At 57.2% G+C, this 50,337-nt stretch carries 47 protein-coding genes and 1 other RNA gene; 11 read left to right on the top strand and 37 right to left on the bottom strand.

Going from position 1 to position 50,337, the window contains the following annotated elements; all coding sequences use genetic code 11:
• Window positions 1-181 precede the first annotated feature (181 nt).
• From groL to RX972_RS22925, 5 genes are all read right to left on the bottom strand, one after another.
• On the bottom strand, window positions 182-1,828 hold the full coding sequence (gene groL / locus RX972_RS22945) for a chaperonin GroEL (protein WP_027900278.1): 1,647 nt from the start codon (window positions 1,826-1,828) through the stop codon (window positions 182-184).
• 51 nt (window positions 1,829-1,879) lie between these two features.
• A complete protein-coding gene (locus RX972_RS22940; RefSeq protein ID WP_020292988.1) occupies window positions 1,880-2,173 on the bottom strand; it encodes a co-chaperone GroES in 294 nt (97 codons plus the stop codon).
• 258 nt (window positions 2,174-2,431) lie between these two features.
• A complete protein-coding gene (locus RX972_RS22935) occupies window positions 2,432-2,914 on the bottom strand; it encodes an FxsA family protein (protein ID WP_099270911.1) in 483 nt (160 codons plus the stop codon).
• 66 nt (window positions 2,915-2,980) lie between these two features.
• The gene (locus RX972_RS22930; protein WP_316878767.1) at window positions 2,981-3,712 is read right to left on the bottom strand and encodes a HugZ family protein; all 732 of its coding nucleotides are present in this window, start codon (window positions 3,710-3,712) and stop codon (window positions 2,981-2,983) included.
• Window positions 3,713-4,000: 288 nt separating this feature from the next.
• On the bottom strand, window positions 4,001-5,008 hold the full coding sequence (locus RX972_RS22925; protein WP_027900275.1) for a DUF481 domain-containing protein: 1,008 nt from the start codon (window positions 5,006-5,008) through the stop codon (window positions 4,001-4,003).
• Window positions 5,009-5,206: 198 nt separating this feature from the next.
• Between RX972_RS22925 and RX972_RS22920 the strand changes: the two genes are divergently transcribed.
• Both RX972_RS22920 and RX972_RS22915 read left to right on the top strand, forming a co-directional pair.
• Window positions 5,207-5,536, top strand: coding sequence for an MGMT family protein (locus tag RX972_RS22920; RefSeq protein ID WP_099271031.1), 330 nt, complete (start codon window positions 5,207-5,209; stop codon window positions 5,534-5,536).
• A gap of 42 nt (window positions 5,537-5,578) precedes the next feature.
• A complete protein-coding gene (locus tag RX972_RS22915; protein ID WP_316878765.1) occupies window positions 5,579-7,135 on the top strand; it encodes an AmpG family muropeptide MFS transporter in 1,557 nt (518 codons plus the stop codon).
• A 266-nt stretch (window positions 7,136-7,401) separates the two neighbouring features.
• On the opposite strand, the gene RX972_RS22910 is transcribed toward RX972_RS22915, so the two are convergent.
• The gene (locus RX972_RS22910; protein ID WP_099270914.1) at window positions 7,402-8,247 is read right to left on the bottom strand and encodes a mechanosensitive ion channel family protein; all 846 of its coding nucleotides are present in this window, start codon (window positions 8,245-8,247) and stop codon (window positions 7,402-7,404) included.
• A 119-nt stretch (window positions 8,248-8,366) separates the two neighbouring features.
• Entirely contained in the window at window positions 8,367-8,852 is a 486-nt protein-coding gene (locus tag RX972_RS22905; RefSeq protein WP_027900271.1) for a YajQ family cyclic di-GMP-binding protein, read from the bottom strand.
• A gap of 157 nt (window positions 8,853-9,009) precedes the next feature.
• On the opposite strand from RX972_RS22905, the gene RX972_RS22900 reads away from it, so the two are divergent.
• From RX972_RS22900 to RX972_RS22890, 3 genes are all read left to right on the top strand, one after another.
• On the top strand, window positions 9,010-9,930 hold the full coding sequence (locus tag RX972_RS22900; protein ID WP_316878761.1) for a putative 2-dehydropantoate 2-reductase: 921 nt from the start codon (window positions 9,010-9,012) through the stop codon (window positions 9,928-9,930).
• A gap of 76 nt (window positions 9,931-10,006) precedes the next feature.
• Window positions 10,007-12,043: a sensor histidine kinase gene (locus RX972_RS22895; RefSeq protein ID WP_099270916.1), complete on the top strand. Its 2,037-nt coding sequence runs from the start codon at window positions 10,007-10,009 to the stop codon at window positions 12,041-12,043.
• A gap of 13 nt (window positions 12,044-12,056) precedes the next feature.
• A complete protein-coding gene (locus tag RX972_RS22890; RefSeq protein ID WP_316878759.1) occupies window positions 12,057-12,632 on the top strand; it encodes a cob(I)yrinic acid a,c-diamide adenosyltransferase in 576 nt (191 codons plus the stop codon).
• Between the two features lie 117 nt (window positions 12,633-12,749).
• Here the strand turns inward: RX972_RS22890 and RX972_RS22885 are convergent, their stop codons facing one another.
• From RX972_RS22885 to secA, 4 genes are all read right to left on the bottom strand, one after another.
• Window positions 12,750-13,694 (bottom strand): Nudix family hydrolase, encoded by a 945-nt coding sequence (locus RX972_RS22885; RefSeq protein WP_316878758.1) that lies wholly within the window; start codon window positions 13,692-13,694, stop codon window positions 12,750-12,752.
• Complete coding sequence (locus RX972_RS22880) at window positions 13,691-14,323, bottom strand: glutathione S-transferase family protein (protein WP_316878756.1); 633 nt, start codon at window positions 14,321-14,323, stop codon at window positions 13,691-13,693. The genes RX972_RS22885 and RX972_RS22880 overlap by 4 nt, the downstream gene beginning before the upstream one ends.
• A 119-nt stretch (window positions 14,324-14,442) precedes the next feature.
• Complete coding sequence (gene argJ, locus RX972_RS22875) at window positions 14,443-15,660, bottom strand: bifunctional glutamate N-acetyltransferase/amino-acid acetyltransferase ArgJ (protein ID WP_316878754.1); 1,218 nt, start codon at window positions 15,658-15,660, stop codon at window positions 14,443-14,445.
• Window positions 15,661-15,792: 132 nt separating this feature from the next.
• Window positions 15,793-18,525 carry a preprotein translocase subunit SecA gene (gene secA / locus RX972_RS22870; RefSeq protein WP_099270920.1) on the bottom strand — a complete coding sequence of 911 codons (2,733 nt, stop codon included), beginning with the start codon at window positions 18,523-18,525 and terminating at the stop codon, window positions 15,793-15,795.
• Window positions 18,526-18,832: 307 nt separating this feature from the next.
• Between secA and RX972_RS22865 the strand changes: the two genes are divergently transcribed.
• Window positions 18,833-19,288 carry a DUF721 domain-containing protein gene (locus RX972_RS22865; protein WP_316878753.1) on the top strand — a complete coding sequence of 152 codons (456 nt, stop codon included), beginning with the start codon at window positions 18,833-18,835 and terminating at the stop codon, window positions 19,286-19,288.
• Between the two features lie 33 nt (window positions 19,289-19,321).
• On the opposite strand, the gene RX972_RS22860 is transcribed toward RX972_RS22865, so the two are convergent.
• The 19 genes from RX972_RS22860 to rsmI form a co-directional block, all read right to left on the bottom strand.
• Window positions 19,322-20,278: an alpha/beta hydrolase gene (locus RX972_RS22860; RefSeq protein WP_316878752.1), complete on the bottom strand. Its 957-nt coding sequence runs from the start codon at window positions 20,276-20,278 to the stop codon at window positions 19,322-19,324.
• Window positions 20,279-20,629: 351 nt separating this feature from the next.
• Entirely contained in the window at window positions 20,630-21,541 is a 912-nt protein-coding gene (gene lpxC / locus RX972_RS22855; RefSeq protein WP_027900249.1) for a UDP-3-O-acyl-N-acetylglucosamine deacetylase, read from the bottom strand.
• Window positions 21,542-21,653: 112 nt separating this feature from the next.
• Entirely contained in the window at window positions 21,654-22,841 is a 1,188-nt protein-coding gene (gene ftsZ, locus RX972_RS22850) for a cell division protein FtsZ (protein WP_027900248.1), read from the bottom strand.
• 67 nt (window positions 22,842-22,908) lie between these two features.
• Window positions 22,909-24,168 (bottom strand): cell division protein FtsA, encoded by a 1,260-nt coding sequence (gene ftsA / locus RX972_RS22845; protein ID WP_027900247.1) that lies wholly within the window; start codon window positions 24,166-24,168, stop codon window positions 22,909-22,911.
• A 14-nt stretch (window positions 24,169-24,182) separates the two neighbouring features.
• A complete protein-coding gene (locus RX972_RS22840) occupies window positions 24,183-25,049 on the bottom strand; it encodes a cell division protein FtsQ/DivIB (RefSeq protein ID WP_027900246.1) in 867 nt (288 codons plus the stop codon).
• Between the two features lie 3 nt (window positions 25,050-25,052).
• Window positions 25,053-26,012 (bottom strand): D-alanine--D-alanine ligase, encoded by a 960-nt coding sequence (locus RX972_RS22835; protein ID WP_099270933.1) that lies wholly within the window; start codon window positions 26,010-26,012, stop codon window positions 25,053-25,055.
• Window positions 26,009-27,469 (bottom strand): UDP-N-acetylmuramate--L-alanine ligase, encoded by a 1,461-nt coding sequence (gene murC, locus RX972_RS22830; protein ID WP_231675203.1) that lies wholly within the window; start codon window positions 27,467-27,469, stop codon window positions 26,009-26,011. The genes RX972_RS22835 and murC overlap by 4 nt, the downstream gene beginning before the upstream one ends.
• A complete protein-coding gene (murG, locus tag RX972_RS22825; RefSeq protein ID WP_316878747.1) occupies window positions 27,462-28,532 on the bottom strand; it encodes an undecaprenyldiphospho-muramoylpentapeptide beta-N-acetylglucosaminyltransferase in 1,071 nt (356 codons plus the stop codon). Before murG ends, murC begins: the two co-directional genes overlap by 8 nt.
• The gene (ftsW, locus tag RX972_RS22820) at window positions 28,522-29,736 is read right to left on the bottom strand and encodes a putative lipid II flippase FtsW (protein WP_027900242.1); all 1,215 of its coding nucleotides are present in this window, start codon (window positions 29,734-29,736) and stop codon (window positions 28,522-28,524) included. The genes murG and ftsW overlap by 11 nt, the downstream gene beginning before the upstream one ends.
• Complete coding sequence (gene murD / locus RX972_RS22815; protein WP_316878745.1) at window positions 29,733-31,079, bottom strand: UDP-N-acetylmuramoyl-L-alanine--D-glutamate ligase; 1,347 nt, start codon at window positions 31,077-31,079, stop codon at window positions 29,733-29,735. Before murD ends, ftsW begins: the two co-directional genes overlap by 4 nt.
• Before the next feature lie 5 nt (window positions 31,080-31,084).
• Window positions 31,085-32,167, bottom strand: a complete 1,083-nt coding sequence (gene mraY / locus RX972_RS22810) for a phospho-N-acetylmuramoyl-pentapeptide-transferase (RefSeq protein WP_027900240.1) — start codon at window positions 32,165-32,167, stop codon at window positions 31,085-31,087.
• The gene (locus tag RX972_RS22805; RefSeq protein WP_316878742.1) at window positions 32,167-33,537 is read right to left on the bottom strand and encodes a UDP-N-acetylmuramoyl-tripeptide--D-alanyl-D-alanine ligase; all 1,371 of its coding nucleotides are present in this window, start codon (window positions 33,535-33,537) and stop codon (window positions 32,167-32,169) included. The genes mraY and RX972_RS22805 overlap by 1 nt, the downstream gene beginning before the upstream one ends.
• A complete protein-coding gene (locus RX972_RS22800) occupies window positions 33,530-34,993 on the bottom strand; it encodes a UDP-N-acetylmuramoyl-L-alanyl-D-glutamate--2,6-diaminopimelate ligase (protein WP_316878740.1) in 1,464 nt (487 codons plus the stop codon). The genes RX972_RS22805 and RX972_RS22800 overlap by 8 nt, the downstream gene beginning before the upstream one ends.
• Window positions 34,993-36,729, bottom strand: coding sequence for a peptidoglycan D,D-transpeptidase FtsI family protein (locus RX972_RS22795; RefSeq protein ID WP_027900237.1), 1,737 nt, complete (start codon window positions 36,727-36,729; stop codon window positions 34,993-34,995). The genes RX972_RS22800 and RX972_RS22795 overlap by 1 nt, the downstream gene beginning before the upstream one ends.
• Window positions 36,726-37,019 (bottom strand): cell division protein FtsL, encoded by a 294-nt coding sequence (gene ftsL, locus RX972_RS22790; RefSeq protein WP_316878737.1) that lies wholly within the window; start codon window positions 37,017-37,019, stop codon window positions 36,726-36,728. The genes RX972_RS22795 and ftsL overlap by 4 nt, the downstream gene beginning before the upstream one ends.
• Window positions 37,016-37,957 (bottom strand): 16S rRNA (cytosine(1402)-N(4))-methyltransferase RsmH, encoded by a 942-nt coding sequence (rsmH, locus tag RX972_RS22785; protein ID WP_122708198.1) that lies wholly within the window; start codon window positions 37,955-37,957, stop codon window positions 37,016-37,018. Before rsmH ends, ftsL begins: the two co-directional genes overlap by 4 nt.
• A gap of 2 nt (window positions 37,958-37,959) precedes the next feature.
• Window positions 37,960-38,415, bottom strand: coding sequence for a division/cell wall cluster transcriptional repressor MraZ (mraZ, locus tag RX972_RS22780; RefSeq protein WP_004881513.1), 456 nt, complete (start codon window positions 38,413-38,415; stop codon window positions 37,960-37,962).
• A gap of 307 nt (window positions 38,416-38,722) precedes the next feature.
• Window positions 38,723-39,081, bottom strand: an RNA gene (gene rnpB / locus RX972_RS22775) — RNase P RNA component class A.
• A gap of 72 nt (window positions 39,082-39,153) precedes the next feature.
• Window positions 39,154-40,026, bottom strand: coding sequence for a 16S rRNA (cytidine(1402)-2'-O)-methyltransferase (rsmI, locus tag RX972_RS22770; RefSeq protein WP_316878732.1), 873 nt, complete (start codon window positions 40,024-40,026; stop codon window positions 39,154-39,156).
• A 283-nt stretch (window positions 40,027-40,309) separates the two neighbouring features.
• Between rsmI and RX972_RS22765 the strand changes: the two genes are divergently transcribed.
• From RX972_RS22765 to RX972_RS22750, 4 genes are all read left to right on the top strand, one after another.
• The gene (locus RX972_RS22765) at window positions 40,310-42,124 is read left to right on the top strand and encodes a penicillin-binding protein activator (protein WP_027900233.1); all 1,815 of its coding nucleotides are present in this window, start codon (window positions 40,310-40,312) and stop codon (window positions 42,122-42,124) included.
• Window positions 42,125-42,496 carry a YraN family protein gene (locus tag RX972_RS22760; RefSeq protein ID WP_099270942.1) on the top strand — a complete coding sequence of 124 codons (372 nt, stop codon included), beginning with the start codon at window positions 42,125-42,127 and terminating at the stop codon, window positions 42,494-42,496. It abuts the gene before it with no gap.
• A gap of 176 nt (window positions 42,497-42,672) precedes the next feature.
• On the top strand, window positions 42,673-43,266 hold the full coding sequence (locus RX972_RS22755; protein WP_027900231.1) for a phosphoheptose isomerase: 594 nt from the start codon (window positions 42,673-42,675) through the stop codon (window positions 43,264-43,266).
• Complete coding sequence (locus RX972_RS22750) at window positions 43,263-43,841, top strand: BON domain-containing protein (RefSeq protein ID WP_027900230.1); 579 nt, start codon at window positions 43,263-43,265, stop codon at window positions 43,839-43,841. Before RX972_RS22755 ends, RX972_RS22750 begins: the two co-directional genes overlap by 4 nt.
• A gap of 65 nt (window positions 43,842-43,906) precedes the next feature.
• On the opposite strand, the gene RX972_RS22745 is transcribed toward RX972_RS22750, so the two are convergent.
• The 7 genes from RX972_RS22745 to rplM form a co-directional block, all read right to left on the bottom strand.
• The gene (locus RX972_RS22745) at window positions 43,907-44,320 is read right to left on the bottom strand and encodes a ClpXP protease specificity-enhancing factor (RefSeq protein WP_027900229.1); all 414 of its coding nucleotides are present in this window, start codon (window positions 44,318-44,320) and stop codon (window positions 43,907-43,909) included.
• Window positions 44,321-44,337: 17 nt separating this feature from the next.
• On the bottom strand, window positions 44,338-44,955 hold the full coding sequence (locus RX972_RS22740; RefSeq protein ID WP_027900228.1) for a glutathione S-transferase N-terminal domain-containing protein: 618 nt from the start codon (window positions 44,953-44,955) through the stop codon (window positions 44,338-44,340).
• A gap of 226 nt (window positions 44,956-45,181) precedes the next feature.
• Window positions 45,182-45,964, bottom strand: a complete 783-nt coding sequence (locus RX972_RS22735; protein ID WP_316878724.1) for a cytochrome c1 — start codon at window positions 45,962-45,964, stop codon at window positions 45,182-45,184.
• Window positions 45,964-47,175 (bottom strand): cytochrome bc complex cytochrome b subunit, encoded by a 1,212-nt coding sequence (locus RX972_RS22730; RefSeq protein WP_316878722.1) that lies wholly within the window; start codon window positions 47,173-47,175, stop codon window positions 45,964-45,966. Before RX972_RS22730 ends, RX972_RS22735 begins: the two co-directional genes overlap by 1 nt.
• Entirely contained in the window at window positions 47,175-47,768 is a 594-nt protein-coding gene (gene petA, locus RX972_RS22725; RefSeq protein ID WP_099270946.1) for a ubiquinol-cytochrome c reductase iron-sulfur subunit, read from the bottom strand. The genes RX972_RS22730 and petA overlap by 1 nt, the downstream gene beginning before the upstream one ends.
• A gap of 251 nt (window positions 47,769-48,019) precedes the next feature.
• A complete protein-coding gene (gene rpsI / locus RX972_RS22720) occupies window positions 48,020-48,412 on the bottom strand; it encodes a 30S ribosomal protein S9 (RefSeq protein ID WP_002555064.1) in 393 nt (130 codons plus the stop codon).
• A gap of 14 nt (window positions 48,413-48,426) precedes the next feature.
• The gene (gene rplM / locus RX972_RS22715; protein ID WP_027900224.1) at window positions 48,427-48,855 is read right to left on the bottom strand and encodes a 50S ribosomal protein L13; all 429 of its coding nucleotides are present in this window, start codon (window positions 48,853-48,855) and stop codon (window positions 48,427-48,429) included.
• A gap of 256 nt (window positions 48,856-49,111) precedes the next feature.
• On the opposite strand from rplM, the gene RX972_RS22710 reads away from it, so the two are divergent.
• Complete coding sequence (locus RX972_RS22710; protein ID WP_122394955.1) at window positions 49,112-50,149, top strand: NADP(H)-dependent aldo-keto reductase; 1,038 nt, start codon at window positions 49,112-49,114, stop codon at window positions 50,147-50,149.
• Window positions 50,150-50,337 lie beyond the last annotated feature (188 nt).

Here is a 50,337-nt window from a genome sequence, read left to right as displayed (position 1 = left end):
CCCAGCTCGCTGACGCTCCGGACGACAAAGCTCCAGCTGGCGGCGGCATGCCAGACTTGGGCGGCATGGGTGGTATGGGCGGCATGATTTAAGCCAGCTTCACCCTCTTGCTGTAGCCCATAAAAAAACCCCGCACAAGGCGGGGTTCTTTTATGGGGTACAGCTAGAGGGTGAAGCTGGCTTACATCATGCCGCCCATACCACCCATGCCGCCCATGTCTGGCATGCCGCCGCCAGCTGGAGCTTTGTCGTCCGGAGCGTCAGCGATCATGGCTTCGGTGGTGATCATCAGGCTGGCGATAGAGGACGCGGCCTGCAGAGCAGAGCGAGTCACTTTAGCCGGGTCCAGGATACCCATTTCAATCATGTCGCCGTATTCGCCGGTAGCAGCGTTGTAACCGAAGTTACCCGAACCCTGCTTGACCTTGTCGACTACAACGCTTGGCTCGTCACCGGAGTTGGCAACGATCTGACGCAGTGGAGCTTCTACAGCGCGACGCAGCAGAGCGATACCGACGTTCTGATCGGCGTTGTCGCCTTTCAGTTCGGAGATTGCCTGCAGCGAGCGAACCAGCGCTACACCACCGCCAGGTACCACGCCTTCTTCAACGGCTGCACGAGTAGCGTGCAGGGCGTCTTCAACGCGGGCTTTCTTCTCTTTCATTTCAACTTCGGAACCAGCGCCGACTTTGATGACTGCAACGCCGCCGGACAGCTTGGCCAGACGCTCTTGCAGTTTTTCTTTGTCGTAGTCCGAAGTGGTGTCACCGATCTGCTGACGGATCTGCGAGATACGACCGTCGATGTCAGTGCGAACGCCAGCACCGTCGATGATGGTGGTGTTTTCTTTGTTCAGCACAACGCGCTTGGCATTACCCAGGTGTTCCAGGGTAGTGGTTTCCAGGCTCAGGCCGATTTCTTCGGAGATAACGGTACCGCCAGTCAGAACAGCGATGTCCTGCAGCATTGCCTTGCGACGGTCGCCGAAACCTGGAGCCTTGACGGCTGCAACTTTGACGATACCGCGCATGTTGTTCACAACCAGAGTCGCCAGGGCTTCGCCTTCAACGTCTTCAGCAACGATCAACAGCGGACGGCCAGCTTTGGCCACTGCTTCCAGAACCGGCAGCATTTCGCGGATGTTGGAGATTTTCTTGTCGACCAGCAGGAGCAGCGGGCTGTCCAGCTCGGCAACCATGGTGTCTGGCTTGTTGATGAAGTACGGGGACAGGTAACCGCGGTCGAACTGCATGCCTTCAACAACCGACAGTTCGTTTTCCAGGCCCGAGCCTTCTTCAACGGTGATAACGCCGTCTTTGGTCACTTTTTCCATGGCTTCGGCAATGATGTCGCCGATGGAATTGTCGGAGTTCGCGGAGATAGTACCTACCTGAGCGATGGCCTTGGTGTCAGTGCAAGGCTTGGACAGCTTCTTCAGCTCGGCAACGATCGCGATGGTCGCCTTGTCGATGCCGCGCTTCAGGTCCATCGGGTTCATGCCGGCAGCGACGGCTTTCAGGCCTTCGTTGACGATGGCCTGAGCCAGAACGGTTGCAGTGGTAGTACCGTCACCAGCGTCATCGTTAGCACGGGAAGCAACGTCTTTGACCAGCTGCGCGCCCATGTTTTCGAAACGGTCTTTCAGTTCGATTTCTTTGGCAACCGAAACACCGTCTTTGGTGATCAGAGGAGCGCCGAAGCTCTTCTCAATAATAACGTTACGGCCTTTTGGGCCCAGGGTTGCTTTTACTGCGTCAGCCAGGACGTTGACACCGGCGAGCATTTTTTTACGGCCAGAATCGCCGAATTTTACTTCTTTAGCAGCCATGATCGATCTTCCTTAAATACTTTGAGTAGTAACGGAAACTAGTGGGGTGACTCAGGCTTCGACGACCGCGAGAATTTCGTTCTCGCTCATCACCAGCAGGTCTTCGCCATCTACTTTCACAGTGTTGCTGCCGGAGTACGGGCCAAACACCACTTTGTCACCCACTTTCACGGCCAGCGCACGTACTTCACCGTTGTCCAGCACGCGGCCGGTACCCACAGCGAGGATCTCGCCACGGTTAGGCTTTTCAGCAGCCGAACCTGGCAGAACGATACCGCCAGCAGTTTTGGATTCTTCTTCGCTGCGACGGATTACGACGCGGTCATGCAGAGGACGAAGCTTCATTGTCGATCTCCTGATTATGGTTTTTAAACCGCCGGTGATTACACCAGCGAGTTAAACATCCGGCGTTGCCGGTTACGGTTCGACGAGCGAACCGCAGAATACGGTCTGGCAAAAAGGCCAGAAACCTTGCGGTGACCCATACATAAGGGCGGGCATGGTGATTACAAGGCCAGCCGTAGAATTTTTTTGTCGAAAGTTACTGCGTCATGAAACGCACGCGGCACCCTGAGGTGCCGCGTGGTGGGGCTATGAAGGGAATTATTTGTCGCGATGCTCGAACTCGCCTTCGATCACATCAGGTTCGCGCGTAGGAGAATGAATCGCACCCGGACGCCCCGGATCATTGCTCGCCGGCATGTCCTCTGCAAAAGCACGCTGGCGGATAGCTTGCTCTTCAGCACGTTTGCGCATGGTATTGACCAGCACCTTGCGCGTGATCGGCAGCAGGCAGATGACACCCAGAATGTCGCTGATAAAACCTGGCAACAGCAGCAGACCACCACCAACGGCAATCATCAGACCTTCGAGCATCTGCTGGGCGGGCAACTCGCCGCGGGACAGACTTTCACGCGCGCGCATTGCCGTTGCAAAACCGGCCACGCGAATCACGAACAGGCCCAACAACGAGGTTGCGACCACCATCAGGAATGTCGGAAAGAAGCCTATCGACATACCCACCCGTACCAGAACGAACAGCTCCAGTACCGGAAAAAGAAGGAACAGCAGTAGAAAAACACGCATCAATTGACTTCCTCAACGCAAGAATGCCTTGCAGTAGACCCTACGTGACGTCATCAAAGCGTGAATTCAAGCCTCTTGAGTATCACGAGTGGGCCATTTTTCCGCGTGAGCCAGCTGAACCAAGGCTTCGCGGACTTGTTTCGGTGTGTTACAGGGCTCACTGAATGCCAGCCAGTATAGGCTCTGACCGATGCGCAGGTGCATGCCTTCGCTGTCGATACCTGCCAACTGCGCGGCCTCATTTTGCGGGAGGCCCGTGAGCTGAACATAGTGAGCAATGGCTTTGGCGTGATCAGCATTCATGTGCTCGACCATGCCGGCTTCAGCGGACCCGGCAAACGGGTTTGCCAGTTCGACATGATCGAGCCAGTGAATGGCACCAAAGCCGCCAATGAAGCGATAGCGCACGGGCACCAGTACCCAGAAATCGAAATCATGGGCGGTGTGATAGCTTTTCGATTCAGGAAAAAAACGGTAATAGCGCTGAGACGCTGACTCGACGGCGTCGGGATCAACAAGCTTCTGTGCCTCAGCCATCACGGTCACCCGCCCAGTCGCCTGGACATCGTCAGCTTCGCGCTCACCCACCAGTAATGAGCACTTCGCGTCCTTGCCCAGATTGTGGGTGTGCTGAGCGATGCGGCTGATCAATATCAGCGGTTGCCCGAGATCATCAAGACAATACGGAACAGAAGAGCCAAACGGGAAACCCGGCATGGATTTGGAGTGCGTTGACAGCACGCCCCGGTATTCCTTTAGCAACAACTCCCGCGCCTGCTTGATAGCCTTCACACTCATCCAGTGACACCTCGCAATGAACGCGCCGATGATCGACGGTTGCCTAAATAAAGCTGAATAATAGCCAGCTGATTGAGCACGCGGATGGGTTTGGAAGACAAGCTAATAATTATTGCGAAGTGGAGCCAGGGGGCGGCAAGAAAGTGCTATGACCTCATCCGCGCGAGCTGTGGTTTTGTAAGACTGCAAGTAAGTGAACCTGTAGCTGCCGAAGGCTGCGATGGCGGAGTATCAGAGATATCGCTTTCGCAGCCTTCGGCAACTCCTGCAGAAACAGTGCGGAGGCGCTTACCAGGTCACACCAAAACCTGCGGTGTAGCGGGTTTTGTCCAGGTCGCCGTTTTCGGATCCGCTGATGACGTTTTTCTCGGCCTTGAGGTTCAAAGATGCCCAATCCGTCACTTTGTAGCGAAGCCCTACCTCCGCGTCCAGAGAGTAGTCAGCCACGTTGCTGATAGGTTTGCCTACTTCGCCGTTGGTGAAGAACTCAACCTTTTTGCCGATCAGGAAACGGTTGTAATCCCAGGTACCGGCCACAGAGTAGAAATTCGCTTTCTCGCCGTTTCTGAATTCGAAATCGGTGCGGTTAAGCAAGGCGCCCAGCTTGAATGCACCCAGCTCGTCATCCCAGAACTGGTAACCAGGACCGGTACCGACGACGCGTTGACGACTGAGGTCTTCGATCTTGTCGCGCTTGTAACTGATCCGGCCGTCCCAGAAAAATTTCTCGGTCAGGAAGCGGTCGATAGAGTACTCGGCGCTCCAGTTGTCGGTGTTGACGACATCGTCCTGAGTCTCGCGGTTGTAATCGCCTTTGGCGTTATGACGCCATTGGCCATGGCGTGCAGAGGTCTTGAAAGCCACGTTGTAATCGTTGGTGTCGTTCTCGGCTTGCTGGAAGTCCATGGCAACATCGACATTGCCCTTCCAGACCAGATCGGTAATGACCGGCTTGGGTTTCAGAATCTGCTGGATGCTGGCCAGTTCGACCGTTTTAGGCGCGTCACCGTTGGTCAACGTGACCTTGCCGTCATCAGACGCTTGCAACGATTTGGCAATTTCGCCCTGATACTGGTCCTGCTTGACCATCAACTTCTGGTCACTCTCAAGCGTTTTGACCTGTTTCCAGTCAACCGGAATAGAACCACCATAAGCAGTATCAATCACCAGCTTGCCGCCGTCGAAAAGTTTGATAGTGCCGGTGATCTTGTCGCCATTCTTCAACCAGACGGTATCAGCGAGCAAAGGAGTAGTGGCAACAGAGGCAGCGAGGAACAGCAGAGTTCTAGTCAGCATAAGCAACAAGGAGGCTCAGTTAGCGGAAAATCGGGCATCATCCATAAGGGATGACGTCAAGGCAATCGAAGACCGCCGCAGGAACAGGAAACACAGACAGCAGGAAATCCTTGTAGTTCAAATACCAAGGTCCGCTTATCTAGAAACAGGAGCAACGCGTTGACCAAAAAGCAGCCGGACTCATCGGATCCTGCCGGTATGGACCCGGCTCAGGCGCGGCGCACGGCGCTGTACCTTACGCTCAATCAGGTGCCGGAAGGGAAAGTTGTCAGTTATGGGCAATTAGCGGAGTTGGCGGGTCTGGGTCGCGCGGCGCGCTGGGTCGGACGGACCTTGAGCCAGTTGCCGGACGGCACTTCGCTGCCGTGGCATCGTGTAATAGGCGCTGGCGGCAAGGTCAGTTTGCCCGTCGGCACATCGTCAGGCGACGAACAGCGCGCCCGATTACGCGCAGAAGGCATCATTGTGCAGAACAATCGGGTAGATATCCGGCGTCATGGCTGGCGTCCGATAGAGCACAGCGGTTAGAGTGCGCCCTTTGTTTTCGTAACCTGAGGCAGACTCCAGCCCATGCCCCGTAAAACCTGGCGCGCCGCGCTCGCCGCATATGCCAGCCCTTCGACTTTAGTGCTGTTATTGCTCGGATTCGCTGCGGGCATGCCCTACATGTTGGTGTTTTCTACTCTGTCGGTCTGGTTGCGTGAAGCCGGTGTCGCTCGAGAAACCATCGGCTATGCCAGCCTGATCGGGCTGGCCTATGCCTTTAAATGGGTGTGGTCCCCCCTGCTCGACCAATGGCGCCTGCCACTGCTGGGCAAGTTGGGTCGGCGTCGCTCCTGGCTCGTATTGTCCCAAAGCCTGGTTATTCTGGGCCTCATCGGCATGGGATTCTGCGATCCGCAGCAGCACTTGTCCTGGCTGATCGCCATCGCTGTTGTCGTGGCTTTTTCATCCGCGACCCAAGACATCGCCATCGATGCCTATCGCCTGGAAATTGCCAACGATACTCAGCAAGCCGCCCTCGCAGCGAGTTACATGTCCGGCTACCGCGTTGCGGCGCTGCTCGCCACCGCAGGCGCGCTGTACTTTGCCGAAGGTTTTGGCTCCACGGGTTTCGCCTACAAACACTCGGCATGGACCGGCACTTACGTGCTGTTCGGCCTGCTGATGCTGCCAGCCTTGATTACTACGCTGATCATGCGCGAGCCTCCGGTGGCGCTGCGCACTCAACTGTCGGCCGCTCGGTATGGTTTCGTGCACCAACTGGCGTCTGTATTTGTGCTGATTGTGCTGCTGGTGTCGGTTCCGGCGATGTTCACCCAGCTCTACAACACGGACTTCGCCAGCGTGCTGTTTCAGGACGCCAGCTGGACTGACCTGTTGATGGAAGACCGTGCCTTTCTGCGCGCCATCCTTTACACCGTCCTGACCATCGCGTGCCTGTCCTCAATGGGGCGACGCGGCCTGGCTCCAGTGCTGACGCCAATCAATGACTTCATCCTGCGTTATCGCTGGCAGGCGTTTCTGTTGCTGGGTTTGATCGCGACTTACCGCATGTCAGACACGGTCATGGGTGTCATGGCCAACGTCTTCTACATCGATCAGGGCTTTACCAAGGACCAGATCGCCAGTGTCAGCAAGATCTTCGGTCTGATCATGACGCTGCTGGGCGCAGGCTTTGGCGGGTTGTTGATCGTACGTTTTGGCATCATGCCGATCCTGTTTATCGGCGGCATGACCTCGGCGGCCACCAACCTGCTATTCCTGATGCTGGCTGACATGGGGCCAAACCTTAAAATGCTGGTGCTGACCATTTCACTGGACAACTTCAGCTCCGGATTGGCGACCTCAGCGTTCGTGGCCTATCTATCAAGCCTGACCAACCTCAAATTCTCGGCGACACAATACGCGCTGCTCAGCTCGATCATGCTGCTGCTGCCGCGTTTGCTGGGGGGGTATTCGGGGGTCGTTGTGGAGAAGTATGGTTATCACAACTTCTTCCTGATCACTGCGCTATTGGGCGTGCCAACGCTGATCATGATCATCCTGCAGTGGAGCAAGGAGGCGCGCCAGGACAAGGCGGCTGAGGTGCTTGAGGCTGAGAAGCCCTCGCAAGATCAACTTTAAGGCTAAAGCACTGAATCTGCAGGAGGCCGCCCCATGCCCCTGACACCCCGCTGTCGCGCAGCAAACGAGTGACCTGTAGGAGCCAACTTGTTGGCGAGACGTCGGACCTGCATCGTCAGAAATTCCGCTCCGCCAACAAGTTGGCTCCTACAAGGTCAGCGTTTCAAATCCATTATTAACTTGATGTTTAGTAAGAGCTGCGATGGCGGCGTGTCAGCCAGAATGCTTTCGCAGCCTTCGGCAACTCCTACAAAGTCATATGCTAATTACTGCGGTGCTGCTGAATCCTGAACCACGCGAATCACTCGCTGCGGGAACGGGATATCAATATTGGCAGCACGCAGACGGTCACGGGCCTCGGCGTTGAAGCGGTTCGACACATCGCCGAAATCACCGGTCTTGACCCAAACTCGAAGCGATACAGTAATCGAGCTATCACCCAGCGCAGCCACCACGGCCTGCGGTGCAGGGTCCTGCAGTATGCGAGGATCATCTGCCATATCCATCAGGACTTGCAGCGCCTGCTTCAGATCGGCCTCGTAATCCACGCCCACATCGAACGTGATCTTACGGGTCGGCTGGCGATTGGTGTTGGTGATAATCCCGTTGGACAGATTGCCGTTGGGCAGGATCACTGTCTTGTTATCGCCGGTGCGCACCACAGTATGGAATATCTGGATACTGTCGACAGTGCCCGCGATACCTTGGGCTTCGATCCAGTCACCGATACGGAACGGGCGAAACAGCAGAATCAGCACGCCACCCGCGAAGTTCGCCAGACTGCCTTGCAACGCCAGACCAATCGCCAGACCTGCAGCACCGATAGCGGCCACGAACGAGGTGGTTTCAACCCCGATCATCGACGCAACGCTGACAACCAGCAGAATCTTGAGAATGATGTTGGCCAGGCTGCTGATGAAACCTTGTAGCGCGAGATCAGCATTGCGCAATGCCAGTAGCGCACCCACTTTGGTGGTCAAACGGTTGATCAGCCACCAACCAATCGTCAGGGTTACCAACGCCAACAGCACACGGCTGCCGTATTCCATGATCATCGGGATCCAGGCCTGAGAGGCCTTTACCAGATGATCCATTTCGGCATTCAAATCCATCTTTCTCTCCTCACATTTCCCGACCTGACGGCGCAACCATCAGACCGGGCCCGATGGTTACACCCTTGCACAAGCCATAGGCGCCGAAGGAAAACGAATTCCTGCGCCAGGCCAGTCTATCAGTCGCGGAAGTTATTGAATTGCAGCGGCATGCCAAATTCATTGGCACGCAGGACAGCCATCGCTTCTTGCAGGTCGTCACGCTTCTTGCCGGTCACTCGTACTTGCTCGCCTTGAATGGCGGCCTGGACCTTGAGCTTGGCTTCCTTGATGTGAGCGACGATTTTCTTCGCCAGCTCTTTGTCGATGCCTTCCTTGAGAACGGCGTCCTGCTTCATCAATTTACCCGAAGCAAAGGCGTCTTTGACTTCAAGGCATTTGACGTCGATCTTGCGCTTGACCAGGCATAGCTTGAGGATTTCGATCATCGCTTCAAGCTGGAACTCTGCCTCGGCGGTCAGGCTGACCGTCAGGTCCTTTTCCTTGAACTCGAATTCGCCTTTACCTTTCAAGTCGTAGCGACGGTCCAGCTCTTTGATAGCGTTGTCGACGGCGTTAGTGACTTCGTGTTTATCCAGTTCGGACACTACGTCGAACGAGGGCATGTCATTTCTCCAATGGATGGCGCTCAAACGCCTGTCTTTGATGTGAATAAAACCCGGTTATTATAACGAGACTTTCCCGCGTTCACTGCGAGCCATCCATGTCGACAGCCAATTTCTCGCTCCTGCTCAGTTTTCTTCGCCTCGCCGTGAGCCGCTAATGGCCGTCGTCTGGCATGTGTTGGGTGCCGGGAGTCTGGGCAGCCTTTGGGCAGTACGACTGTCGAGAGCGGGTTTACCGGTGCGATTGGTTCTGCGTGAAGCCGCGCGCCTGGCTGCATACGAGGCCAATGGCGGGACTCTGGCGCTGGTTGAGCAAGGTGTTGAGAGTCGAATGACAATCAGCGCGCAGACGCTCGACGGCAAAGAGCCCATCGAACGCCTGTTGCTGGCGTGCAAGGCTTACGATGCCGAGCAGGCTGTAGCGGCTCTGGCGCATCGACTGACACCTGACGCGCAAATAATCCTGCTGCAGAACGGCCTGGGCAGTCAGGACGCGGTCGCCGCAAAAGTCCCGAAAGCGCGTTGTATCTGCGCCTCCAGCACCGAAGGAGCGTTTCGCCAAAGAGACGGAACCGTGGTGTTTGCCGGGCATGGTTATAACTGGCTGGGCGACCCTGCCGATCCTTCCCCGCCTGAGTGGCTGAGTGATCTGCAACTGGCAGGCATTCCCCATGAATGGACGCCGGATATCCTCACCCGGCTCTGGCGCAAGCTGGCACTGAACTGTGCGATCAACCCACTGACCGTACTGCACGACTGCCAGAACGGTGGCTTGATGCAACATCACTGCGAAGTTGCAACGCTGTGCGCGGATCTGAGCGAACTGCTTCAACGCTGCGGACAGCCAGACGCGGCCGAAGACTTGCACAGTGATGTGCTGCGAGTCATTCAGGCCACAGCGGCCAATTACTCCTCGATGCATCAGGATGTCGCGCAAGGACGCCGCACAGAGATCAGCTATCTGCTGGGTCATGCCTGCGCAACGGCTGAGCGCCATGGCGTCGTTGTTCCACATTTGCAGCAACTGAAAGTCAGACTTGTAAAACACCTTACGGATAGAGGGCTGCCTGCGAACTAGCTCCGGCCACCTGTTTGCCCAATGGCCGGGGTGCGCGCTACCCTGAACATTCCTCATCCCAGTGTGATCCGTCCCCATGCCATTGCGCCAACGCCTGGAAAACCTGCCGGTCGGCCAGAAGCTACTGGCAGCCTTGCTGGTCCTGCTGACCACGGTCCTGCTGGTTGCCAACCTGACGTTCATCAGCGCCGCCTATTACATTTCCCAAGAGGCCATGGCCCCTCAGGCACTGCAGACCATTGGCCGCCTGATCAGCAACCCTAACCTCGCGGAACAGGCACTCAGTTCACCTGCGGATGCCGAATCGTTGCTCAAGGAGCTGAAAAATTACGGCCCTTTACGCGCTGCCGCACTTTACGACACCAATGGCGAACGGATCGGCCAACTGCAACAAGGCGACAAGCTCAGGCTGCCCTTACGGTTCAAGGACATTGAAAGCTGGCGCATCACCGAGTTTCGTAACACGCAGTTGATCCCGGTACCGAAAGCAGGTCAGGCACCGGGCCACCTGTTGCTGGTTGCCAGCAGCGAATTACCAACTGCGTTCTACACCGGCACCCTGACTGCCAGCCTCGGCATTCTGGTGTTCAGCGTGCTGCTCTGGCTGGTCATTGCCCGGCAGATTCGGCGCCTGATCACCGAACCCATTTACCAGTTGGAAGAGCTCTCACGCCAGGTCACGCGGGAAGAGAGCTACGCATTGCGCGCAGCGCCAGGCAACAAGGATGAAATCGGCAGTCTTGCTGAAGCCTTCAACACCATGCTGTCGCGAATCGAAGCTCGAGAGCAGCAACTCAAGCGCGCTAGGGACGACTCCCAGGAAGCCTACGATCAGGCTCAGGGCCTGGCCGAAGAAACCCGGAACACCAACCGCAAGCTGGAGCTTGAGGTGAAGGTGCGCAGCAAGATCGAGAAGAAGCTCACCGGTTTCCAGAACTACCTGAACAGCATCATCGACTCGATGCCTTCGGCGCTGATTGCGCTGGATGAACAGCTGTATGTCACCCAGTGGAATCAGGAAGCCAGCGCACTTTCCGGCACGCCTCTGGATGAAGCGCTGAATCAACCGATATTCCTTGCCTTCCCACCCATGAAAACCTTCCTGCCGCAGCTCAAGCAGACTGTGGAGAAACACAGCGTCACCAAGATCGAACGGGTCACCTGGATCAAGGACGAAGAGCGTCGTCACTATGCCCTGACTTTCTACCCGCTGACTGGTGGCGCGGGGCAAGGCGTGGTGATTCGTGTCGATGACATCACTCAGCGGTTGTCGCTGGAAGAGATGATGGTGCAATCCGAGAAGATGCTTTCCGTCGGCGGTCTTGCGGCAGGCATGGCCCATGAGATCAACAATCCGCTGGGTGCGATCCTGCATAACGTACAAAACATTAGGCGGCGGCTATCAACCGACCTGCAGAAAAACATTGAGCAGGCCGAAGCCGAAGGCATCGAGCTGGAAACAGTGAATCGTTATCTGGTCAGCCGGGAAGTACCCAAACTGCTCGATGGCATTCAGCAAGCCGGCGCACGGGCCGCGAAGATCGTCAGTCACATGCTCAGTTTCAGTCGTCTCAGCACCCGGCAAATGGCTCCGTGCGACTTGCCGGCATTGATTGATCAGGCGGTAGAGATCGCCAGTAACGACTTCGATCTGACCATCGGTTTCGACTTCAAGGGCCAGGCCATCATTCGTCAATTTGACCCGGAACTGGGTCCGGTGCCGGGTACGGCCAATGAACTGGAACAGGTGTTGCTGAATCTGCTGAAAAACGCTGCACAGGCCATTCACCAGCGTCCAGACGATGCCGAGCCGGGGCGGATCATCCTGCGTACCAGACTGAATCCGCCCTGGGCTGAAATTCAGGTCGAAGACAATGGCGTCGGCATGACCGAACAAGTGCGCAAACGTACGTTCGAACCGTTCTTCACGACCAAGGAGATCGGTCAGGGAACCGGGCTGGGGCTGTCGGTTTCGTACTTCATCATCACCAACAATCACAAAGGCCAGATGGAGGTGCACTCTTCTGTCGGCCAGGGCACCTGCTTCACCTTGCGCCTGCCTTTGGCGGGCAGCCAGGTGAACGTGCCTGAAGCGGTCATTTCGCCGCTATAACGGAGCATTGAGAATGGGTTTTCGCTTGTCAAAGATTTACACACGCACTGGGGACAACGGCGAAACCGGCCTGGGTGACGGCCGACGCGTACCAAAGGATCACCCTCGGGTCGAGGCAATCGGCGAAGTTGATACGCTCAACAGCCAGCTTGGATTACTGCTCGCCGGGCTGGCCGAGCAATTGTCGGCAAAGCCGGCTCTCGCGGAAGTAATCGAAGTGCTCGCGCCGTGTCAGCACCGGTTGTTCGATCTCGGCGGTGAACTGGCGATGCCGGTCTATCAGGCGCTGGATCAGGCAGAGATTGATCGACTGGAAGCAGCTATTGACCTATGGAATGAAGAACTGGGGCCGCTGGAGAATTTCATTCTGCCCGGTGGCTCGGCGCTGATCGCCCAGGCCCACGTCTGCCGCAGCCTGGCCCGCGGTGCCGAACGGCGCTGTCAGCACCTGAACGCGCTGGAGCCGCTGGCCGGCGTCGGGCTGGCGTATATCAATCGGCTGTCGGATCTGCTGTTTGTCGCAGCGCGACTGATTGCCAAGCGGCAGGGTATTGCGGAGATATTGTGGGAGGCGGCCAAGAAGCCTTAGTCAGGCGATTAGTGTGTGTGTTGGAGCGAGGCTTGCCCGCGAAGTCGTTGCTCGGGTGTATCAGGCACACCGAGTTATAGTTCTTCGCGGGCAAGCCTCGCTCCAACAGGTCGGGGGTCATTCCCCAGGCCAGAACGCTCTGATCCCCGCCACACCTTGCGCGCCGCTCTCCCAGGCTTTTTGCTGTTCAGCAGGACCAACACCGCCAAGCAGATATACCGGTTTGCTAAACCCGGCAATCAACTCCTGAGCCTGTTCCCAACCCAACGGTTGAGCATCAGGGTGAGTCTGGGTTGGCTGGACGGGTGACAAAGTGACGAAGTCGACGTCCATCAGTTCGGCCAGGGCCAGCTCTTCAGCGTTATGGCAAGACGCTGCCAGCCAGCGATCCTTGGGAAACGGACGCCCATTCGGGGCCAGTTTGCGCAGCTGTGCCGACGTCAGGTGCCAACCCGCAGCAGGAAAGTCACCCAGCCACTCCAGAGGCCCCTTGAGCATCAACTGCGCTTTACCGGCACACAAGCCCACTGCGTCAACCGCCAGATCGCGGTATTGCGGGTCATAGCCATTCGGTGCGCGTAGCTGGACCAGTTTGACGCCGCCCGCGATAGCCTTCTGCATGCCGCGCAGCAATTGCGGGGTTTCCAGTTCACCGGGCGTAATCAAGTATTCGCCGGGCAGGCGCGCCGCCGCGACGATAGGCCGATTGGCCGCCGGGAACTCATAATCTGCCAATTCGCGATGGGTTACCCAGGCCAGTGGCTGCCCTTCGACGCCATGCGGTTCGCCGGTAAATGCCGACACTTCCCAGACGTCCAGCAGCACCTGCTTGTCCGGATAATCATGCTGAATCTTGATCAGCGGCCGCGCCTGGGTGACGACGATGTTCAACTCTTCCTGAAGCTCACGGGCAAGCGCAGCCTCGACAGCCTCTCCCGGCTCGACCTTGCCACCGGGAAACTCCCACAAACCACCCTGGTGCTGGGTATCGGCACGCCGTGCAATAAGGATCTTGCCGTCAACGCCGCGGATAACCGCTGCTGCTACATGAATACGTTTCACCCTTCGACTTCCTCTAAAGCACCCTTCTGCCAACGCTGAAACAGCGGCCATTGGTAGAGGGTTTCGATGTACGCCAACGCTTCGGCAGACAGTTCGATTCGATACGTGCGCAAGCGAATCGCGACAGGGGCAAAGAACGCGTCAGCTGCGCTGGCCTTGCCGAACAGAAACGGACCGTCTTCAGTGGCAGCCGCACGGCATTCAGCCCACAGCTGGACGATACGTTCGATGTCGCTCTGAGCTTCAACCGAGATGACTTCCAGTGCCGCGTCCCGATGCAAGTCCATTGGCAGTTTGGAGCGCAGCCCCATGAACCCGCTGTGCATTTGTGCACAGGCCGAACGCGCCTGCGCACGAGCAGCCGTGTCGCTGGGCCACAAACCTGCATCAGGGAATTGTTCCGCAAGGTATTCGATGATCGCCAGCGAGTCGGCAATTGAACCATGCGGGGTTTTCAACAGGGGCACTTTGCCGGACGGCGAGTGCTCGAGAATCTGCTGGCGGGTGTTGGTCTGATCGAGACGGATCAGTTGTTCGGTATGCGCCGCGCCGGTCATGTACAGCGCCAGCGCCGGTCGTAGCGACCAGGAGGAGTAGCGTTTGTCGCCGATGATCAGGTGCAGGGTCATTTCAGTGTCCTTGCTCAGATGATGCCCCTGTAGGAGCCAGCTTGTTGGCGAAGCGGCGTGTCAGGCGTACCGATTCGCGAACAAGTTCACTCCTACAGAGAAATACGGCTAGAGGAGTCTTACGTACGGTATTCCGCGTTGATCTTCACGTACTCGTGGGAAAGGTCGGTAGTCCAGATGGTCTCGCTGCAATCACCACGACCCAACTCGATGCGAATGGTGATTTCGGCTTCGGCCATCACTGCCGAGCCTTGCTCTTCAGTGTAGGTGGTCGCGCGGCAGCCCTTGCTGGCGATGCAGACGGAGCCCAGGAACACGTCAATCTTGCTCACATCAAGATCCGGAACACCGGCACGGCCTACAGCAGCCAGGATACGGCCCCAGTTAGGATCGGAGGCGAACAGTGCGGTCTTGATCAATGGCGAGTGAGCCACAGCGTAACCAACGTCCAGACATTCCTGATGATTGCCACCGCCGTTGACTTCAACCGTCACGAACTTGGTAGCGCCTTCGCCGTCACGGACGATAGCCTGCGCCACTTCCATGCACACGTCGAATACTGCGGTTTTCAGCGCGTCAAACAGCGGCCCCTTCGCTTCAGTCACTTCCGGCAAATTAGCCTGGCCCGTTGCGATCAGCATGCAGCAGTCGTTGGTCGACGTATCGCCATCGATGGTGATGCGGTTGAACGACTTGTTGGCACCATCACGGATCAGATCCTGCAATACGCTTTGCGAAACCTTGGCGTCAGTGGCGATGTAGCCCAGCATGGTTGCCATGTTCGGGCGAATCATGCCTGCACCTTTACTGATTCCGGTCACAGTGACGGTCACGCCATCAATCTGAAACTGACGGCTCGCGCCTTTCGGCAGCGTATCGGTGGTCATGATGCCGGTAGCTGCAGCCGCCCAGTTATCCACAGACAGGTCATCGAGGGCGGCTTGCAGTGCGCCTTCGATCTTTTCCACAGGCAACGGCTCGCCGATCACACCAGTGGAATAAGGCAGCACGGCATTGGCATCCACGCCCGTCAGCTCAGCCAGTCTGGCGCAGGTGCGCGCAGCGTTGGCAAGACCCGGCTCGCCGGTGCCCGCGTTGGCGTTACCTGTGTTGGTCAGCAGGTAACGCACGGGGCCGTTGACGCGTTGTTTGGCGAGGGTGACCGGCGCGGCGCAGAACGCGTTAAGGGTGAAAACACCCGCCACACTGGAGCCTTCGGCGCAGCGCATGACCACAACGTCCTTGCGACCCGGACGTTTGATACCGGCAGAAGAAATACCCAGTTCAAAACCGGGAACCGGGTGCAATGTCGGCAAAGGACCAAGACCAACAGCCATGAGGTGCGCTCCTTGAAAGATATCTGCGCCGCCCGCTTCGGTACGGCAATCGATTGAAAAACGCCGCGACGGGTAAGCCGGTCGCGGCGTTAGTGCTGTTACTTCAAAACCACTACCGGTTCAAAATCAGGATCAGCCGATTTGACCATGGCAGTGTTTGTACTTTTTGCCGGAACCACACCAGCACAGTTCGTTGCGACCTTGCTTCTGGTCGTTACGGACCGGAAGGGTAGCGACATCGACGCCCTCTTCAACCAGTGCTTCTGGCTGCTCAAGGCCCGGTGCTTCAGCGTGTTCGAACTGCATGCGCTGCGCCAGCTCTTCGGCGTCGCGACGCAGACGAGCTTCCTCTTCTTCCGGATCTTCGCGGCGAACCTGAACGTGAGACAGCACACGAATGGCATCGCGCTTGATCGAATCCAACAGTTCCTGGAACAGCGTAAAGGATTCGCGCTTGTATTCCTGCTTCGGGTTCTTCTGAGCGTAGCCACGCAGGTGAATACCGTGACGCAGGTGATCCATGGTGGACAGGTGGTCCTTCCAGAGATCGTCCAGAACGCGCAACAGAATCTGCTTCTCGAACGAGCGCAACGCTTCGGCGCTGGCCTGCTCTTCTTTCTCGTTGTACGCGGCGAGCAGCTCTTCGAGGAGCTTCACGCGCAACGTGTCTTCGTGCAGGTGATCGTCTTCGTCCAGCCATTGCTGAATCGGCAGCTTCACACCGAAGTCGGTTTCGAGCGCTGCTTCCAGACCGGCAACGTCCCACTGTTCCGGCATGGATTGCGGCGGAATGTGCTGGCTGATCAGACTGTTGAGTACGTCTTCGCGGAACTCGGCGATAGTGTCACCAATGTTGGTAGCGGCCAGCAGGCTGTTACGCATGTGGTAAATCACTTTACGCTGCTCGTTGGACACGTCGTCGAACTCGAGCAATTGCTTGCGGATATCGAAGTTGCGGCCTTCAACCTTACGCTGTGCCTTCTCGATCGCGTTGGTCACCATGCGGTGTTCGATCGCTTCACCGGACTGCATGCCCAGTGCTTTCATGAAGTTCTTCACTCGATCAGAAGCGAAGATGCGCATCAGGCTGTCTTCCAGCGACAGGTAGAAACGGCTTGAACCGGTATCACCCTGACGACCGGCACGACCACGCAGCTGGTTATCGATACGGCGCGATTCGTGGCGCTCGGAAGCAATAACGTGCAGGCCGCCCGCTTCGATCACTTGCTGATGGCGTTTCTGCCAGTCGGCCTTGATCTGAGCGATTTGCTCCGGGCTCGGGTTTTCCAGCGCAGCAACTTCAACTTCCCAGTTACCGCCCAACAGGATGTCAGTACCACGACCGGCCATGTTGGTGGCGATGGTCAGGGCGCCCGGACGACCGGCCTGAGCAATGATCTCAGCTTCTTTTTCGTGGAACTTGGCGTTCAGAACCTTGTGTTCGATACCTTCCTGGTTGAGCAACCTGGACATGTGCTCGGAAGTTTCGATGGTCGCAGTACCGACCAGCACCGGACGATTCTCGGCCAGACAGGCCTTGATGTCAGTCACGATGGCGGCGTACTTCTCTTCCGCCGTCAGGTACACAAGGTCGTTGAAGTCTTTACGCGCCAACGGCTTGTTAGGCGGAATGACCATGACCGACAAGGTGTAGATCTGGTGGAATTCGAACGCTTCGGTGTCGGCTGTACCGGTCATGCCGGACAGTTTGTTGTACAGACGGAAGTAGTTCTGGAACGTGGTCGAAGCCAGCGTCTGGCTTTCGGCCTGAATATTCAGGTTTTCCTTCGCTTCGATAGCCTGGTGCAGGCCTTCGGACAGACGGCGACCCGGCATGGTACGACCGGTGTGCTCGTCGACCAACAGAACCTGGCCGTCCTGAACGATGTACTCGACGTTGCGATTGAACAGCGTGTGCGCACGAAGACCAGCATAAACGTGAGTCAGCAGACCCAGGTTGTGTGCCGAGTACAGGCTTTCACCTTCAGCCAGCATGCCGACTTCGGTGAGCATCTCTTCGATGAACTGGTGACCGGCTTCGTTCAGCTCGACCTGACGGGTCTTCTCGTCAACGGTGTAGTGACCGGCTTTGGTCACCTCGCCTTCCACTTCTTCGATATGTTGCACGAGACGCGGAATCAGGCGGTTGATCTCGGTGTACAGCTTGGAGCTGTCTTCAGCCTGACCGGAGATGATCAGCGGCGTACGCGCTTCGTCGATGAGGATCGAGTCCACTTCGTCGATCACGGCAAAATTGAGTTCGCGCTGGAACTTGTCGTCCATGCTGAACGCCATGTTGTCGCGCAGATAGTCGAAACCGAACTCGTTGTTGGTGCCGTAGGTGATGTCAGACGCGTAAGCCGCACGCTTTTCTTCTGGCGGCTGGAATGGCGTGACGATGCCAACGCTCAGGCCGAGAAATTCGTACAGTGGACGCATCCAGTTGGCGTCACGACGAGCGAGGTAGTCGTTGACCGTTACCACGTGCACGCCCTTACCGGACAATGCATTGAGGTAAACCGCCAGTGTACCCACCAGGGTTTTACCTTCACCGGTACGCATTTCGGCAATCATGCCTTCGTGCAGAGTCATGCCGCCAATCAACTGAACGTCAAAGTGGCGCATACCCATGACGCGCTTACCGGCTTCACGTGCGACCGCGAAAGCTTCAGGAAGCAGCTGATCGAGGGTCTCACCTTTGGCTAAGCGGGCCTTGAACTCTTCGGTCTTGGCACGGAGTTGCTCGTCCGAAAGGGCCACCATTTGCTCTTCGAAGGCATTGACGATCTGTACCGTCTTGAGCATGCGCTTCACTTCACGCTCGTTCTTGCTTCCAAAAAGTTTTTTTAACAAAGGCGCAAACATATCGACAGGATCTTCCAGACATAGGAATGGAGGGCGGCCCCGTGAGTCGCCCGTGCAGCCCTCATGGCCGCATGCGAACGAGTATTCTACCCGGAAACGATGGTGAGGAAAGTGGCGTTATTCCACGATGCTGGCACAGCGCTGTGACGGGGCTGTTTGTAGATAGGGTCATTTCCCGAGAGTTCAACCCGTCCAGACTAGAAGTTAGCCATTGATTTTGCGGGTAAAACCGGCAAACCCGCATGGGACAAGGGGTTGCGGGCGCTTTCTGATAACATGACAAACTTGTCATCCAGGGTTGTAGCTCATGGCGTTTCGTCCACTCCCCGCTCGGGCACCCGCAGTCTTGCTGCGTGAAGCGAAGCCTTTGAAGGGTATTTTTCATCACGCCCAGCGTTTGGGGCACCTGCAACGGCTGCTTGAAAGCCAGTTGCAGCCCGCTGCGCGCGAACATTGTCATGTTGCTTCGTGGCGCGAAGGCAGTTTGCTGCTGATAGTGACCGACGGTCATTGGGCGACGCGTCTGCGCTATCAACAAAAGCGCCTGCAGCGACAGCTGACCGCCTTCGACGAGTTTGCCAGCCTGACGCGGATTGTCTTCAAGGTTCAGCCACCTACGCCCGCTCAAGGGGCGAAGGGGCATACGATGGACTTGTCGACGGTAGCCGCCGAGAGCATTCAGGCGACGGCTGACGGGATTACCGATCCGAAACTGCGCGCCGCGCTGGAGCGTTTGGCAAGTCACGCCAAGCCCAAGGTCTGAGCAGAAACCGACTGGTGTAACCCAAAGCTTCGGCTACTGCTTTGCGTCAAGAAACTCCATCAGGACTTTCAACATTTCTTGAGGGGCTTCTTCCTGGGGATAATGTCCCGCGCCGCTAATAACACGGGCAGTCACATTGGCCGCAACCGGGTCCAGCATCGCTTTGAGTCCACCGCCGCGTGCGAACTCACCACCCACCGTCAGCACGGGCATTGTCAGCGGCACAGCAGCATGCTTTTTATTCTGTTCGATTGTTTCCGGGATAGCCCTGTAATAAGCGAAACCAGCCCGCATCGCCCCGGGTTTGGAATAAGCGCGGACATACTCTTCGGTTGCCAGATCGCTCGGCCTGTAAGCAAAGCTATTGAACAGCCATTCTAGGTAGATACGTTCCTTACCCTCAATCAGCGCTTCTGGCAGATCCACAAGTTGATTGAAAGCGAAGTGCCAGGAGCGTAATGGATCAAGGCCGGGTATGCCCGCTTCAGAAAGCACAATGCGCGTAATGGCATCGGGATAGTTAGCCGCCATCGAGTAACCAATCCACATCCCGACATCATGCCCGACGACTTGATAAGTCGAATGCCCGAGCTGTTGCATCAGCTCGTGCAAATCGCGCCCCACATTATCCGTATCGTATCCGGCCACGGGCCTGTTCGAGTCGCCCAAACCTCGCGGATCAACGGCTATGACAGTGAATTTCCGGGCCAGCTCCGGCATGATCTTGTGCCAGGTATATGCGGTCTGGGGCCAGCCAGGAATCAGCAAAAGCGCAGGTCCTTTGCCACCCGCGACGTAATGCAACCGCACTTTATCCTGATTAACAATGGCGTAACCGTCTCGAAAATTGCAGCTCTCGCAGGTCGCCAGCATCGAAGCGGCATTCGCCGCAGACTCGCCAATCGGCAGCGAGCCCGACAGCAAGCCAATGCTCAGAGATAGCGAAAGAGTGGAAAGTAATGAACTCCCTTTAGGGGGTGGAAATTCCATGATTTAGTCTCCGTCAGGATAAGCAACTCAAAGGAGTATCGAAAAGCAGCACAGCTGCTAATACCCAACGAGCGACTTTGGACGAAGGCCTCAGGAATTAATGTGAGAAACAGCCTCGCTGCACGTAGGACAACTCCTAAAGAATAGCTCAGGGGAAGCTTTGAGCTGGACGCATCGAGGAAATACTGGCCGACTAAAGGAGGACCGAGGCAGATACTGCTGCGAAGTTTGACGATCAGACTTCAAGTACCTGGCTTACGGGAACCCTGGAGAACAAAAACTGACAATAAAAAAAGGCCGCCCGAGGGCAGCCTTTAAAAACATCAAAAAGGAAGGAGAGTAGAGCTGACCTTACACGGCCGCTACAGGGCGCATGTAAGAAATCGGTGCAGTACTGGCATCTTCGAAGGTCACAACTTCCCAAGCGTCTGTCTCTGCGATCAATTTACGCAGAAGGCGGTTGTTCAGTGCATGCCCCGACTTGAAGCCAATGAACTCACCTATCAGGCTGTTGCCCAGGAGGTAGAGGTCACCAATTGCATCAAGAATCTTGTGTTTGACGAATTCGTCCTCGTAACGCAGGCCGTCTTCGTTCAGTACGCCATCCTTATCAACCACGATGGCATTTTCCACACTGCCGCCGAGTGCGAGGTTGTGCTTGCGCAGGTACTCGATGTCACTCATGAACCCGAAGGTCCGGGCACGGCTGACTTCCTTCACGAAGGAAGTGCTGGAAAAGTCCACGCTTGCACTTTGGGTGCGATCGCGGAAGACCGGGTGATCGAAATCGATCTCAAAACTGACTTTGAACCCTTCGAAAGGCACGAAAGTAGCGCGTTTACCGCCCTCTTCCAGCGTGACTTCCCGCAGGATCCGGATGAATTTTTTCGGCGCGTCCTGTTCTTCCAGGCCAGCCGACTGAATCAGGAATACGAAGGGCCCCGCGCTGCCATCCATGATTGGAACTTCGGAGGCAGAGAGTTCAACGTAAGCGTTATCGATGCCCAGGCCAGCCATGGCCGAGAGCAAATGTTCTACGGTGTCGACTTTGACATCACCGCTGACCAGCGTGGTCGACAGAGTGGTGTCACCGACATTTTCCGCGCGGGCAGCAATATGCACGACGGGGTCGAGGTCAGCACGTACGAACACGATACCGGTATCCACAGGTGCAGGCTTGAGGGTCAGGTAAACCTTCTCCCCGGAGTGCAGACCGACACCTGTGGCACGGATAATATTTTTCAGGGTGCGTTGTTTAATCATGGCATTGGCCGCTTCAGCGCAAGTTGCGAACTGGTATCAACAAAGGCTGGCGATAATAGCAGACCCGGCCTTTGCTGAACACCAATCACCCTAATACCCCTGATACATTTCATCAATCAGCCTGACGACGCAGGAAAGCCGGGATGTCCAGGTAATCCAGATCGTCATTCGGGCTCATTTTTGCGGCTGTGGCGCCTGCGTGTGCCTGATTGCGCATCACGGTAGGACGATCCAGGTCGCGGTAGTTGACCGAAGGGGCTTCCTGACGAGCGGCAGCAGGCTGAGCCTGAGACGGCTGGGCAGTTTGCAGCGTGTTGTCGATAACCTTGACCGGCTTCTCGATTTTCGCGCCCAGACCTGTGGCAACCACAGTCACGTGCAACTCGTCGCGCATGTCCGGATCGATAACAGTACCGACCTTGACCATTGCGTGCTCGGAGGCGAACGCTTCGATGATGCTACCCACGTCCGAGTACTCACCCAGAGACAGGTCAGGACCGGCAGTGATGTTGACCAGGATGCCGCGAGCGCCCTGCAGATTGACGTCTTCGAGCAGCGGGTTACGAATGGCTGCTTCAGTCGCTTCACGTGCACGGTTCGGACCGCTGGCGCAGCCAGTGCCCATCATCGCCATACCCATTTCGCTCATCACGGTACGTACGTCGGCAAAGTCGACGTTGATCATGCCCGGACGCTTGATGATGTCGGAGATACCGCGAACGGCACCGGCCAGAACATCGTCTGCCTTGGCGAAAGCCGACAGCAGGCTGGCGTCTTTACCGAGGATGGTCAGCAGCTTCTCGTTAGGAATGGTGATCAACGAGTCGACGCTTTCAGACAGCATGCGGATGCCTTCATCGGCGATCTGCATACGCTTGCGACCTTCGAACGGGAACGGACGAGTCACCACCGCTACGGTGAGGATGCCCATTTCCTTGGCCACTTCAGCGATGATCGGAGCTGCACCGGTACCGGTACCGCCGCCCATGCCAGTGGTGATGAAAACCATGTTGGTGCCCTGCAGAACTTCTGCAATGCGCTCACGATCTTCCAGAGCAGCCTGACGACCTACTTCAGGGTTGGCGCCAGCGCCAAGACCTTTGGTAACGCCAGTGCCCAGTTGCAGGATGGTACGCGCGCCGATGTTTTTCAGCGCTTGAGCATCGGTGTTCGCGCAGATGAATTCCACGCCTTCGATGTTGCTCTTGACCATGTGATTAACGGCGTTGCCGCCACCACCACCCACACCGATAACTTTGATTACCGGGCTTTGCGGGACGTTGTCTACGAGTTCGAACATTTTCCCTCTCCTTTCATTCTCTAGTTTTTTTGCCTGGTGCCCACTGCTGCCATTACTGCTTTGAGGCTTAGAAGTTGCCTTGCACCCAGCGCTTGAAGCGTTCAAGCACTGGAGCTTTAGGCTCATCTCCATAGCCGCTACTGCTACTACTGATGCCAGACAAAGAGAAACCGTCAGACTGCTTTTGCAGGCCGTACAGCAACAAGCCGACACCGGTGGAATAAATCGGGTTACGCACGACATCTGCGAGCCCTTTGACGCTATGCGGCACACCCAGGCGCACCGGCATATGGAAGATTTCTTCGGCCAGTTCGACCGCGCCTTCCATTTTCGAGGTACCACCGGTCAGCACTATGCCGGCCGGGATAAGATCTTCGTAGCCACTGCGACGCAGTTCCGCCTGAATCAGGGTGAACAGTTCGTCGTAGCGTGGCTCGACCACTTCGGCCAGCGCCTGACGCGACAGCTCGCGCGGTGGACGGTCGCCGACGCTTGGCACTTTGATGGTTTCACCGGCACCGGCCAGCTTGGCCAGGGCGCAGGCGTAACGGATCTTGATTTCTTCGGCGTATTGCGTCGGTGTACGCAACGCCATAGCGATGTCATTGGTGACTTGATCACCGGCAATCGGGATCACCGCTGTATGGCGAATCGCACCCTCGGTGAAGATCGCGATGTCGGTCGTGCCGCCACCGATATCCACCAGACACACGCCCAGCTCTTTTTCGTCGTCGGTCAGAACCGAATAGGCCGAAGCGAGCTGCTCCAGAATGATGTCGTCAATTTCCAGACCACAGCGACGCACGCACTTCTCGATGTTTTGCGCGGCGTTCACTGCGCAGGTCACCACATGCACTTTGGCTTCCAGACGTACGCCCGACATGCCCAGTGGCTCGCGAACGCCTTCCTGGTTATCGATCACGTAATCCTGCGGCAAGGTGTGCAGCACGCGCTGATCAGCCGGAATCGCAACCGCCTGAGCAGCGTCAAGTACACGCTCCAGGTCCGCCGAGCTGACTTCACGATCGCGGATCGCGACGATGCCGTGGGAGTTCAGGCTGCGAATGTGGTTGCCCGCCACGCCGACGAACGCCGAGTGAATACGGCAGCCCGCCATCAGTTGGGCTTCCTCCACTGCGCGCTGGATCGACTGCACGGTGGACTCGATATTCACCACCACGCCCTTCTTCAGGCCGCGGGATGGATGGGTACCGATACCGACGATTTCCAGCGTGCCATCGGCCGCGACTTCGCCTACCAGCGCCACCACCTTGGAGGTGCCGATATCCAAGCCAACGATCATTTTGCCGCTTTGCACGTTTGCCATGGTCCTGCCTCTTGTCAATTCTTCGCGACGGCGGGTTTGTCCGTCGGGGGCGCTGCCTGCTCGCGCCACCCGACGGCAAGGCCGTTGGAGTAACGCAGATCGACGCGCGCAATATTCGTGATCTGTTCTTTAAGCGTTTTGTCGTAAATGGCGATAAAACGGCGCATTTTTTCTACAAGGTGATCGCGTCCCAGCAACAGCTCGATACCGGGTCCCGCACTGCCCGCCCCCGTGGTCAAAAACCAGCTGCCACGTTCACGTAATTCCAGCCGAGCGATGGAAAACCCCATTGGGCGCAACATCTGACTCAACACCTGATACTGCTGCATCACCTGCTGCTGGGCCCGCTGCGGGCCAAACAATTGCGGCAGGTGTTCGTAATTGGCCAGCTCGCGTGGTGTAAATGCTTCGCCCTGATTGTTGAGCAAAGCTTCATCACCCCAGCGCGCCACCGGCAGTTGCTCCTCAAGACGGATCACTACTTGATCCGGCCATACACGCCGTACTTCTGCGTGAGCAATCCATGGCATCTTTTCCAGCTCGCTGCGCATGGCAGCAAGGTCGATGGTGAAGAAGCTCGCCGCGACATAAGGCGCGATCCGCTGCTGCACCGCCTGCTGGCTGATATAGCTCAGGTCGCCCTGAACGTTGATCTTGGTGATGGGCCGGTCCGCATAAGGCAGCAACCGCTGTGCGCCCTCGTAAACGCCGTAGCCCAGCGCAACCATCAATATCAACCAACCCAGCTTCTTGAAGAAACCGCCTACTTTGGCTTTCGGCACACGCGCCGAAAGCGGCTCTCTGGTCACCGTGCGACTGGCACCACGCGGCACCGGCTTGCGGCCGGATGCTGGAGGCTGATGACGCGCCGTCGCGTTCATGACTTAACCTCGCGCCTGGACGCTGTCGGCCAGAATCGCCAACACCAGTTGTTGAAAATCCAGACCTGCAGCACGGGCCGCCATCGGCACCAGACTGTGGTCGGTCATTCCCGGTACGGTGTTCACTTCCAGCAGCCAGAACTTGCCGTTTGCGTCCTGCATGACATCAGTACGCGCCCAGCCGGTAACGCCAACGGCTTCGCACGCGCGAGCGGTCAGTTGTTTGAGTTCCTGTTCCTTGGTGTCATCGAGCCCGCACGGAATCCGATACTGGGTATCGTCAGCCAGGTACTTGGCGTCGTAGTCGTAAAAGCTGTGAGGAGTGCCCAGGCCGATGGGAGGCAATACCTGGCCACGCAGGGATGCGATGGTGAACTCCGGACCTTGAATCCATTGCTCAACCAAAACTTGCGAATCGTAGGTACTGGCGGCTTTCCACGCGACGATCAATTCCTCGACGCTGGTCACCTTCGCCATACCGATACTGGAACCTTCATGAGCCGGTTTGACGATCAAAGGCAGGCCCAGTTCCGCGGCTGCTGAAATACAATCCGATTCACTGCCAAGCACTGCGTGCAAAGGCGTTGGCAGGCCAAGACTCTGCCAGACCTGCTTGGTCCGCAGCTTGTCCATAGCCAGCGCAGAAGCCAGCACGCCGCTGCCGGTGTAAGGAATATCCAGACACTCCAACAGGCCTTGCATGGTGCCGTCTTCGCCACCGCGTCCGTGCAGGACAATGAACGCACGATCAATCTTTTCACTGACCAGACGCTGCAGGAAATCGTCGCCGACATCGATGCCGAATGCATCGACACCGGCACTCTGCAACGCTTGCAACACCGCTTGCCCGGACTTCAGGGAAACCGGGCGCTCAGCACTCTTGCCACCGAACAGCACGGCAACGCGGCCGAACGATTTCGGCTCCAGCGTCGAGAGCAGGGACGATTGCAGTGGCGCAGTCATTTCAGCTTCCCTTCAGTAGGCGCAATGACGGCTCCCACGAACAACGGGCTTCTCAACAATTGCGGAGCCAGCCCGCCGATATCACCAGCGCCCTGGCACAGCAGGATGTCGCCCGCACGCAGCAGAGGCTTGACCAACGGCGCCAGCTCGACGCCGCGATCAATGTAGATAGGGTCCAGTTGACCACGCTGACGGATGCTGTGGCACAGGTTGCGGCTGTCCGCCCCCGGAATTGGCTCTTCGCCTGCTGGATAGACTTCCATCAGCAACAGCACGTTGGCCTCGGCCAGTACTTGCACGAAATCGTCGTACAGATCACGAGTCCGGCTAAAGCGGTGAGGCTGATAAACCATGACCAGACGACGGTCCGGCCAGCCGCCACGAACAGCGTTGATCACTGCAGCAACTTCGCGAGGGTGGTGACCGTAGTCATCAACCAGCATGACGTTGCCACCTTCGACCGGCAACTCGCCATAAACCTGGAAACGTCGACCAACACCCTGGAAGCCCGACAGGCCCTGGACAATGGCTTCGTCACTGACGCCTTCATCCGTAGCAATAGCGATGGTTGCCAGCGAATTAAGTACGTTGTGGTTGCCCGGCATGTTCACCGACACGTCCAGCGGCTCACGGTCGCGACGTAATACGGTGAAGAACGTCAGCATGCCTTCCTGGCGCACGTTGATAGCGCGCACGTCGGCCGTTTCGCTGAAGCCGTAGGTCACGGTTGGACGCTTGACCTGTGGCAGGATTTCACGCACGACCGGATCATCGATACACACCACCGCCAGACCATAGAAAGGCAGGTTGTGGAGAAACTCGACGAAGGTTTTCTTCAACTTGTTGAAGTCGCCTTCATAGGTCGCCATGTGATCGGCGTCGATGTTGGTGACCACTGCAACCAATGGCTGCAGATGCAGGAAGCTGGCATCGCTTTCATCGGCTTCGGCAATCAGGTAGCGACTGGTGCCCAGCTGCGCATTGGTACCGGCAGCGTTCAGACGACCACCGATCACGAATGTCGGGTCCAGACCACCGGCCGCGAACACCGAAGCGATAAGGCTGGTAGTGGTAGTTTTGCCATGCGTACCGGCAACGGCGATGCCGTGGCGATAACGCATCAGCTCGGCCAGCATCTCGGCACGCGGCACCACCGGGATACGACGCTCAAGAGCAGTCGCCACTTCCGGGTTCGAAGTGTTCACGGCACTGGAAACCACCAGCACGTCAGCGCCGACGGTGTTTTCTGCGCGATGGCCGATGAAGATGTGCGCGCCAAAGGACTCAAGGCGCTCGGTCACCGGGGAGGCCTTCAGGTCGGAACCGGAGACTTCATAACCCAGGTTCAACAAGACTTCGGCAATCCCGCACATACCCACGCCGCCGATACCGACGAAGTGGATGCGACGGATACGGCGCATTTCCGGCTGTGGCATGGCGCGTTGATTCTCAACCATGAGCCACCTCCAGGCAGATATCTACAACAGTATTGGTTGCATCAGGCTTGGCCAGCCGGCGGGCGGTGCGCGCCATGGTGTTGAGTTGTTCGGGTTGCATCAAAACCTCTTTCAGACGCGCCGCCATATCGGCTGCGTCAGTTGTCGCTTGTGGCATGACGAAGGCTGCGCCCTCGTGAGCCAGATAGTCGGCGTTACGGGACTGGTGATCGTCGATCGCATGGGGCAATGGCACCAACAGCGAGGGCAGTCCGGCCGCCGCCAATTCACTGATGGTCAGCGCGCCTGCGCGACAGACCACCAGGTCGGCCCAGCCATAGGCTTGGGCCATGTCTTTGATGAACGGGGCGACCTGCGCCTCGACACCGGCAGCGCGATAACGCTCTGAGGTGATTTCGTCGTGATTCTTGCCAGCCTGATGAAACACTTCAGGCCGAAACTCCGCAGGCACCTGCGAAAGGGCCTCGGGTAATAATTTGTTCAGTGGCTCGGCACCGAGGCTGCCACCCAATACCAGCAAGCGCGCCTTGCGCCCGGCCAGCGCCTGACGCGGTGTTTCCAGAAACAGCTCGGCACGTACCGGGTTACCCGTAGTGCGGCGTTTTTCGGAAGCTGCGAAGGTGTTCGGGAACGCCTCACATACACGGCTGGCGAACGAGGCCAGACTGCGATTGGCAGTACCCGCAACCGCGTTCTGCTCATGAATGATCAAAGGTACTTTGCCCAGCTTCGCGGCAAGGCCGCCTGGACCGGTGACATAACCACCGAAGCCCACTACGCAAACCGGCTTGAGCTCACGCACGACTTTACGAGCCTGCATCAACGCTTTGAGCAACATCAGAGGTGCCTTGAGCAAGGAAAGTCGACCCTTGCCGCGCAAACCGGTGACGTTGATCAGGTGCAGAGCAAACCCGGCCTGTGGCACCAGTTCGTTCTCGATGCCCCGTGGCGTACCGAGCCAATGCACCTTGTAACCACGGGCCTGAAACTCGCGCGCGCAGGCCAGCGCCGGGAATACATGTCCGCCGGTGCCGCCAGCCATGATCAGCACGTTAGCGTCCATGGTTAGGCTCCTCGGCGAAGTCACTTTCATTGAATTCCGCTTCTTCGCTGCCCATGTTGTTGCGCGATTCCCACTCGATCCGCAACAGCAGACCCAGGCTTGCGCAGCAGATCACCAACGAGCTGCCGCCGTAGCTAAGGAACGGCAGGGTCAGACCTTTGGTTGGCAACAGACCAACGTTCACACCGATATTGATCAGGAACTGGCCGATCCACAGGAACGCCAGACCGTAAGCCACGTAAGCGCCGAAGAACTGCTTGGCGCGCTCGGCCCACATGCCGATGTACATGGCGCGGATACTGACGAACACGAATAGCGCGACGGTCAACAACGAACCCACTACGCCCAGTTCTTCAGCGAGTACCGAGAACACGAAGTCAGTGTGGGCTTCAGGCAGATAGAACTGCTTCTGCACGCTGTTGCCCAGACCAACGCCCAGCCACTCTCCACGTCCAAACGCGATCAGAGCCTGAGTCAACTGGTAGCCGGAACCGAACTGGTCGGACCATGGGTCGGTGAAGGTAATCAGACGCGCCATCCGATACGGTTGAGCCTGAACCAGCACGAACACCGCGCCAACCGCCAGGGCAACCATCAGACTGAAACGGAACAGCCCTACGCCACCGAGGAAGAGCATCGCAGCCGCTGCGCCCATCATCACGACGGTGGCACCGAAGTCCGGCTCCATGAGCAACAGACCGGCCATTGGCAGCAGGACGATGAATGGCTTGAAGAAGCCCATCCAGCTTTCGCGAACTTCCTGCTGGCGACGAATCAGGTAACCGGCGAGGAAAATCACCACGAAGACCTTGGCGATCTCCGAAGGCTGAACGTTGAACATGCCAAAGCCGATCCAGCGCATCGAGCCGTTTACCTCACGACCAACACCCGGTATCAGCACCATCACAAGCAGACCAAATGCGCCCAACAGCATCATCCAGCCCAAACGCTGCCAGGTGGCGACCGGAATCATCATGGTCAAGCCACAGGCGAAGATGCCGATGATCATGTAGATCAAATGGCGAGTCATCATGTAGAGGGTGTTGCCGGAGTTCACCGCCGCCACTTCCGAGGAAGCAGAGGTGATCATCACCAGACCCAGGCCCAGCAACGCCAGACAGCCCGCCAGCATCGGGAAGTCGACATCAATGCCACGGCCGCTGATGATCGGGGACGGGAAAGGCTTGATTACGCCGAAGATCATGACAAGTCTCCCACGGCTTGCGCGAACAGACGACCGCGCTCTTCGTAGTTCTTGAACATGTCGAAACTGGCGCACGCCGGAGACAGCAGAACGGCGTCGCCCGCCTGCGCAATATCGGCGCAGCGCAAAACAGCGTCTTCAAGCGTTGCAACCCGGATCAGTTCTACGCCATCGCCCAACGCCTGCGCGATCAGCTCGGCGTCGCGGCCGATGAGCACCACAGCGCGGCAGTTGGCAGCAACAGGCGCACGCAGACCACTGAAATCTGCACCCTTGCCATCACCGCCGGCAATCAGCACCAGTTTGCCGTCGATGTCTGCACCGAGGCCTTCAATGGCAGCCAGTGCGGCACCCACGTTGGTGGCTTTGGAGTCATCGTAATAGCTCACGCCATTGCGCTCACGCAGCCATTGGCAACGATGCTCCAGGCCGCCAAAAGTGCGCAGGCTGGACAGCATGGCGTCCATCGGCAAACCTACAGCGTGGCCAAGCGCAAGCGCAGCCAGAGCATTGGACTGATTATGAGCGCCACGGATTTTCAATTCGCGTACAGGCATCAGGTTGTCGAACTGGAAGGCGAGATATTTTTCGCCGTCTTCTTCGCGCAAACCAAAGCCATTGAAGTCGGGTTTGTTCAGGCCAAAAGTCCAGCACGGCAGACCTTCACCGATCAACGGCCGGGTCAGGACGTCCTGACGGTTGACCACCACCTGACGAGCGCCACGAAATACACGGTGCTTCGCCAGATGGTAAGCAGGCAAACCGCTGTAACGGTCCATGTGGTCTTCACTGATGTTCAGCACGGTCGCCACTTCTGCGCCGAGCTGATCAGTGGTTTCCAGTTGGAAGCTGGAGAGCTCCATCACGTAGAGTTCGACATCGTCGCTGAGCAGATCCAGCGCGGGCGTACCCAGATTACCGCCGACCGCAACGCGCTTGCCCGACGCCGCAGCCATCTCGCCGACCAGCGTGGTCACGGTGCTTTTCGCGTTGGAGCCCGTGATCGCAATGATCGGGGCCTTGGCGTAACGGGCAAACAACTCGATATCGCCGGACAGCTTCACGCCACGTGCAGCGGCTTGCTGCAACGCCGGGGTCGCCAGTGCGAGACCCGGGCTCACGTAAAGCTCGTTGGCACGGCACAGGAATTCAACGTCCAGTTCGCCACAGCGCACATCCACCTGCGGATAGTCACGACGCAAAGTCGCCAGCTCCGGTGGATTTTCCCGCGTATCGGCCACGGCAAAGGACACGCCCCGGCTCGCCAGAAAGCGAACCAGGGACATGCCGCTCTTGCCGAGGCCGACAATGATGCGGAAATGGTCTGAAGCGATAAGAGACACTCGTTCTACCTCAGTTTCAGCGTGGCAAGGCCGATCAACACGAGAATCACGGTAATGATCCAGAAACGGACGATCACACGCGGCTCGGGCCAGCCCTTGAGTTCAAAGTGGTGGTGGATCGGAGCCATGCGGAAAACGCGGCGGCCGGTCAATTTAAAGGATGCAACCTGAATGACGACTGACAGGGTTTCCATCACGAACACGCCGCCCATGATGAACAGGACGATTTCCTGACGAACGATGACGGCAATGGTGCCCAGCGCTGCACCGAGTGCCAGCGCGCCCACATCGCCCATGAAGACCTGAGCCGGGTAGGTGTTGAACCACAGGAAGCCAAGCCCGGCACCGATCAATGCCCCACAGAACACAATCAGTTCACCCGCGCCCGGTACATAGGGGATCAGCAGGTATTCAGCGAATTTCACGTTACCTGACAGGTAGCAGAAGATGCCCAGCGCGCCACCCACCAGAACCGTTGGCAGAATCGCCAGACCGTCCAGGCCGTCGGTCAGGTTGACCGCGTTACTGGAGCCCACGATCACGAAGTAGGTCAGCACGATAAAGCCGATGCCCAACGCAATACTGGCGTCTTTGAACATCGGAATAATCAGCGTGGTTTCCACAGCGGAAGGCGCGGTTACGTACAGGAAGATAGCCGCGCACAAGCCAAATACCGACTGCCAGAAATACTTCCAGCGGCTCGGCAGGCCTTTAGAGTTCTTTTCAATGACCTTGCGGTAATCGTCCACCCAGCCAATGCCGCCGAATAGCAATGTCACCAGCAGCACCACCCAGACATAGCGGTTGCTCAGGTCAGCCCAGAGCAAAGTGCTGATACCAATGGAAGACAGAATCAACGCCCCGCCCATGGTCGGCGTACCGGATTTGGACAGGTGAGACTGTGGCCCGTCATTACGAACGGACTGGCCGATCTGGCGCATCTGCAATGCACGGATCATCCAGGGCCCCAGGCACAGAGAAAGCGACAATGCAGTGAGCACGCCGAGAATCCCGCGCAGGGTCAGGTATTGGAAGACCGCGAAGCCTTTGTGGAACTGTTGCAGAAACTCGGCCAGCAGCAGCAGCATTAATGTGTCTCCAGGCTAGAACCGCAGAGGGCGGCAACGACGTTTTCCATCGCAGCGCTCCGCGAGCCCTTGATCAAAATAGTGGTTTGAGGATCCTGTTCGGCGCCCAGCGCAGCGATCAGGTCAGTCTGATTGGCAAAATGGCGCGCATGCTCGCCGAAGGCACTGACCGCGTGGGCCATCAACGGACCAACGGCATACAGCGCCGAAACCTTGCCAGAGGCATAGGCACCAACATCGCGATGACCTTTTTCGGCCCAGTCGCCCAGCTCGCCGATGTCTCCGAGGACCAGCACGGTACGGCCAGAGAAACCGGTGAGGATGTCTACGGCAGCATTGATGGAGCTCGGATTCGCGTTGTAGGTGTCATCGATAACGCGCACGCCATTAAGACCGAGCTGCGCAACAGTGCGGCCTTTAACCGGCTGCACAGCGTTGAGCCCAGCGACGATGCCGTTCAGATCGACACCCATGGCATGGCCCGCAGCCGCCGCGGCCAATGCATTGGCCACATTGTGCGTACCCAGCAGATTAAGCTGCACCGCAGCCGAACCCAGTGGGCTATTCAACATGAAGCCAGGGCAACCCCGAGCATCAAGGCTCAGTTCCTGAGCATGGAAATCGGCGCTTTGATCAGCGATCGCGAAGCTCACGATGCGACGATCACCTGCGCGGGCTGCCCAGATCGGGAAAGCCTTGTCTTCTTTATTAAGAACAGCGACGCCAAAGCTATCGAGTCCTTCGAGAATTTCGCCTTTGGCTTCGACAATTTTGTCTGGCCCGCCAAACTCCCCAACGTGAGCCGTGCCCGCGTTGGTAATCAGCGCGACGTGAGGTTTGGTCAGGCTGACAGTGAAAGCGATTTCGCCCACACGAGAGGCGCCCATTTCGATGACGGCAGCCGAGTACTCAGGCGCCAGTTCAAGGAGGGTCAACGGAACGCCCAGCTCGTTATTCAGGTTGCCTCGGGTAGCCAGAACCGGCCCGCGTGTGCGCATGACGCTGGCAAGCATTTCTTTAACCGTGGTTTTGCCGCTGGAGCCTGTAATCGCTGCAACGGGCCTGTCGACGAACGCATTGCGATTGAGCGCACCCAGTTGTGCGAGCGCCTTGCGGGTATCGAGCACCACCAGTTGCGGCAATGCAGCATTCGGGATTTCACGTTCGACCAATGCACCTACCGCGCCTTTGGCGGCCACTTGCTCCAGGTAATCATGACCGTCAAAACGCGGCCCGGTCAGTGCCACAAACAGTTGACCCGGCTTGATAGCGCGGCTGTCGATGCTCACGCCATCAAAAGTACGATCATCGCCCACGAGACGCGCATCGAGCACTGTGGTCAATTCACTGAGAGATAACGGCCTAAGCATTCGTCACCCCCCACGCGGCCAACGCCTTGGCAGCCTCTTCCAGATCGGAGAATGGCTGGCGCTGATCGTTGATTTCCTGATAGTCCTCGTGACCTTTGCCTGCGAGCACAATCACATCGCTGGCTTTAGCACTGGCGATGACTTCGGCAATTGCCTGACCACGGCCTTCGACAAAACGAACGTTGTGCGCAGCGCTGAAACCTTGACGAATGTCATCGAATATCTGCGCTGACGCTTCTGTACGAGGATTGTCATCAGTGACAAGGACGCCATCAGCCAGACGCTCAACGACTTCCGCCATCAGCGGACGCTTGCCGCGGTCACGATCACCGCCGCAGCCGAACAGGCACAGCAAGCGGCCCTTGGCGTGCGGGCGCAAAGCAGTCAGTACTTTTTCCAGAGCATCCGGGGTGTGGGCATAGTCGACCACCACCAGCGGCTTTTCACCGCCACCCAAACGCTGCATGCGGCCTACCGGACCTTCCAGCTTCGGCAGAACTTTAAGAATCTCGTCCAGGGCATAATCCAGGCCGAGCAAGGCGCCTACTGCGCCGAGTACGTTGCTCAGGTTGAACCGGCCCAGCAGCGTGCTGCGCAGCAAGTGCTGACCCTGCGGCGTGACCAGTGTGGCGCGAACACCTTCGTCATCGAATTTCGCATCACGGCAATACAGATAAGCGCTGGAATCTTCCAGGCTATAAGTAATGAGACGGGACTCGCGCTTTTCAGCCGCCAGCGTACGACCGAACTCATCGTCGATATTGATCACGCGGCAACGCAGGTCAGACCAGGCGAACAACTTGGCCTTGGCCGCGCCGTAGGCTTCCATCGTGCCGTGGTAGTCAAGATGTTCACGGGACAGGTTGGTCAACACGGCGACATCAAAAGCCAGAGCGGTTGCACGCCCCTGGTCAAGACCATGAGACGAAACTTCGATTGCGATCGCACGTGCACCGGCCTTCTTCAGGTCAGACAACGTCGCCTGCACCGCGATAGGGTCAGGGGTGGTGTGTCGACCGCTTTGCAGTGAACCGTAAAATCCAGTACCCAACGTGCCGACGATGCCGCAATGCTGCCCCAGCAGATCCAGCGCTTGCGCGACCAGTTGGGTGACACTGGTTTTGCCATTAGTGCCCGTCACGCCAACCATGTTGAGGCTGCGGCTCGGATCACCATAAAAACGCCCGGCAATATCTGACAACTGGGCAGCAAGACCTCTGACCGGAATCATTGGCACGTCGGTGATCGGCAGTACTTTCGCACCTTCGACTTCATAGGCCACTGCTGCGGCCCCATGCGCCAGAGCGTCGACGATATGATCGCGGCCGTCAGAGCGGCCACCGGGGACGGCGAGAAACAAATCGCCGCCGCGCACTTTACGGCTGTCCAGCGTCAGCTCGCGAATCATCAGATCGCTGGAAGCGTGGGCGAAAATCTTGTTCAGGCTGGACGACATCAACCACGCCCTCCTTTAACGACTGGAGCTGCATTGACCTGCTCTACGGGAATCGGAGCGAGGTTGTCAGGTGTCACGTTCATCAGACGCAGGGTGCCGGACATGACCTTGCTGAACACAGGCGCCGATACCAGACCGCCGTAGTAGCCGCCCTTGCTTGGTTCATCAATGACCACAACCACGGCGTAGCGCGGATTGCTCATCGGACCGAAGCCCGCGAACAGCGAGCGATAGGAGTTTTCTGCGTAGCCCTTGGTACCGACCGACGTTTTACGTGCCGTACCACTCTTGCCTGCTACGTGATACGAAGGGACACGTGCGCGATAAACACCACGAGAATCTTCAATCACTGCCTGCAGCATGGTTTGCAGGGTCTTGGCGGTCGGCTCCGGAATAGCCTGGGTTGCTACCGGCGGCTTGTCGCTTTTCAAAATGGTCAGCGGCACGATGCGGCCGTTGTTGGCGATGGCCGCATAGGCGTGCACCAGTTGCAGCGCCGTGACGGACAAACCGTAGCCGTAAGATAGCGTTGCAGTTTCAGCCTTGCGCCACTCACGATAATTCGGCAAGTTACCGACACGCTCACCCGGGAAGCCCAGGCCGGTGTACTGCCCCAGGCCCACGCGCTGCATGGCCTGGAAAATCGCTTCACCACCAACGTCAAACGCGACCTTACTCATGCCGACGTTACTGGAGTTGATCAGGATGCCGGTCAGGTCGAGAACCGGACCTTCAGTCTTGGTCACGTCGCGGATCGTGTATTTGCCAATCTGCAAGGTGCCGGGATAAACCTCAACCTTGTCAGTCGGTTTCCAGCGACCACTGTCGAGCGCGGCGGTCATGGAGATCGGCTTCATGGTCGAACCAGGTTCGAACACGTCAATGATCGCCCGGTTACGCATGGCTGCCGGAACCATGGTGCGACGGTTGTTCGGGTTGTAAGTCGGGAAGTTGACCATGGCCAAAACTTCGCCGGTCTTGACGTCCATGATGACCATGCTGCCGGCCTTGGCTTCGTTCTCGACGATTGCATTACGCAGTTCGCGAGTGGCCAGATATTGCAGGCGTAGATCAATGGACAACGCCACGGTCTTTCCAGCCTTGGCGTTTTTGGTGACCTGAACGTCTTTAATCAGTCGTCCTCGCCGATCCTTGATGACCTGTCTTTTCCCGGGAACACCCGCGAGCCAGTCGTCATAGGCCAGCTCGACACCTTCGCGACCGTGGTCGTCGAGGTCAGTGAAGCCAACCATGTGGGCGGTCACGTCACCAGCAGGATAAAAGCGGCGGAACTCTTCAATGCCGTAAACGCCTGGCACTTTCAGATCAAGCACAGCCTGACCATGTTCAGGCGTCAGGCCGCGGACCAGATAGATGAATTCCTTACCGGCCTGCGAGTCCAGGCGCTCAGCCAGGGCCTTGGGATCCTGCCCCAACGCGGTAGCCAGAACAGCCCACTTGCTTTTATCCAGCTGCATTTCTTTCGGGTTGGCCCACAAGGTCGTCACCGGCGTACTGACAGCCAAAGGCTCGCCATTACGATCGGTAATCAGACCACGGTGTGCCGGAATGGGAATATGCCGAAGACTGCGCGCATCACCCTGCTCCTTGAGGAACGTGTGATCGACCACTTGCAGGTCGATGATCCGCCAGCAAATAGCTGCGACCAATGCCAGCAACAAGCCGACAACGACGCGAAAACGCCATGGGTAAAGTGCGCCGTCTAGCTTCATCATGGCGCCACCATCCGCACTTCCGCTGCGCTAGGGATGCGCATCTTCAGTTGCTCAGTGGCGAGGCTTTCGATACGGCTGTGGGCGGTCCAGGTGCTCTGTTCGAGAATCAGACGGCCCCATTCAGCCTGCGCCTTGTCACGAATGCTCAGCTCTGAGTACAGCGAATTGAGCAACTGACGATTCCAGTGGGCACTGTAGGAAACACCAATCGCCGAAACGAGGACGGCGAGAAACAGCAGCAGCATGAAGAAGCTGCCGCCTGGTAAAGGCTTGAGGAACTGACGGCTCACCTGAGCTTCTCCGCGACACGCATGACAGCGCTGCGCGAGCGTGGATTGGCTTTGGTTTCTTCGTCCGAGGCGAATTGTGCTTTGCCGATGAGTTTGATCTTCGGCTCAAAGGCCTTGTACTGGATCGGCAAGTTGCGCGGCATATTGTCCGCTTCACCCTTGACGAGTTTGCGCATGAACAGTTTTACGATGCGGTCTTCAAGGGAGTGGAAGCTGATGACAACCAGGCGCCCGCCTACTTCCAGCGCTTCAAGCGCAGCGTCAAGGCCCGCTTCAAGATCGCCCAGTTCATTATTGACGTGAATGCGCAGGCCCTGAAAAGCACGTGTCGCCGGATTCTTGCCTTTTTCCCAGGCCGGGTTGGCGACCTTGAGTACTTCAGCCAGGTCAGCCGTGCGCTCGAAAGGCTGCACTTCACGGCGAGCAACGACAGCACCGGCCATACGCTTGGCGAAACGCTCTTCGCCATATTCCTTGAATACACGGGCAATTTCTTCAACGGGTGCAGTGGCGATGAACTCGGCAGCGCTGACGCCACGGGTCGGGTCCATGCGCATATCCAGCGGGCCGTCGTTCATGAAGCTGAAGCCGCGCTCAGGATCATCAAGCTGTGGCGAGGAAACACCGAGATCCAGAAGAATCCCACTGACCTTGCCCGCAATGCCGCGTGCTTGAGCCTCCGAGCCCAGTTCAGCGAAGCTGCGCTGCACAATGACAAAGCGGCCGTCTTCGGCCGCTAGCGCTTGCCCGGTGGCAATTGCTTGAGGATCTTTGTCGAATCCTAGCAATCGGCCATCAGGGCCAAGCTTCTCCAATACGAGTCGGCTATGTCCGCCGCGCCCGAAAGTGCCGTCCATATAGCAGCCATCAGCACGCACCGCGAGAGCCTCTACGGCTTCGTCGAGCAGTACGGTGATGTGGGTAAAGCCGCTATTCATAGTCACAGGATCAGATCACGTAATTCATCAGGCATCGCGCCCGGTTGTTGAATGGCCGCCAGATCCGCATCAGCAAGAGCGTTCCAGGCGTCCTCGTCCCACAGTTGAAACTTATTGAGCTGGCCCACTAACATCACGCGCTTATCCAATTTGGCATATTCACGAAGACGCGGCGGAACCAGGAAACGCCCACTCCCATCCAGCTCCAGATCAACCGCATTACCAATCAGCAAACGCTGCAGGCGGCGGTTTTCTTCGCGGAAAGTAGCGAGCTCACGCAATTTCGCCTCGATCAGCTCCCATTCGGAGAGCGGATAAAGGCATAAGCAAGGGTCTACAGCATCAATGGTCACGATCAATTGCCCGGCGCTACGCGAATCCAACTCGTCACGGTACCGGCTCGGCATAGCGAGACGGCCCTTTGCATCGAGATTGATTGCGTTGGCACCACGAAACACAGGCGCTTTCTCCGAATTCTAGCTTTTTGCGTTAAAAAAACCCACTTCGCGCCACTTTCTGCCACTTGCGCACACTATAGGAACCCGCCCACCACACAGTCAAGGCACGGTCTTAAGGAAAACCCTTACATAACTGGGATTTAGGAGCGATATCGGACGGTTAGCGCGAATTTCAGGAGGGGTCTTACGGAAAATTCCGACACAGCTCAAAACGCTGCAGCGCGAACTTAAAGTGATTTATGAGGTTTAAGATTTTTTTGGTATTACGGAGGGTGTAATACAGCTGAAACGAGAGGGGAGAAAAAAGGTGGAGAGTCGATCTGTAAGCCGGGTTCTGTCGAGGACAGTCATTCCTCTACGACGGCCATCACTGGACGTCTTTAGCAACCTACCCGGTTCCAGCGCGGGCCACGCCTAGGAACCCTATTTGGTCTTGCTCCGAGTGGGGTTTACCTTGACCACGAACTGTTGCCAGACGCGCGGTGCGCTCTTACCGCACCTTTTCACCCTTACCGGCGCCGAAGCGCTTAGGCGGTTATTTTCTGTGGCACTTTCCGTAGGCTCACGCCTCCCAGGCGTTACCTGGCACTCCGCCCTATGGAGCCCGGACTTTCCTCCCCCCCTTAATTGCGAACAATAAGAGGCAGCGACTGTCCAATCGACTCTCCGCCGACAAGGTTAGCGGCACAGCCACCTCAGAACAAGCTTTAATACGTCGCGAGCTCGGGTTGCAGGGATTTATTCGCCCTTTTGCTTGTCCAGAGCCACCTGATAAAGCAGATTTTTACGCACACCGGTAATTTCCGCTGCCAGGGCTGCGGCACGCTTGAGCGGCATCTCTGCAAGCAGGAGATCCAGAATCCGTCGCGCCTCGCTACCGATGACGTCTTCATCTTCCGGCTCGGTCCAGCCCGCCACCAACACCACACACTCGCCACGCTGCTGATTGCTGTCGCTTTCGACAAATTCACGCAGCTCAGCGAGCGGCAACCCTTTGAGGGTTTCGAAGGTTTTAGTCAGCTCGCGGGCCAGCAACGCAGGTCGCTGCGCACCGAAGACCAGTTCCAGATCCTGCAGACATTCAAGAATACGATGCGGCGCTTCATAGAAGATCAGGGTGCGTGGCTCTTCTTTAAGCAGCTCCAGGCGAGCGCGACGGCCTACAGCCTTGGCAGGCAAGAAACCCTCGAAAATAAAACGATCAGAAGGCATGCCAGCCGCCGAGAGCGCAGCAATCAACGCGCAGGCACCTGGCACCGGGACGACTGCAATACCCGCAGCGCGAGCCTGACGCACCAGGTGATACCCAGGATCAGAGATCAGTGGCGTCCCCGCATCGGAGATCAGCGCAACATCATCGCCTGCCAGCAGGCGAGTAATAAACCGACTGCCCTCTTCGCGTTCGTTATGCTCGTGACACGCAGCCAATGGCGTTGATATGCCGAAATGCTGCATCAATCGTGATGAGTGGCGCGTATCCTCGGCGGCAATCAGCGCCACCTCGCGCAAGACCTTCAATGCCCGCACGCTCATGTCATCCAGATTGCCGATTGGCGTGGCCACTACATAAAGCGAGCCCGCGGCGGAATTCAAAGCAACTGGAGCAGTCAAAGCGCAGACCTCATGATTTGTTACCCTTCAGGGCGAAGGTCATCATTGTACAGACTACGACCGCGACCAATGACTCGCAGACTCAAGGAAGACCTGAAAAAGGGAGGAAAAGTCATGATTGGCGCCCGATATCTACCAGCGCAACATTTCGTAAAGGCCGTATTACCTCGTGTAATCAGGCACTGCGACTTATATCACTGCTTTAAATGTTAACGACGTCGCACCCATGCCAGTGCTTGGGTACAATTCCCCGCTAATTTGCTCGAGTATCAGGAACATACACATGATCGCTTGCCTGCGGCTGTTCTCTGCCCTCTGCCTTGCTGCCCTGTTGGCGGCTTGCGCCAGCTCGCCTTCGTCCAGCCTTGGCGAACTTCCACGCACCCCTGACGCCAGCATCGAGCAGTTACTCGATCAGGCGGCCGCCGCGAAAACCCCGGAACAGGCCTCACTGCTCCGACTCAGCGCTGCGGATCTGGCCAACCGGCAGAACAATCCCGGACGCGCTGCGCAAATCCTCACGCAAGTGCAGATTGAGTTGCTCAAGCCTGGCCAGCAGGTGTTTGCCGCGACTCTGGATGCTGAACTGGCGATGGGTCGCAATCAGCCAAAAGCCGCACTGACTGCGCTGAGCCACCCGAGCCTGCAACGCCTGAGCGAGCTTTCCGTTGAACAGCAGATTCGGACCCACACCGTCCGCGCTCGCGCACTCGAAGCTGATGGCCAGATCCTCCCGGCGATCAGCGAGCGAGTCTTCGTGGGTCCATTGCTGCAAGGCAACGACCTGAGCGCCAACAACGACGCTATCTGGAAACTCGTTGGGGCACTGCCTCCGGAACAACTGCAAAGCAACGCGACCGACGATCTGGGCGGCTGGCTAAGCCTTGCGCGCAGCATCAAAGGCGCGGGCACGCTGGAACAGCAACAAGCCGCTATCGACACCTGGAAAGCACAGAATCCAAAGCACCCCGCTGCTATCCAGCTGCCTGCGACACTGGCGCAACTGCGCGCCCTGACCAGCGAGCCGCTGACCAAAATCGCCCTGTTGCTGCCACAGGAAGGCCCACTCGCAGCCGTCGCCAAGGCTCTGCGTGAAGGCTTCATGGCCGCGCATTATCAGGCGCAACAGGCCGGTCAGAATCCTCCGGCCATTCAGGTATTCGACAGTTCGCGCCTGACCTCTATGGATGAGTTCTATCGCGAGGCTCAAGCTGCAGGCGTGCAACTGGTTGTCGGTCCGTTGGAAAAACCACTGGTCAAACAATTGAGCACCCGCCCGCAACTGCCTATCACCACATTGGCGCTGAACTACAGTGATGCAGGCCCTGAAGGCCCTCAGCAACTGTTCCAGTTCGGTCTGTCCGCTGAAGACGAAGCCCGTGAAGTAGCACGCCGCGCCTGGGCAGATGGCAAGCGCAGCGCTGTTGCGATGGTGCCAAAAGGCGAATGGGGCGACCGCGTTCTGGACGCTTTCCGCCAGAGCTGGCAAGCCAAAGGCGGCACGCTGATTGCGGCTGAACACGTCGACCAACCCGTTGCACTGGCACAGCAAGTTGCTGACCTGTTCCAGCTGCGCAACAGCGAAGGCCGCGCGCAACGTCTGCAGAGCACTGTAGGGACTCAAGTAGCCGCCCAACCGACGCGTCGTCAGGACATTGATTTCATGTTCCTGGCTGCGACCCCACAACAGGCGCAGCAGATCAAGCCAACCATGGTCTTCCAGTACGCAGGTGATGTTCCCGTCTACGCCACATCGCACTTGTTCACCAACAGTAACGATCACGCGCAATACATGGACCTGAATGGCGTGCGCTTCTGCGAAACTCCATGGTTGCTCAACGCCAATGATCCACTGCGTCAGCAGGTCGTCACCCAGTGGCCGCAAGCTTCAGGCAGTCTGGGCCGCCTCTACGCTATGGGCGTCGATGCCTATCGCCTGGCTCCGCGCCTGGGCCAACTCAAGACCATGCCTGAAAGCCGCATCGACGGCCTGTCCGGCAGCTTGAGCATCAATCCGGCTCGCCGCGTGGAACGTCAGTTGCCCTGGGCGGAGTTTGTTGACGGCAAGATTCAGCGCCTGCCGGATACCGCTCAGTAAATGCCTGGCAACACCCGCCAAACTGCAGGGCGCGAGGCCGAAACCCGCGCCCTGCAGCATTTACAGCAACACGGTTTGCAGCTCATTGCACGAAACTGGTTATGCAAACGTGGTGAGCTTGATCTGGTCATGCTCGACGGGGATACAGTAGTATTCGTCGAAGTTCGCTACCGCCGCCATTCGACATGGGGTGGAGCGTTGGAAAGCGTTGATTTTCGCAAGCAGCAAAAGCTGGTTCTGGCGGCACAATTGTTCCTGCAGAGCGACACACAATGGGCAGATGCGGCATGTCGTTTCGACGTCATAGCCATTGAGGGTGATCCGCGTGGCGGCCCATCCTTGAACTGGATCAAGCATGCATTCGAGAGCTGAAATCCCTGGCGTCCACGCCATGCGGGCAGACCCCGGAACTGAAATGCCGACTCACGCAATATGCCATCCAACACAGATTTCGCTTTTCGCTTTGCGGGCCGTACCGCCTTGCGCCGAGGGCTTCCCCTTCTGCGCCAGCCGATAAGCCGCGATACGTTCTAATTAAGGTCACCCAGATGGACATGCAATCCCGAATTCGCCAGCTTTTTCAGGCCAGCATCGACACCAAGCAGCAGGCGATGGAAGTCCTTGCACCCCACATCGAGCAAGCCAGCCAGGTCATGGTCAATGCGCTGCTCAACGAAGGCAAAATGCTCGCTTGTGGCAACGGCGGTTCGGCGGGTGATGCTCAGCACTTCTCATCCGAGCTACTCAACCGCTTCGAACGTGAACGCCCTAGCCTGCCGGCCATTGCACTGACAACCGACAGCTCGACGATCACGTCGATTGCCAACGACTACAGCTACAACGAGATCTTCTCCAAGCAGATCCGCGCGCTGGGCCAACCGGGCGATGTATTGCTGGCGATATCCACCAGCGGCAACTCGGCGAACATAATTCAAGCGATCCAGGCCGCACATGATCGTGAAATGATTGTCGTAGCATTGACGGGTCGCGACGGCGGCGGCATGGCCTCGCTGCTTTTGCCTGAGGACGTGGAAATCCGCGTACCGGCAAAAGTCACCGCACGAATTCAAGAAGTCCATCTGCTGGCGATTCATTGCTTGTGCGATTTGATCGACAGCCAACTGTTCGGGAGTGAAGAATGACCGTTAATCGTCTCAGCCTGCTGGCCCTGACCCTGTGCATAAGCATCAGCGGATGCAGCTCGGTGCTGACTGCTACCCGCGACAACCCGATTGAAGACGATCGCGGGACGCGTACGTTCGGCAGCAAAATCGATGACTCGCTGATTGAAACCAAGGCAGCGGTGAACATCGCCAAGGCGAGCCCTGATCTGGATCAGAACTCGCACATCGTCGTCACCAGCTACAACGGCATCGTGCTATTGGCTGGCCAGACCCCACGTGAAGACCTCAAAGCCCTGGCCGAAAAAGAAGCCAGCGGTGTTCAGCGGGTAAAGAAAGTCAACAACGAGCTGCAGGTCATGGCGCCTTCGTCGTTGCTGGCCCGCAACAATGACGCCTGGCTGACCACCAAGATCAAAAGCCAGATGCTGACCGACAGTGCAATCCCGGGCTCGCGCATCAAAGTCGTGACCGAGAACGGCATCGTCTTTCTGCTTGGCCTGGTGACGCAACAGGAGGCCACCCGCGCGACCAGCCTGGTACAGAGCGTGTCTGGCGTGCAGAAGATCGTGAAGCTGTTCGAGTACATCGACTGACTTCCACTTCGCACACATGAAAAAGGCGACCCTGAGGTCGCCTTTTTTGTCACATGTGAAGCTGATTACTTGACCACTTTCAGACTGGGTCTGCCGCTTGGACGCGGTGGCTCGGTATCCGGTGGTGGAAGATCATCATCCGCATCGACGCTGTCTTCGTCCTCGAATGGAGGCTCCAGCTCGAAAACCATACCCTGACCATTCTCCCGGGCATAAATGCCCAGAATCGCCCCTACAGGGACGTACAGGGTATGCGGGACACCGCCGAAGCGACCTTCAAAACTGACTGCATCGTTGTCCATGTGCAAATGGCGCACAGCAGACGGAGAAACGTTCAGGACAATCTGCCCATCGTTGGCAAACCCTTGCGGGACCTGCACTGATGGATACTCCGCATTGACCAGCATATGCGGGGTGCAATCGTTATCCACGATCCACTCATAGAGAGCACGAATCAGATAAGGGCGACTGGAGTTCATCAACGGCTCCTTAGGCCTTAGCGCATATCACGTTCGGCAGCAGACAGACTTGCCTGGAATGCCTCACGCGCAAACTGGCGCTCCATATAATCAAGCAACGGCTTGGCAGGCCGCGGCAATTCAATACCCAAAACAGGCAAACGCCAGAGTATGGGCAATAGACAGCAGTCAACCAGACTTTGCTCGTCACTGAGGAAAAAAGCTTTCTCGGCGAACAATGGCGAGACGCCGGTCAGACTTTCACGCAGCTCCTTACGAGCTACCGCACGAGCAGATTCCTTGCTGCGCGGATCCAGAATCAGGTCCACCTGAGCACACCAGTCGCGCTGAATCCTATGGATCAGCAGGCGGCTATTGGCGCGTGCGACCGGATAAACCGGCAGCAACGGCGGGTGCGGATAACGCTCATCCAGATACTCCATCACCACAGTCGACTCGTACAGCGCCAGATCACGATCGACCAGGGTGGGTACGCTGCCGTATGGGTTCACCTCGATCAATTTCGGCGGTTGGGTACCCGTCACAACATCAATGATCTCGGCGCTGACACCTTTCTCGGCGAGCACGATGCGCACGCGGTGGGAATAGTGGTCGGCGGGGTCGGAGTAACAGGCCAACCGATTGGTCACGCCCATGGCGGTCCTCCTCGCTTGTTAAATTTATCGAATACACAAAAACGGACGCGCCCTCGGACGCCTCCGACAACAACCGCATTAAGGGCAGTGGTCATCGCGGGCGACAAGATAGCTCATTTATGCGTAGTAAATTCTGCAATCTTGCCGTCACAACCACATTTGCCCTGCATTTATTGCCTAAATGGGACACACGAGCGCGCGAGTGTTGCCTTGGCGTTACAAACGGTCAGTGAATATCCTTCCAGTATTCACGCTTGAGCAGGTAAGCGAAGACAAAGAAGAAAGCCAGATAAAGCAACACGTACATCCCGATACGCTGATGCTGAAGCTTCGTCGGGTTCGCGGAATAAGCGAGGAAGGTCACCAGATTCTTGACCTTTTCGTCGAACTGCTCTGCATTCAGACTGCCTGTATTGGGGACAATCGTCAGTTGATCGCACGCCTCGTGCGTCAGTGGCGCGCCCGTCAAGGGGTCGTACTGCTTCTTGCCCTCCTCGACCAACTGAATCTGCTTACAGCCGATGATCTGACGACCTTGCAAGCCAGCCAGCACGTTGGGCATCCCTACATTAGGAAAGACTGTGTTGTTCACCCCGAATGGACGCGCCGAATCCTCGTAGAAAGAGCGCAGGTAACCATACAACCAGTCCGTGCCCCGCACTCGCGCCACCAGAGTCAGATCCGGCGGAGCAGCGCCAAACCAGACTTTCGCGTCTGCTGACTGCATACCGATATTCATGTGATCGCCGATCTTGGCACCGGTGAATACCAGCTTTTCCAGCATCAGCTCATGAGGGATGCCCAGATCATCGGCAACGCGCTCGTAACGCTGGAACTTAGCGCTGTGACAGCCCATGCAATAGTTGACGAACGTGCGCGCCCCATCTTGCATGGCAGCCTTGTCCGAGACATCGATATCGATGCTTTCCAGCTCAGGACCGCCGTGCTCGGCAGCAACGGACAACATTGGCAGAGCAACAAGCATCAATACAGCAAATAGCTTTTTCATCAGCCAGTCACCCTTTCCGGAACCGGTTTGGTTTTCTCAAGCCGGGTATAGAACGGCATCAGAATGAAGTAGGCGAAGTACAGGAAGGTGCAGACCTGCGACAGCAAAGTACGCCCAGGCGTTGGCGCCAAAACACCCAACACACCGAGAATTACGAAAGACACACAGAACACCAGTAACCAGACCTTGCTGAGCCATCCCTTGTAGCGCATTGACTTGACGGGGCTTCGGTCCAGCCAGGGCAGCACAAACAGCACTGCAATTGCAGCTCCCATAGCCATGACCCCCATCAGCTTGTCAGGAACGGCGCGCAGGATCGCGTAGAACGGCGTGAAATACCAGACAGGTGCAATGTGCTCTGGCGTCTTGAAGGGGTTTGCCATCTCGAAGTTGGGTTTTTCGAGGAAGTAGCCGCCCATTTCAGGGAAGAAAAACACAATGAAGCAAAACACGAAGAGGAAGACGACAACGCCGACGATATCTTTCACGGTGTAATACGGGTGGAAGGGAATTCCATCCAGAGGAATACCGTTTTCGTCTTTGTGCTTCTTGATGTCGACGCCATCGGGGTTGTTCGAACCCACTTCATGCAATGCCAGAATATGCAGTACGACCAGGCCAAGCACGACAATTGGCAGAGCAATCACGTGGAGCGCAAAAAAACGGTTCAGGGTAATACCGGAGATCAGGTAATCGCCGCGAATCCATTGCGTCAGGTCATCGCCGATAACCGGAATGGCGCCAAACAGCGAGATGATCACCTGCGCGCCCCAGTACGACATCTGCCCCCAGGGCAGTAAATACCCCATGAACGCCTCAGCCATCAGCGCCAGATAAATCAGCATGCCGAAGATCCACACCAGCTCACGAGGCTTTTGATACGAGCCATACAGCAGGCCGCGGAACATGTGCATGTAAACGACAATGAAGAACGCCGAAGCACCGGTGGAATGCAGCAAACGCAAAATCGACCCGTAAGGCACATCACGCATGATGCCCTCGACGGACGCAAACGCCTCTTCAGCCGTCGGCGTGTAGCTCATCGTGAGCCAGACACCGGTCAGGATCTGATTGACCAGTACCAGCAGGGCCAGTGAACCGAAGAAGTAGAAAAAGTTGAAGTTTTTGGGGGCGTAATACTTGCTGAGATGGTCTTCCCACATTTTTGTGGCGGGGAAGCGAGCATCAATCCAATCCATGAACTTGCTCATCACGCGCTCTCCTGATCGACGCCAATGACAATAATGTTGTCCGACTCATAGGAATGCGGCGGCACTGGCAGATTCAAAGGTGCAGGTTGGGATTTATAGACGCGGCCAGCGAGGTCGTAATGTGAGCCGTGACAAGGGCAGAAATAGCCACCCACCCAATCTTTGCCCAGATCGACTGGCGCTACTTCAGGACGGAAAGTCGGGGAGCAACCCAAGTGGGTGCAAATACCGATCAACAGCAGGATTTCAGGTTTGATGGATCGTACAACAGGGTCGACGTAAGCGGGCTGGAGCGAGTCCCTGGATTCGGGGTCCGACAACTGGCCCGTAATTTTGCCGAGGTTGCCCAGTATTTCATCGGTACGACGGACAATGAAAACTGGCTGACCGCGCCACTCAGCAATCATCTGCTGCCCTGGTTCGATCTTGCTGATATTCACCTTTACCGGTGCGCCTGCGGCTTTCGCCTTGGCACTGGGAAACCATGACCCTACGAACGGGACCGCCGCCCCCACCGCTCCTGCTGCACCAACCACAGATGTGGCCGCCACGAGGAAGCGACGCCGGCCTGCATTCACGCCGTCATTGCTCATTCCGTCCTCTCCCATCAGCTATGTGGCCTGTTCGATCAGGCGTCTAATTTAAAAATTCATGTATCCAAATTTTGCCGGATGGTAGATAAAAACCCTTCAAACCACAAGGGAATTACTTTTCACGAAAAGCTGAAAGCCTTGTAATACGGGGCCTGCGCTGAATGAGTCATGTTGTCACAGGTATACGACGCGCATAAAAAAACGCCCAGCTCCGTGAGGAGGCTGGGCGTTCTTCTTGAACGAAGTGCGTATTAACGCTTCGAGTACTGCGGACGCTTACGCGCTTTACGCAGACCGACTTTCTTACGTTCAACTTCACGGGCGTCGCGTGTAACGAAGCCAGCTTTGCGCAGAGCGCCGCGCAGGGTTTCGTCATACTGCATCAGAGCGCGAGTGATACCGTGGCGGATTGCGCCAGCTTGACCACTTACACCACCGCCAATCACGGTGACGTAGATGTCGAACTTCTCGACAGTCTCAGTCAATTCCAGCGGCTGACGAACTACCATGCGGGCAGTTTCACGGCCGAAGAAATTATCCAGCGAACGGTTGTTGATGGAGATGTTACCGGTACCTGGACGCAGGAAAACGCGTGCGGTAGCGGTCTTGCGACGGCCAGTGCCGTAATTTTGAGTCGCCGACATAATCAACTATTCCGTTAAAACTTCAGTTCTTGGGGCTGCTGAGCAGTATGAGGGTGTGCAGTGCCCGCATAGACTTTCAGCTTACGGTACATGTCGCGACCCAGCGGGTTCTTAGGCAGCATGCCTTTAACCGCGGTCTCGAGCACACGCTCAGGAGCTTTGGCGATCAGCTTTTCGAAGTTGATCGACTTGATCCCGCCCGGAAAACCGGAGTGAGAGTAGTAGATTTTGTCGGTGGTTTTAGCACCGGTAACACGGATTTGCTCAGCGTTGATAACAACGATGTAGTCACCAGTGTCAACGTGCGGGGTGTATTCCGCTTTGTGCTTGCCACGCAGACGGCTCGCGATTTCTGTAGCCAGACGACCGAGGGTCTGACCAGCAGCATCGACTACGAACCATTCGCGCTTAACTGTTTCCGGTTTAGCAGTATAAGTTTTCATTATTTAGCCTCAGGGGCCGCCCTGATAAATTGAGACGGCGGATCTTACTGAATAGATCGTACTTTGACAAGCAGCATGTCAAAGGCAGCCGTTATACAGACGCTGCCGAGGGCTCGGGTCGGCGCATCTGTGGTACGGCAAAGATGTCTCTCCGGCAGATGGAGCATCACTTCCACTGCAAAGAGCCGCGGGATTATGCGGATTGCGAAATAAATATCAACCTGCTTTTATGGTTCTCTTACTTGAGGAGAAGCAAATGGACTATCGCCAACTTGGCCGAACCGACCTGAAAGTCAGCGCAATCTGCCTCGGCACCATGACCTGGGGCGAGCAAAACAGCCAGTCTGAAGCCTTTGCGCAGATCGAACGCGCCAAAGAAGCCGGTATCAATTTCCTTGATACCGCCGAGATGTACCCGGTACCGCCAAAAGCAGAAACCTACACCGCCACCGAGACAATCATCGGCAACTGGTTCAAGCAACAGGGCGACCGCGCCGACTGGATTCTGGCCAGCAAGATCGCGGGTCCTGGTAATGCCATCGAGCATATTCGTGACGGCAACCTCAAACACAACCGCAAGCATATTGTGGCGGCCCTCGATGCCAGCCTGGCGCGCCTGCAGACCGATTACCTCGATCTGTATCAACTGCACTGGCCTGAGCGCAGCACCAACTTCTTCGGCAAATTGGGTTACACCCATAAAGACGAAGATTTCACCCCACTGGAAGAAACCCTCGAAGCTCTGGACGAGCAGGTCAAAGCGGGCAAGATCCGCCACATTGGCCTGTCCAACGAAACGCCATGGGGCACCATGAAATTCCTGCAGTTGGCTGAAAGCCGTGGCTGGCCGCGAACGGTGTCAATCCAGAATCCCTATAACCTGCTCAACCGCAGCTTTGAAGTGGGCCTGGCCGAAATTGCCATTCGCGAACAATGTGGACTGCTGGCTTACTCACCTCTGGCGTTCGGCATGCTTTCAGGCAAATACGAAGGTGGCGCTCGCCCGGCCAAAGGTCGCCTGAGCCTCTACAGTCGTTTCACCCGCTACTTCAATCCGCAATCGGAAGCAGCGTGCAGCCGCTACGTGGCGCTGGCCCGTGAGCACGGTCTGGAGCCAGCACAAATGGCGCTGGCCTTCGTGACCCGCCAGCCGTTCGTGACCAGCAATATCATTGGCGCGACCACCCTTGAGCAACTGGACAGCAACATCGCCAGTTTCGGGCTGAAGTTGTCGGACGAGGTGTTGGCGGGTATCGAGGCGATTCACAAGGATCATCCGAATCCTGCGCCCTGAACTGCCAGCTCGACTTTAACGCAGCCCTGTGGGAGCGAGCCTGAACGCTATAAGGCTGGACGCGATGTACTTTAAACCGCGTCGTACTTATCGTCGGAATGCCGCCCAGACCAAGCCTCGCTCCTATCAAACATCACTCCAATAATGGATTTGAAACGCGGACCTTGTAGGAGCTAACTTGTTGGCGA

The organism is Pseudomonas syringae group sp. J309-1, from assembly GCF_032582135.1.
Classification (GTDB): domain Bacteria; phylum Pseudomonadota; class Gammaproteobacteria; order Pseudomonadales; family Pseudomonadaceae; genus Aquipseudomonas; species Aquipseudomonas quasicaspiana.
This window is presented reverse-complemented; position numbering and strand designations above follow the sequence as displayed.

What these genes read in the sequence shown, in the direction of transcription:
- secA (WP_099270920.1), bottom strand. Translation starts at nt 18,525, where the DNA reads ATGTTTGCGCCTTTGTTAAAAAAACTTTTTGGAAGCAAGAACGAGCGT.
- RX972_RS22805 (WP_316878742.1), bottom strand. Translation starts at nt 33,537, where the DNA reads ATGCTTAGGCCGTTATCTCTCAGTGAATTGACCACAGTGCTCGATGCG.
- RX972_RS22860 (WP_316878752.1), bottom strand. Translation starts at nt 20,278, where the DNA reads ATGGAATTTCCACCCCCTAAAGGGAGTTCATTACTTTCCACTCTTTCG.
- RX972_RS22935 (WP_099270911.1), bottom strand. Translation starts at nt 2,914, where the DNA reads ATGCGTGTTTTTCTACTGCTGTTCCTTCTTTTTCCGGTACTGGAGCTG.
- argJ (WP_316878754.1), bottom strand. Translation starts at nt 15,660, where the DNA reads ATGGCTGTTGGTCTTGGTCCTTTGCCGACATTGCACCCGGTTCCCGGT.
- RX972_RS22865 (WP_316878753.1), top strand. Translation starts at nt 18,833, where the DNA reads ATGGCGTTTCGTCCACTCCCCGCTCGGGCACCCGCAGTCTTGCTGCGT.
- mraY (WP_027900240.1), bottom strand. Translation starts at nt 32,167, where the DNA reads ATGCTGCTGCTGCTGGCCGAGTTTCTGCAACAGTTCCACAAAGGCTTC.
- RX972_RS22910 (WP_099270914.1), bottom strand. Translation starts at nt 8,247, where the DNA reads ATGGATTTGAATGCCGAAATGGATCATCTGGTAAAGGCCTCTCAGGCC.
- RX972_RS22920 (WP_099271031.1), top strand. Translation starts at nt 5,207, where the DNA reads ATGGACCCGGCTCAGGCGCGGCGCACGGCGCTGTACCTTACGCTCAAT.
- RX972_RS22760 (WP_099270942.1), top strand. Translation starts at nt 42,125, where the DNA reads ATGCCTGGCAACACCCGCCAAACTGCAGGGCGCGAGGCCGAAACCCGC.
- RX972_RS22735 (WP_316878724.1), bottom strand. Translation starts at nt 45,964, where the DNA reads ATGAAAAAGCTATTTGCTGTATTGATGCTTGTTGCTCTGCCAATGTTG.
- RX972_RS22930 (WP_316878767.1), bottom strand. Translation starts at nt 3,712, where the DNA reads ATGAGTGTGAAGGCTATCAAGCAGGCGCGGGAGTTGTTGCTAAAGGAA.
- RX972_RS22840 (WP_027900246.1), bottom strand. Translation starts at nt 25,049, where the DNA reads ATGAACGCGACGGCGCGTCATCAGCCTCCAGCATCCGGCCGCAAGCCG.
- ftsA (WP_027900247.1), bottom strand. Translation starts at nt 24,168, where the DNA reads ATGGCAAACGTGCAAAGCGGCAAAATGATCGTTGGCTTGGATATCGGC.
- RX972_RS22765 (WP_027900233.1), top strand. Translation starts at nt 40,310, where the DNA reads ATGATCGCTTGCCTGCGGCTGTTCTCTGCCCTCTGCCTTGCTGCCCTG.
- RX972_RS22835 (WP_099270933.1), bottom strand. Translation starts at nt 26,012, where the DNA reads ATGACTGCGCCACTGCAATCGTCCCTGCTCTCGACGCTGGAGCCGAAA.
- RX972_RS22905 (WP_027900271.1), bottom strand. Translation starts at nt 8,852, where the DNA reads ATGCCCTCGTTCGACGTAGTGTCCGAACTGGATAAACACGAAGTCACT.
- rplM (WP_027900224.1), bottom strand. Translation starts at nt 48,855, where the DNA reads ATGAAAACTTATACTGCTAAACCGGAAACAGTTAAGCGCGAATGGTTC.
- groL (WP_027900278.1), bottom strand. Translation starts at nt 1,828, where the DNA reads ATGGCTGCTAAAGAAGTAAAATTCGGCGATTCTGGCCGTAAAAAAATG.
- murG (WP_316878747.1), bottom strand. Translation starts at nt 28,532, where the DNA reads ATGGACGCTAACGTGCTGATCATGGCTGGCGGCACCGGCGGACATGTA.
- RX972_RS22755 (WP_027900231.1), top strand. Translation starts at nt 42,673, where the DNA reads ATGGACATGCAATCCCGAATTCGCCAGCTTTTTCAGGCCAGCATCGAC.
- RX972_RS22900 (WP_316878761.1), top strand. Translation starts at nt 9,010, where the DNA reads ATGGCCGTCGTCTGGCATGTGTTGGGTGCCGGGAGTCTGGGCAGCCTT.
- ftsZ (WP_027900248.1), bottom strand. Translation starts at nt 22,841, where the DNA reads ATGTTCGAACTCGTAGACAACGTCCCGCAAAGCCCGGTAATCAAAGTT.
- RX972_RS22940 (WP_020292988.1), bottom strand. Translation starts at nt 2,173, where the DNA reads ATGAAGCTTCGTCCTCTGCATGACCGCGTCGTAATCCGTCGCAGCGAA.
- RX972_RS22730 (WP_316878722.1), bottom strand. Translation starts at nt 47,175, where the DNA reads ATGAGCAAGTTCATGGATTGGATTGATGCTCGCTTCCCCGCCACAAAA.
- RX972_RS22745 (WP_027900229.1), bottom strand. Translation starts at nt 44,320, where the DNA reads ATGAACTCCAGTCGCCCTTATCTGATTCGTGCTCTCTATGAGTGGATC.
- RX972_RS22710 (WP_122394955.1), top strand. Translation starts at nt 49,112, where the DNA reads ATGGACTATCGCCAACTTGGCCGAACCGACCTGAAAGTCAGCGCAATC.
- RX972_RS22925 (WP_027900275.1), bottom strand. Translation starts at nt 5,008, where the DNA reads ATGCTGACTAGAACTCTGCTGTTCCTCGCTGCCTCTGTTGCCACTACT.
- lpxC (WP_027900249.1), bottom strand. Translation starts at nt 21,541, where the DNA reads ATGATTAAACAACGCACCCTGAAAAATATTATCCGTGCCACAGGTGTC.
- RX972_RS22750 (WP_027900230.1), top strand. Translation starts at nt 43,263, where the DNA reads ATGACCGTTAATCGTCTCAGCCTGCTGGCCCTGACCCTGTGCATAAGC.
- rpsI (WP_002555064.1), bottom strand. Translation starts at nt 48,412, where the DNA reads ATGTCGGCGACTCAAAATTACGGCACTGGCCGTCGCAAGACCGCTACC.
- RX972_RS22800 (WP_316878740.1), bottom strand. Translation starts at nt 34,993, where the DNA reads ATGTCGTCCAGCCTGAACAAGATTTTCGCCCACGCTTCCAGCGATCTG.
- RX972_RS22890 (WP_316878759.1), top strand. Translation starts at nt 12,057, where the DNA reads ATGGGTTTTCGCTTGTCAAAGATTTACACACGCACTGGGGACAACGGC.
- RX972_RS22740 (WP_027900228.1), bottom strand. Translation starts at nt 44,955, where the DNA reads ATGGGCGTGACCAATCGGTTGGCCTGTTACTCCGACCCCGCCGACCAC.
- rsmH (WP_122708198.1), bottom strand. Translation starts at nt 37,957, where the DNA reads ATGAATAGCGGCTTTACCCACATCACCGTACTGCTCGACGAAGCCGTA.
- RX972_RS22880 (WP_316878756.1), bottom strand. Translation starts at nt 14,323, where the DNA reads ATGACCCTGCACCTGATCATCGGCGACAAACGCTACTCCTCCTGGTCG.
- ftsW (WP_027900242.1), bottom strand. Translation starts at nt 29,736, where the DNA reads ATGATCTTCGGCGTAATCAAGCCTTTCCCGTCCCCGATCATCAGCGGC.
- RX972_RS22895 (WP_099270916.1), top strand. Translation starts at nt 10,007, where the DNA reads ATGCCATTGCGCCAACGCCTGGAAAACCTGCCGGTCGGCCAGAAGCTA.
- RX972_RS22795 (WP_027900237.1), bottom strand. Translation starts at nt 36,729, where the DNA reads ATGATGAAGCTAGACGGCGCACTTTACCCATGGCGTTTTCGCGTCGTT.
- RX972_RS22915 (WP_316878765.1), top strand. Translation starts at nt 5,579, where the DNA reads ATGCCCCGTAAAACCTGGCGCGCCGCGCTCGCCGCATATGCCAGCCCT.
- petA (WP_099270946.1), bottom strand. Translation starts at nt 47,768, where the DNA reads ATGAGCAATGACGGCGTGAATGCAGGCCGGCGTCGCTTCCTCGTGGCG.
- murC (WP_231675203.1), bottom strand. Translation starts at nt 27,469, where the DNA reads ATGGTTGAGAATCAACGCGCCATGCCACAGCCGGAAATGCGCCGTATC.